The organism is Bacillus cereus group sp. MYBK216-1 (genome assembly GCF_051916495.1).
Taxonomy (GTDB): domain Bacteria; phylum Bacillota; class Bacilli; order Bacillales; family Bacillaceae_G; genus Bacillus_A; species Bacillus_A thuringiensis_K.
Map to the genome: position 1 here is coordinate 115344 of NZ_JBQAGT010000009.1, position 43320 is coordinate 158663.

A 43320-nucleotide genomic window follows, 5' to 3' on the forward strand; every position below is an offset into this window, starting at 1 on the left:
ACCTATTAACTAGTAAAAGTAACTTCATTTAAATAATTTTTAGGAAGTCAGAAATAGAAACAGTACCTTATTAAAATGTTATTTCCGTTCCTATAATGAATTATCCTTCTAGCATATTTATAAGATTTATATCCTATATTAGGAGAAAGAATACAAATTAGAAAGGAGACTTATAGAATGAGTTATTCGGAAGGAAATGACTTGAGTGAACAATATACGGTAAGTACATCTAATCCCTACGTATACCAGACATTACAATCAGTAATTGGTAAATATGTGGTTATTGAAACTGTAAGAGGTAATGTAAGGGGACAGTTAAAAGATGTGAAACCAGATCATTTGCTCATTGAAGATACGGCGCCATATATTGTACGCATTCAACAAATTGTATGGATTATGCCAAAGCAATAATCAAATTTATAAAAAATTAATGTCATAGTCCACCAAGTAAAAACACAGGGTTTTATTTCTGTGTTTCTTCAAATTTCCGTTTTTGAATATATGCTTGAGCATGAATAAGTTCTTCCTGAAGCTCTTTTAATTCTTTTATAGATTCGGATTCAATAGCCATGTAAGTAGTAACTAAACTAATCATCATATCCATCTTCTCTACTATATTTTGAATGATTTGTTCAGATTGCTCTTTTTTAGGATGTTGTATTGCTATTAATACATTTTCTATATAATTGTTCTTTCTTTGCTGGATATCATAAATAAACTGTTTTGTGTTTGAATTCATTTGCCATTCCTCCATTTTGGATATACTTCTATCCTATCATATTTTAATGGAAAATATTAGATTACCCTGAATATACACCTGTCTCGCACATCTCCCTAAATATACAAACTAATCCCTTAACGTAAAGGAAGATAAGCAAAACACTTCAATTTTGTGCCTGAAAGTACAATTTTCTTTTTTTATGTGGTGCCCTTGTTGCAAAGTAGAGCTGCAGCATCGCTCTATCAAATGGGCCGTTCTTACTTACAACGTTCATCGGTCAAAGGGAGTATTGCAAATGATTTTGGTGAAGAATTCAATTATACTTGGAATGAAATTAAGAAATTGGTGAAAAGAGTGGTTCTAAACGGAGTCACTCTTTTGTTGTATAATTTTTGACTCTTAATAGATTAAATGTATTGTAAAGAAGAACAAAGTGATAGTGAACGCAATAAATTTATACCATTTTGCTTAGGAGGTGTAACTGTGAAAACTATAGAAATTGAAATAGTTAGATCCAGGAGTCGTCAGAATTTAAAAAAGGACTTAGATAAAGTTGTAAAAAAGTTTCGTTCAAAAGGTTTAGAGGTTGTAGTACACTATCGAACACAAGCAATTGTAAATGGAATTGAATATTCAGCTTCAATCATTGGATGTAAATCAGAATGATTGAAGCTGAACGAATAAAAGAAGGATTAGAAGAGACTAAAACTAGAAAAAGAAAAACTTTCAATTACACTACGTATATATGATAGTAACAAATATTCCATCAAAAAGAAAAAACGGAAATAATTAGAATGTAACAAACCTCTTTTTATTGAGCTATTAACAAACGAAAACTTGAAGAAAAACAAAAGTAAAAACACTTTGTGTTTCTTCAAGTTATATTATTTCATTGAAATACACTATCTAATTTCTGGAACGACTTTTCTTTTTGCTTATCTTTACAGAAAAAAGATTGCATACCAAAGTGATATTAGACTGGTGCATCCAACTACAAAGAATACATATTTTAAAAATTTCATAAGACTCCTATTAATCACTCTTATGGGAATTACAATCGTGGTAATCTATTTATATTTTTATGGTTTCGGTTTATGAATATAAACTAAAATCATATCCAAGTATAAGAGACAATGGTTCACCTGGGAAGTATGCGTATTATGGTGGGAATGGGACACAGGTGGTCTTTTTGGAGAAGCTAAATGTGTTTATAATAAAACTGATGAATCGGATAATAAATAATATATAAAGGCTTTATCTTTTCTATAGGAAGATGAGGCTTTTTTATGCATAAAGAAAAGACACCCAAAGGTGCCTTCCTGCGACTTGAACCACTTTAATTTTAATAACATTATTTTACAACCGCAAATATATCTTTAATCTTTCATATGATATTTTATTATTTTTTTCAGTTAATTGCATGTAACTGGTGAAAAATAGGCTATGTCTTGTAAATGCCTTTTCTCCATACCCACTCAATAGGACCATAGCGGAAATATTTACTCCAAATTTTGCTGAATAGTATTTGTACAAAGATAATTAAAAGCCCGAAGATACATAGTTGCCAGTAATATACATGTGAGACATCTTTAAAATATAACGAAAGTATGACAAGAGTTAGTATACATTGGCTAATGTAATTCGTTAAAGCATACTTGCCTACGTTCATAAAGGGGTGCAGACATTTTATATATTTTTTATTCTCACAAACTCTAAGTAGAGTACAAATATAGAATATAGCTAGTGCTTTCCCTCCAAATAGAGTCCATAGTTGTACATCGATAGAGTAATAGATATCCGTTTTTATAAAGTAGTAGATAATAGGATAAGAGAGAAGACATGAAATGCATAACGAACTCCACTGTAAAAATCTAATTTTCTTTATTAATTCCGGTACCCTTTTAAAAATATTTTTCTTACCAGCCCATAAGCCGATTAAAAATAATCCTATATATTCTGGAATTCCAATTAGTAGTTGTTGGGGCTCCTCTATCATCAGAAAAAACAAACGTGCTTTTACTTGATATAAATAATGTGTAAATAGATTTACCGTGTGGTTGGTAGTGTTGCCTGTAAAAATATATTGATAGTAAGTTGGTACTTCAGGAATAGAAGAACTTGCTCGTGAAAATACAATAACATGTAATACATAACTAACCGTTAGGAAACTACAACCAGCTATAAAAATAAGCTGAGTAGATCGCTTATAAAAGAACAATAGAATAAATCCAGCTATAGCATACGCATGTAGAATATCTCCAAACCATAGAAAGGTGAAGTGGAGTAAACCGAAGACTAGTAAAATACACAGTCTCCGGGTAAATAACTTATACATAGGATATCCTTTTGCTTCTGTATTTTTCATAAAGATATAAAATCCTACTCCAAATAAGAATGCGAAAATAGTGTAGAACTTTGCTTGTATAAACAAATCTACTAAAAATCGAATCGCTTTATCTGTACCGGTGTAACCTGCTTGATTAAAGGGATCTAGTCCTGTCATAGTGGGTAGATTCGCAAAAAGGATACATAGTATGGCGATACCTCTTAGTATGTCTAAAGAATGAATACGGGCGTTTTGTTGCATGTTAATTCTCCTTTCTTACAAAGAAAAACGAGCACTAAACTAGCTAGCACTCGAATTACGTCTTGCAAAGAAACCATCATATGTAGCAGCTGAAACGGCTCCTTCTAGACGTTCAACTTCTTCACCTCTGTTATAAGCTACGACAATTGGAGTACCTGGAATGTCGAACTCTTGAAAGGCACTTTGATTTTCTGGTGTAGAGATATCAATACGATAGATGGTTCTATCATGCTTTTTTGACATACGATTGATATTCGGTGCAGCTTTTTTACAAAAATGACAGGTTGGTTGATAGTAATACGCAATGAACTCTTCATGGGATTGTATTTTTTGCTTTAATTCTTCTTTTGAAATATCTTTTATATTTTCAGGTGATCCTTTTACATCTGCAGCAGATACAATTGTTTTTTCTGGTGTTATAGTTTCTGTTTTGACTGATTCATCTTTAGTTAAAGTAAAGATTGCGATACAAGCAACGCATAAAGTTGTGATAACTGCTCCAATTTTGTAGACTTTTTTCATAGTAAATTCCTCCTTAAAATAAAAAAAGGACAAACCTCGCCCGAGTTATCAGGGCGTAAGGTTTGTCCTTCACGCTACGTACAATAGTGTATAAACAATGAAAACAAATTTTCTATCTATATAATACCATAAAATTCATATAGAATGCTATAAGGATTTTAAAGGAAAAGGAATAACTTAGTTTGTATAATTTCATGTACCAAATTGTATACAAAAATTATAAACACCGTAATAAGGGGATTCTCTGTGTTGTATCCAATTGTTGGGTGTTTTTGCTCCCTCGAAAAGGGGGAATAAGAAAAGTACCCAATTTCAAGAATGGGTACTTTTTTTAAGGTATATTCATATTCCTTAACTCATCTATAAAACGTATTACTTTTCATTCTTACTTTAAGAAACATTCGACTCATTTTCTTTATTTTATATTTTCTTTGAATTCTATAGTTGCAACAACTTGGGCATGATCAGATTGTGTTTTATTTTCAATATCATCACATTTTAAATGATGGTCGAGTACTTTATATGCGCTTACTCGACCAAGGTGCTGTTCGTTTTTCCCATTAAGTACATTAGATACAAAAATATAGTCAAATACGTTTCCTAATTTTTTATAATAATGTGTGGGCAATCTTTTTTGTCCACTTTGATTTGGAGCTAAGTCAAAAGCATCGTAAAGTTTATAATTATATACAATCTTTTGTTCGTCATCATCAATTGGTTTACCGTTGATTTTTAAAAGCCTTTCCCTATTAGTTAATGCTTCTATGGGAATAGAGTGTTCATCATCGTTTAAATCACCAAGCAAGATAACTGGAACTTCTTTATGAGTGTGTAGGGTTTCAGATATCTCATGATATAAGACCGCTGCTTCTGCTCCTCGTTGTAGTAATGATATTATATGTCCTATCGACCTTGCTCGTAAAGTAGCTAATATCTTATTATCCAATGCATCATCAGGATTTAAATGTAAATCTCTAACTGCTGGGTTTTTGGATTTCAAATGCGAAACATAAAAAATAATATCACCAGAACCATCAATATGTATCGTAGCCTTTATTGGAATACGACTGAATTTAAAATCTGCATTAACAGGTATTTCCTCCATAATGGAATCTGGTACTTTAACAGGATTTACTGAAATTATTGGATATTTTGACGCTATTGCAACTACAGGTTTTATAAATACTAATGGATTATCTATATCTGTAACAGGGGTTTCTACTGTTTCAAAATGAATAAACCCTAATTCCTCAACTAAGCTTTTCAAAATAGCTGAGCTAAATACTTCTTGAAAACCAATAACATCGCATTTCATTTTTAATATTTGTTCTTTAATCCATTCCTTCTTCATCAACCATTCAGCATCTGAATATTTGTTACCAGGCTCATACCATTTGAAAGGAGGTTCAGCAAATTGGTATAAGTTAAACGTTCCACAGCGAATCTGCACAGTGTTTCTCCTTCTTTCTATATGTATTATACAGAATACCAATTAAGTTAAAATAAGCGGATGTTTCGTCATGAATGGCAAACAATAACCTTTATATGTTTATTACACATAATGAAATAAATCTTAAGAGATATTTTACTATAAATTAGATTATCTCCTAATTAGCAATGTATTATGCAATCCATTGCTAAGAAAAGGAGCTGAATACATAAGAGTAACCAATTCTAATTATTTTTCTCCATAATTTTAAGAGAACTGTTTCATTAAAATGTCTATATTAATTTTGAAATAATGATAATCTCTTTTTTCTTAATTTGGAGAGAATCAGTGAGATTTTATTTATATGTGATACAACATAAAAGTTAATTGAAATAACCTGAAGTGTCGTTATAGAACCATTTCAATGATAAAGATTGAAAATTGTATCTAAGCTAATCAATGAGGTAACAAACAAGTACTAGCTAGTTCAATTGAATACTAATTAAAAAAAGAAAAAACACATATATTGGTATTTTTGGAAAGGAGGATAGATTAGATGTCAATGAACGATAATTTAGAGGATGAACATAATAGAATGAATCTTTCTGGATTCCAATTTAATGGAGAAATGAAATTTGTACTTCTTAAAGTTGCAGATGTCTTAATTCCCCTACAAAAATGGATTAACTCTAAACCGTCTCCTAATCAGGTACCGGACACAGAGGAATACCTTCCTTGGAGACACGGTAAAGGCCCCTTAAATTCAGAAAAATTTAATCTGATTCAATTTTTGGAGGGTTTACTACGTGAGACCTCGTTTGACTTGTCACTGATGAACCGTTGGAAGAGGCTTCAACAAGCTCCTTTCTCTGCAACTCCAATTCAACATCCTAAATCATGGAGAAAAGCCCGTGGTTTAGAAGAAGATGCAATCTTCGGTATTACAGAGTCTAGAGGCGTACTTCTTGATAAAGATAAAAACCCTATTATACGTTCTGAATTTTATCAAAAAGGGACATCTTTGCTTCTTAAAGCCGCTCAATTTAGTATCCCAGAGACGTCTGGTGGCTGGGAAAAGTTCGTAGCATTGCTTGTAAATAATTCTCATCCCTCTTGGTCTCCTCTGGAATTTCCAACATCTGTTTCATTCTTATTTCAGTTTACGCGTGATATTTTGTATCGCATGATGGGAATGCGTAATACCGCTGAAGAACCATGGTCAACAGCATTACTGGTTGAGCTTGATGAAACTCGTAGAGTTGGAAATCATTTTACAAGTTACGATACAGAGGAAGCTGTGAAACTGTTTGAGAATGTATTGGCTAAATATAGTAACCTACAGGAGGAAAATGAATAAAAGTTGCTGATTTTGTAGTCATTGGCACAGGAGGTGGAGGAGGTACTCTTGCATGGATGCTTGCACGTGCTGGATATAGTGTTGTTGTTCTTGAGCAAGGTGCTGATTGGGCTGAGGCCCTTCCTGAAGGTGAAAAGCAGTTTGATCAGGTATTTCATGATGAGTATCGCTTTGGTTTAGAGAAACCTCTTCCGGTAAGGCGGCCTAGAGGAGATTATAGTACATTCCGTAAAGATGATAAATCGGTGGCCAAACCATTTGAAGGAGGCTGGACGGCAACTGATATGGGGGGAGGATCACTCCTTTGGGGATGTTGGGGTATTCGACCATTACCAGTAGATCTGAGATTACAATCACTTTTTAAAGAACTTGGTCAAAGTGACAAGATTAGTGAATGGGGCTATTCTGTAGCAGATTGGCCTATTAGTTACAACGAACTTGAGCCAGTTCTAAATATAGCTGAAGCCATCTTATCAGTCGGCGGTGACCATCAGGGTATCAATAAGTCCATCAAGGAATCTCCATGGTTCAAAGCCTTTTCGGCAGAGACTAGCATGAACACATGGAGAAATACACTACCTTCGACGCCATTTCCGTCAAAAGAATACCCTCAAAGGCCAATTGGCTCCTTTTTCTTTAAGGCAATGAATGCAATAGGGATGAATCCCACAATGATACCATCGGCTATGGTCAATCCTGATATTAAGGAGTACTGTACCCAGGATATGATTGACAAGATGATTAAAAATTGGGGGGATAATCCAAAACCAGAATTCTGGAATCAATCTCCTAAAGAGATATGGTCTGATACTGTTCGTGATGCATGTAACATATGTGGATTTTGTGGAGAATATGTTTGCTGGGGTTCACGTCAGCCAAAATATGGAACTCTTTCTACAACACTTCATGAGTTGCGAAATTTACGTGAAGTTGCAGAAATTCGACCGGATTCAAAAGTTTAAGAATTTTTTTATGATCAACGTCTCCGTAGAGCAACAGGGGTTCGTTATCTTGATGTTTCTGATCCCAACAATCCAAAAGATATGTTCCAACAAGCTCATAATGTGGTGTTATGTGCCGGAGCTGTTCAAAGCGCAAGAATTCTACTTATGTCGGGACCACCAGGAGGGCTTGGTAATGGAAACGGACTTGTTGGTAGAAATGCTATGTTCCATACGTTTGGCTTAGGCAGTAGGTTCACCCTACCAGAACAGTTTACTGGATTTCTCCACAGCGAGTTTGGTCATACAGGGACTGTTCTTAGTTTTAATGATTATTTTGTTTCTGATGAAATGGGAAATGGTGGAAATATTGAGCTGTGGCTGGGATTGCAAGAAAAAATCCTCTTGAAAATGCTGACGCTTATATAGGAGACAGAAAATATGGGCTTGATTTATTAAAAAACATGGAGCAGTATCCGCGTACTGTTGATTTACGGGTAACAGGTGATGATCTGCCTTATCCTTCTAATATGGTGGAAAGTTCTTCACAGAAACTTATTATGTGAAAATTGAAGGTCAAGGAACAAAAGAAAGAGACGCATTCAAATACACCTTAAAAGGATTTAAAGAAAATGGAGAAGAGAAAACAATCCAATTTGTTACAAATGATGATAAGCCAATTAAAGAAGGAACCTATTTAAAAATTACGGCAGATGAAGATAAAGATGCTAATAAAAAACACCTGATAAAATTTCATTAATTAACGGTTATGAAGAAGTTAAAAGTGAAGATGTACCAGAAAAAATAAAAGAGAAACTAAAATAAAGTGTGTATAGGGCCGTAAAATTAATTTCAGAATGGTATTTTATCATTTTGAATGCCCGATAGTACCAATTTAATTTTAAAAGACTAATAGTCAAGTAAGAGCCGATTCCCCTTATCATATAGGAAATCGGCTCTTACTTTATCCAATTTTACTTAACGTACGAAATTCGCGTTTTGTTGGTGCTACCCCATCGCTATCAAGCTAATATTTTATAGTACCCCAAAAACGAAAAATCTATCCGTTATTGTCTATTGATAATGATGCGTTATGTTAACTTTACATGTATAGAACATACATTTTTTAATTAATAAAGACACTGGTACAGGAGACAGATTCTTTCTTACATTTAATATACTAAATGCAAAAAAGGAGCTTGATTATTTATGCCATCAAAAAAAAGAAATTGTTTTAATCCTTGCGAATTTCCTTATTCATTATTTCCTTGTGCATTTCCTTGTGCAGTTCCAGAGCCTATAAAACCAATAGACCCTACTAAATTTGATTATATCGTGATTGGTGCCGGAACTGCCGGAGGGGTAATCGCCAAAGAATTAACGGATGACAAAAGTACTTCTGTACTAGTGCTAGAAGCAGGAACAAATATGACGAATGAGCTAAGTAACCCTAGCGTTATTGCGGCCATTAATACAACTCGAGGTAACAGGTTTAGCTTTAATGTTACTTCTGAATTAGAATCGACTATTGCACGTACACTTATTGCAACAAATGGTCGCGCCATAGGGGGAAGTTCAGAAATTAGTGACATGTACGCCGTACGTGGGAGTAAAGAGTTGTATAACCAGTGGGCAAGTCTTGTTGGTAATCAATGGAGTTACGACAAGATTAGCTCCTTATTTGTAAAAAATGAAACCTATACAGGATCGACACAAGACCCTGATGAACGAGGATCACAAGGGCCAATCTTTATTAGGCAACAGAGTATTCCCCCTAATGGATTAATCAATACGTTAGTTCAAGCAACAAACACTGTATTGGGAACGCCGATTGCTGTGGACTATAATACCGGCATAAGGGATTGTACATTTTATAAATCGCAAATTATTCAAAAAGAAATTAGCCCCGGTCAATTTGTCCGATCCTCAACGGCAACAGGTTATTTAAATGACCATATTGTCAGTCAAGGAAACCAGTTCCATCCAGATGAATTTGGAGTTGATGGAAGAAAGTTAGTTATTTTAGCTAAAACAACCGTTAACAAAATTTTATTTAAGAAAAAAAATGGACTGAACATTGCGGTTGGTGTTGAATTTGTCAAGGATGGTGTTTCACATAGAAGGTTTGCAAGAAAAGGCATTATCGTCTCTGCAGGATTTTTTTCCTCAGTCATTCTACAACGTTCAGGAATCGGTAAATCGGATGATTTGGCTAAAGCAGGTATACCAACATTTATAGAGAGTCCAAATGTGGGTCACAATCTTCAAACTCATGGTTATGTTGGATTAGGAGTTGAAATAGATACCTCTCAAATTCTTCCGATATTTTTTGCTGATCCCAACTTTCCACTTATCTTAGGTGCTTTCCAAGCAGAGAATCCAATGAATCTACTAGAAAGTCGTCGTCTCCAACTGATAGGGGCTCCTATCCCATTTTTTATCCCTGCTCCGGATGTGATCAGCAATGGTTGGAGTTTAGATTTAACTTTCCAAACTACTCCAAGTATCATGAGTTTTGGTATTGTAGACGTGAATACAAAAAGCAGGGGTACAGTGCTAGTGGAACATAGCGATCCAGAGGCTTATCCATCTCTTAACTTCAATCCGTTGGAAGATCCCAATGATCTAACGTATATGGTCGATCAATATAAGAGAATTTATAATATTATTGTAGAGGCTAGAGATCCACTGAAATACCCAAATAACGGAATCGGGAAAGTTGTATATCCTCCCGAAAGTATATTCCAGCTACCTGACAATGATCCCAACAAACAACAGCAGCTTGAGAATTATGTCAAAGCCTCTTACACGAACTTCTCTTTAGGCGGTCAGTGTCGGATGGGACAGACGATTCAAGGAGGGGTTGTCGATGGATTCCTCAATGTGTTTGGTACCAAAAATCTTAAGGTTGCCGATTTGTCCATTTCGCCTATTATTCCAGATGGTCAGCCGTCCGCCGCTGCTCAGATGATCGGACTAAATGCGGTACGGTTTATAAAAGAGGACCCCTCTCCATATGTAATGACAGATAAGGAACTTGAAGATTACGAAAATGAGATTAAAAAAATATAAATTAAATATTTATTCATTGGTTTTATTCTTATTTTTTGATCTAAAGATTGCGTTTTGGTTAGAATGCGGCTTGCCTTGTGGGGACGAACCCCATCGCTATCAAACTAATAAAAAGAAATATCTTCAAAATGAAAAAATACGTTATTCTTTCTATAGAATCATAGGAAAGGATGGCGTTTTTGTATGTCTATTTCTGTATCTGATGAATTACAACTATTTGCTCAAGAAATTCAAAACCTTTTATCCCCTAATACCTTACGAAATCTTGCCAGAAATGTTGGCTTTGTGCAACGAACCAGTAAGTACCAAGCAAAAGATTTAGTAGCTTTATGTGTATGGGTGAGCCAAAATATAGCTATGACTTCTTTAACTCAGTTATCTAGCTGTTTAGAAGCATCAACAGAAGTACTCATCAGTCCAGAGGGACTGAATCAACGGTTTAATAAGGCGGCTGTCCTACTTTTACAACACCTACTAGCCGAACTATTAAGAAAAAAATTGGCCGCATCTATGCCAATTTCTTCTCCATACACTTCTGTTTTCAAGCGTATTCGTATTTTAGATTCAACTGCATTTCAACTCCCGGATGTATTTTCATCGGTTTATCCAGGTGCAGGAGGATGCAGCCATACAGCTGGGATAAAAATTCAACTTGAGTATGATTTGTTAAGTGGACAGTTCCTACATATTCATACAGGTCCAGGTAAACAACATGATCGCACTTATGGCTCTCTGTGCGCTCCAACTGTGACGGCGAATGATTTATGTATCCGAGATTTAGGTTATTTTCATTTGAAAGATCTTCAACATATACAAGAGAAAAAGGATTATTATATTTCACGTATCAAATCGAATACACGCATTTATCAAAAAAATCCTAACCCTGATTATTTTCAAGACGGAAGAATTTAGAAAGGTACAGAGTATATACAGATAGATATGGAGACGTTAATGAACTCCCTTCAACCAGGACAAACATGTGAAATAGCTGATGCTTATGTAGGAATGATTGATAAAGTGCCAGCTCGTGTAATTGTTCATCGATTAACAAAACAACAGCAACAAAAACGATTACAAGATCAAGCTGTAAGAGAAAAAAAGAAAGGAATGAAGTATTCTCCTCGTAGTAAACGACTCAATGGAGGAAAAATCTCAAGCAAATGCTTACTGATTGTGAAAGATTGCGCTTATATCAAGATACCAAATACATTATGAGTGTCTACCTTAATAGAGATTATCTCATCGTATGATAATTTTCCACTTAATCTACCCGTATATTCCATTGAAATAATAGAACTATACGGGTGACCTTATTCTTGCCTCATTTTTTGAGAGCCTTATTCAGATACTCTAGTAATTAAAAATAATAATATTTAAAATTGATTAAATGACAAAAGGTTTTTGATTATCAAAAGTTGGATTACTCTTTCCAATATCAAGAAGGTTTGGAGATTGATCTGGCGGCATGGCTTCTAAAATTTTTCTGTGGAATTTTTGGTAGTTCCCTTCAAATGCCCCACTTCTCCATACTGATAATAAAGTTGCAGTGAATAATCCATTAAAAGCTCCATCTGCTGAAAGCTGATTGTCTTGGCAACCAGATATTAATTTAACCGAGCACTTTAATTCATTGTCATTTCTTTCATTAACTTGAGCCTTTCTTTCATGATAAATACTTCTATTTTTTTCAAAGGTTTTAGTTCTAATACCAAGCGGCATATATCGATAGGCTACATGTTTTACTGGATCAATATTGGAGAAATTATATAAAGCGTAATGTTGAGCTTTAGTTATTGATCCACTATGACAAGAATCTGATAAGACAACAATTCTTACATCTTCCTTAAAAAGATGCCAAAGTGCGTGAATTTCATCGTCTAGGAATTGACCATCATATAAACACCAAGTTTCGTCAAAACCGTCGGCTTCATCATTTTGTTGATCAGGAACACGCCCACCGTGTCCAGAATAAGAAAGGAAAAAAATATCTCCACTTTCTAAAGATGATGCTGCTTTTTTAACTTCATTAACAAAATTATCTATTGTAGCATTGGTTGTTAAGAGCGTAGAGGTATTATCATAACGTAATGATTTTGCAATTAACCCCATATCTTCAGCATCTGATTCACAGGCAACTAAGTCTCCACTCCATCCTGAATAATGTTGTGGATCAACTGAATTTAATCCAATATGTAACGAGAATCCTTTAGGCACTTTATTCGACCTCCAATTATTTGAAAATCCCATACGGATATCTTATCCATTATTATTGAAGATATTCAGCTAAAAGTGAATTTTATAAATCATAACGCTTAAGTTGTAATTTTTCATAGCCGTTCAGTTTTAAGCTGATTGTTTTTATAGATATGTGCTTTTATCAATTCTTTTACTCTCACTTACTATTTTATCAAGATTGTCATAATAAAGTCGTCTCTTTCGGGGAAGTTATGATTGTGATTGATCTATATACCAAATACAATACGGAGGTACTAAAGGTGAAAGCAAAGAGTAATGATTTATGTGAAACCAATCTAAATAGTGAAGAAATACGGACAGGGTTTATCCATTTACCATCCCCCAGAGAAGTAAAATACTCGGTCGTTGACGGTCTTGCCATCTTTGAAGGTGATATTGTTCTTGGAACTGTCGCAGAAATGGAAACCCGGTCTAAAACCAAGGGGGTCGGCATCACAGGTGACCAATTCCGCTGGCCAAACGGAGTTATACCTTTTAATATTGATTCAAGTCTTCCCAATCAGCAACGTGTAACTGATGCTATTTCTCATTGGGAAAATCGAACTTTCATAAGATTTGTGCGACGAACCACGGAAACCAACTATGTTACCTTCAGACCAAGCGACAGTTGTTCATCTCGCATAGGGATGCAAGGAGGGGAACAATTCATAAACCTTGGCAACGATTGCAGTACAGGAAATGTTATTCATGAAATTGGCCATACAGTGGGCTTGTTCCACGAACAAAGTCGAGAGGACCGAAATAACTTCGTTAGAATTAACTGGGCTAACATAGAGACTGGAAAGGAGGGTAACTTTAATCAAGAAATACCAGTATCCGATGACTATGGCCCATATGACTATGGTTCAATAATGCATTATGGTACACATTTCTTTTCAAAAAACAACTTACCAACAATCGAGCCTTTAACACCTGGGGTTACCATTGGGCAGAGAAATGGGCTTAGTGATGGTGACGTGGCTACTGTTAACATGATGTATGGCCGGATGACAGAGTCTCAAATAGCAACTGTGTCCCGATTTACTGATCACCTCGATGTATTTTAGATAGGAAAAAACGGAGAGGTGGCAAGTACCTGGTGGGATAAAAATTTAAATAATGGACGTTGGTTCAGTCCTTTTTCCATTGCTCCAGCTGGAAGTACAAGGGGATTTTCTGAATTAGCAAGAGAACAAAAAAAGTAAGTGTTAATGTTGATGAAGAGCTTTTAGATTTTGTAGTTGAAGACTTAACTATTCCATTTTGGCAGGGTAATGAAAACACACAATTAGATTTAAGAAAAGAATGAAACTTTCAATTTCCCGACTGAAAAAAGTAAATATATGATTATGGTTGACCTTCTTATCGAATAATTTAGTTACTCAATTATAGGGCGCTTTAATGGAGCAACGAAAAAAGCCCAATTTCTCAATTTTAATGAGAAATTGGGCTTTTTATATTTACTTATAGTGCAAAATAACGCTTAAAATAGGTGCAAAATAACTCCTAAAGTGATACCTATAGATTATAGGAAACATGTTATCTAGGTGTTTTTTCTTTGTCTCACCAAATGGGGTCAGACCACTATGATTCTACAGAAAGAATAACGTATTTTTTTCATTTTGAGGGTATTTCTTTTTATTAGCTGAATAGCGATGAGGTACCGTCACATCGCTATAGCTCTTCTAAACTTCTTGTTTACAATGATTTAAATGTATATTTTTGATAATAATTTTGTAGAAAGTACGCGATTTGCAATAAATTTAAAATTTGAATATAAATTAATAATATATACATTGGAACATCTTATTAAAGTTTGTATACAATAGAGTGTAATTAAAAATGTATTAATATGAAAATGGTATTTTTTTATACAAAAAGCCTAGTTTCTACTAGGCTTTTTGTTCAACCCGTTTATATTCTACACAATCCCTCCGAATTGAAGAATTATTCAAACTTTTACATTTTAACACTTTTTTGAAATTCAATATATGATGCTATGAACAATTACAACATAGTCTTAGTCGTTAAAAGAAAAACCACAGCGATTGCTGTGGTTTTTCTTATTAGAGACACTTCTGTCATTTCCAAAATCTTATACGTTTATTGTAATTAAACATTACCAAAAAACGCTGCAATTAAGAAATATGGCACCATTGAAGCATCAAAATTTTCATTTGAAAATTTTACGTTGTATTATATTTTAGTATTTTCTCACTTTCCGAAGCCGAGAAAACATCATCACTTCTGAAAGGACCCGAACTCCAGCGGGTTCTTTTGATTTACTTGAACTCATTTTCGAATTATTGTATTATATTTTCGGGTCTTACTTATATAAATCATTATCAGGAGAATCTGCATGTTTGCAGGTTCTTTTTTATTTTACTGAAAGTAATTTTTTTACCCATTTGCTTTATCTATTGTAAATAATTTTGAGTCCGATGGATCTCTTATTCTTGGCGTAAAATTAAATCCTAATAAATGGGTAAATCCGAAAATCTATTCTGTGTTACCGACTGTGTCTGTATACAACAATAGGACTTTACTTGGTGTAATAGGTATGATAGGCTCGTTATTCAGAAAAGATTCCGATTGAGAAAAGCACATCCATAAAGGGGGATTGGTAATCATGAGTGATAAAGTACTTATTGTGGAAGATGAACGCGAAATTGCCGATTTGGTTGAGCTATACTTGAAAAACGAGAATTATACGGTTTTCAAATACTATACCGCCAAAGAAGCGTTGGAATGTATAGACAAGAATGCGCTTGACCTTGCTATATTGGATATCATGCTTCCCGACGCAAGTGGTCTCACTATCTGTCAAAAAATAAGGGACAAGCACACTTATCCTATTATCATGTTGACGGCGAAAGATACGGAAGTAGATAAAATTACAGGGCTAACAATTGGCGCGGACGATTATATTACAAAGCCCTTTCGCCCACTAGAGTTAATTGCGCGAGTTAAGGCACAGTTACGCCGATATAAAAAATACAATGGAGTAACGGCACAGAACGAGAATGTTATCGTCCACGCTGGTCTTGTCATTAATATAAGCACGCATGAGTGTTCTTTGAACGAGAAGCCGTTATCTCTCACTCCCACCGAGTTTTCAATCCTGCGTATCCTCTGTGAAAACAAGGGAAATGTGGTTAGCTCTGAGCAGTTGTTTCATGAGATATGGGGTGACGAATATTTCAGCAAGAGTAATAACACTATCACCGTGCATATCCGACATCTGCGAGAAAAGATGAACGACATGGCTGATAATCCGAAGTATATAAAAACGGTATGGGGGATTGGCTATAAAATTGAAAAATAAAAATAAGAGTAAAAAAATCGATTATTCAAAATTAAAACGAAAACTCTACCAATATATCCTTACGATTGTCATGGCAGCAGTTGTATTTGTGCTGTTTTTGCGTCTATTTATCCAAGGAACACTTGGGGAGTGGATCGTACGTTTTTTGGAAAACAGTTATCATTTAGAGCGTTGGGACGCAATGATAATATATCAGTATACTATACGGAACAATATAGAAATTTTTATTTATGTGGCGGTTGCTATTAGTATTCTTATTCTATGCCGAGTTATGCTTTTAAAATTTGTAAAATACTTTGAAGAGATAAATACCGGTATTGATATACTTATTCAGAACGAAGATAAACAAATTGAGCTTTCTGAGGAAATGGAGTTCATGGAACAGAAGCTCAATACATTAAAGCGGACTCTTGAAAAGCGAGAGCATGATGCAAAGCTGGCTGAACAAAGAAAAAATGAAGTTGTTATGTACTTGGCACACGATATTAAAACGCCTCTTACATCAGTTATCGGTTATCTAATCCTGCTTGACGAGGCACCAGACATGCCGAGAGAGCAAAAGGCAAAATATGTGCATATCACGTTAGACAAAGCGTATCGTCTGGAACAGCTAATCGACGAGTTTTTTGAGATTACGCGATATAACCTTCAAACGATTACGCTCACGAAAAAGCACATAGACCTATACTATATGCTGGTGCAAATGACTGATGAATTTTATCCCCAGCTTGCCGCGAAGGGCAAACAGGTGGTACTCCATGCTTCTGAAGATTTGACCGTATTTGGTGACCCTGATAAGCTAGCGAGGGTCTTTAACAATATTTTGAAAAACGCCGCTGCATACAGCAAGGACGAAAGCGTTATTGACATTACTGCGAGCCTATCCGAAGATGTGGTATCCATCGTTTTCGAGAACGCCGGAAACATCCCGAAAGATAAACTCGCTACCATATTTGAAAAGTTTTACAGATTGGATGATGCCCGTTCTTCTGATACGGGCGGCGCGGGACTTGGATTGGCGATTGCAAAAGAAATCATTGTTCAGCATGGCGGGCAGATTTACGCGGAAAGTAATGATAACTCTACGACTTTCACGGTAGAACTTCCAGTCTTCCAAGACTCGGTTGATAAAGGGGATTCTTAGAAAATAATCATTGTTTCTTAAGAAATTCTTAAGGTTATCTCTACTTTTTCTTAGGAAATTAACAATTTAATATTAAAAAATGGCTCGTTCTTATGCGGTAGACTTAAACCAAAAGAACGAGCTTTTTTTATTTCGTCAAAGAAAGATATGATAACTTATGCGTGAATTAAAATAGCTCAAATGTTTAGAAAAAGAGTGACACAAATATTTCTTTTCCTTTTAGCGAATTGTGCCAAATGAGCAGTCTACTGTTTTGGATGTTCCTGCACACCACTGAACAGAGTATCCACATATAGATATAGCATCGCTTTGCAGAAAGTAATCGTTAAGAGTTTCATATCCGAAATCTTCATCGTTTGAATCAGCCTGACATTATCATCAAGTCATTTACTTAAGGAGGAAGCTGAAAATGAAGAAGTGGTGTTTTTTATTGTTATTTTTTTTCTTAGGTTTTGCTTTCATGAATAAAGCACTGTTTTTTCAGAATAAAGTAGAGATTCAAAAATACGATCAAAATCACAAAGATAACATAGATAACACAGGTACTACCTCAATTATCCAAAAGAAAGAGATTGTAAAAGAACAGATCTATCAAGGGAATCTGCTCTTAATTAACAGTAAATATCCTATTCGCCAAGGGAGTGTGAAATCAGATATCGTAAATTTATCTAAACATAATGAATTGATAAACGGATGCGGATTGCTTAATACGAATATTTATTTATCAAAAGAAATAGCAAAAAAATTTTCAGAGACGATTAATAATACTGTAAAGGAAGGTGTTAATCAATTTTTTATTAATAATGGTTATCGTGACTTTGATGAGCAAAGTGGACTTTACCATGAGATGGGGGCTGATTATGCCTTACCAGCAGGCTATAGTGAACATAATTCAGGTTTATCACTTGATGTAGGATCAGGCTTAACGAAAATGGACCGAGCACCTGAAGGAAAGTGGATAGAAAAAAATGCTTGGAAATACAGATTTATCTTACGCTATCCCTCGGATAAAACGGATGTTACAGGAATTCAATATGAACCTTGGCATATTCGCTATGTCGGTTTGCCTCACAGTGCGATTATGCAAGAAATGAATTTAGCCTTGGAAGAATACCTAGATTATTTAAAAGAAGAAGAGAGCATTTCAGCAAGTATTGATGGGGAAAATATACAATTTCATATTATCCCTTTTTTCAAAACAAGACAATTGACGTTGAAATACCAGTAAATGAATTTTGTGAAATATATGGAAATAATATAGATGGGGTGATTGTGACGACCCGTTCTTGAATTATATTTTAAAATGACAAAGTTATAGATTACAATGTAAAGTTAGGAGATTTTAAATGCATTCAGGAGTTTTGATTAATTATTTATATACTTATTTCTTTACTATTATTTTTTGTATAATGTTTCAAATTGGATCTTATTTTAAAACGAAAAAAAATATATCTATTCAGCATTTTCTATGGGTGTATGTTTTTCTATTCTACCTTTCACTAGTGTATAAGGTGACGGAGATAGGGACTATATGGGACATAGGTAGATACGAAACATTAATTCGTGCAAATCAAATTAACTTGATTCCATTTGCTTCTGAAGGTATGACTACTTATGTCTTAAACATTTTACTGTTTATGCCATTAGGTTTTTTATTGCCGACTATTTGGCCGCAGTTTAGAAGAATGAAAAGTACTGCCTATGCTGGATTCGGTTTTTCATTGGCTATTGAGTTAGGTCAATTGCTAGATAATAGAATTACAGATATTGATGATTTATCTATGAACACCCTGGGAGCAATTATTGGGTATTTATTATATAGAGTATTATTCAAAATGTTATATAAAAGAGATGAAAAAAAGATTGATAATAATATTTCTCTAGTAATAAAATACGAGGCTATTTTTTATTTGGTTTGCTCATTTGTAGGTATGATGTTAATTTATTATCCAGTTTTATTTAGACGGCCTCTAATCCTTCAATAAGGTGATTAAGATGCTGTCAGATAATTATATACATATAGTAAATTGATTCTTAAATAATAGGATATTACAAATACCCATTTATATTAAATTCTCATAGAAATCTTTCAAAACTACTCTTATTGAAGGGTGAGTGGCTATTGAATTGATTTATATTGTTCCCGTTTTATATCATAGTACCAGCCTTTAATTAACAATTATATCCATTGCGAAAAAATAAGATAGGCTTTAATATTTACCAGTATTTAAATGCTGAAAATTGTTTAAGGCATTTCAACCAAAATTTAAGAGGAGCATACAATGAACAAACTAAAAAGGTTATTGAAACGTAAAACGACTTGGATAATTCTTATCCTATTCGTATTTGTTTATGTAAATAACAGTTCTTTTTTTGCTAAGAGGGACGATGGAATTCCTCTTCTTCTTGCTCACCGAGGACTTTCGCAAACATTTAGCATGGAAGAGATTGAGAGTGATACATGTACAGCAGAACGTATAAATAAACCTGAACATTCTTATTTAGAAAATACAATTCCATCTATGGAAGCGGCATTTAAAGCTGGAGCTGATTTAGTAGAGTTTGATGTTCAACCAACTAAAGATAATAATTTTGTTATTTTTCATGACTGGACTCTTGATTGCCGTACTAATGGTAAAGGTGTTACAAGAGATTTTACAACAAAAGAATTACAAGCACTTGATATTGGTTACGGTTATACAGCTGATGGGGGTAAAACATTCCCGTTTCGTGGCAAAGGGATTAATCTTATGCCAACACTTGATGAAGTACTTACCCATTTTCCAGACCGTTCTTTTCTTATTCATATTAAAAGTGATGATGAAAATGAAGGAATTCAATTGGCTACTCACCTCAAGAAATTACCAGCGAAGCGCCTTGATCAACTAACTGTATATGGTGGCGATAAACCAATTGCTGCGATAAAAGAGCGCATCCCTAGTTTACGAACAATGTCAAAAGCGACCATGAAAAAAGATCTTATTACTTATATGGTATTAGGGTGGACTGGCTACATACCTTCAAGCCTGAAGCATGGAGAGTTACATATACCAGACAAAGTAGCACCTTGGCTTTGGGGATGGCCAAATCGTTTTCTTAATCGAATGGATAAAGCAGATACTCGAGTTATCGTTGTAGGAGGAAATGGGTTTGGATTTTCAAGTGGATTTGACTCATCTGAAGATATAAAATGCCTTCCTGACGATTATACAGGTGGAATTTGGACAAATCAAATTGATAAAATAGCACCTTTATTTAAGAAATAAGGGAAAATATAACAATCGAAGTTTTTCATCTGTTTAACCATCTATACTTTAAAAGAAGACTTATTATTAATGTTGAAGTTTTATATACTGAAAAATGCCCTTAATTTCCTATACATAATGGAAATCAGGGGTGTTTTTGGATAAGTGGGACTTATTTTATTTATATTCAAACAGAAGTACAACAACTATCAAAGAATAAACCGCTAGTTGTATAAACTGAGCTGATGCAGATAAGTAAATTTTTCGTTTGGGGGTACCTTCAAGATCTTAAGCTTGATGGTGATGGGGTAGCACCATCAAAACGCGAATTATGTAAATAAGCTGTCCATATGGACAGCTTATTTACATAATTCGCGTTATTGGAAGTTGATTAATATCAGTTTAAAGTTAGCTTAAAAGAAATTATTTATCATTATGTTGATTGGGATTATACATTCCGTTTTGAACCATATAATATTCTATCACTTGGTCTAACCATCTTTCTTCTTCCTTTGTGTAAGGAGAGGCCATCATACATTGAAAATCTCCTATTTCCTCGTCCTCTAATTTTCCAAAAGCATGCATAGCCTCCTGACCAACATATTTAAGAGATGCCTGCAAATGTTTATTTGCTAACTCTTGTACTTCTGAATCATGAACTGGTTTTCCAACTAATCTCTTTACATCTCTTGATAAATCAATAAACTCTTTATCTAAGGACAAATTTTCCTCATCAGTTTTATTGTAAACCTTATCTGCAATTTCTTTAGAAGTGAAATGTTCAAGCCATGTACGTTGATTTTTTTCATTTTGAATGTTATTAATCAAACTAATTAATATTTCACTTGGAACATCCTTTTGACTATCTAACAAAGAAATCGTCTGATTAATTGCCTTCAGAACTTTATCTAAATGCTCTTTTTTCTTTTCAAATGCTTTTTGTTGTTGAATTAAAGTGTCCTGTAAGTTTAAGTTGAGACTTGTATTAGTTAGCATTAATCTTATTTCTTCTAGGTTATAACCTAAGAATTTTAGGGCCAAGATTTTTTGAAGTTTTACTATATGGTTCTCTCCATATAGTCGATGGCCAGAACTGAGGTCTTTTTGAGCTTTGAGAAGCCCTATTTCGTCGTAATAATGCAATGTCCTTATTGAAACACCAGTTTTCTTAGAAAATTTACCAATTGAGAAAATTAAATCATTACCCAACTTATATAACCTCCTTACAATCTATTATTAATTTAATCATAATATCTGACGTAACTGGAGGTTCAAGCGTTAATTTTACAATTTAAATTTTGTATAGTCTATACAGAGTTAGTCGACATAACGTCTCATTATCAGTAGCAATAGTAAAGGAGGAACCCTACTCTCATAAGGGAACCCCCTTTTTTGTGCTATGGGTCTATGCATTTTTCTATACATTACTATCCTGACAAGGTTTTAGGGTCCTCTTTTGTTCGTGAATTAGTAGAAAAACTGTATAATATCTTGCATACTCTTAGCGTGGTTATTTTCCAAAATACTGGTGATACCCCTCATTGTATTTAGAGTGAAAATTTTTAAATATAGCAGAAATGATAATGAAGTAGCTATCTCTAATTTGCTAACTAAAAATTTTCAATACAATTAATGTAGAAGCAATGGCGAAATAGGTTATTAAATATTCTACATTTTATAGACTTGCTAAACAGTATAAAGAAGTAAAAAAAAGGGAAACCTAACGAATAATTAAGGATGATTCAGAGGTACCAAATGGAGCATAAAACAGAAGTAACAATTGGGGATTATGTTCAATTTTTATATCGTAAAAATCCTAATTTAGAATTAACCGGATATGTAGTCAGTGTTCTACAGAATACAATTGTTGTAGATATTACAGAGATAATGGGATTTGAAGTAGATGATGTTAGGCAAGTAGTAAAACACGGATACTATAATAAAGTGAATCAAAGGCAAATAAAAAATAATGTTTCAAAAAAATGCTCCTAGATCAATCTAGGAGCATTTTTTTGATGAAGTTACTGGATTTCTTACGATGATAAATACCAGCCGTTAAAGAGTAACATATTCATTTAGAAAAAGCACTATCATGGATTCTTTTATATGCCAACCGACGTTCATCTCCACCTAAAATTGGTGTTTCACACCTTCACATTTTTGAGGAAGGAGTCTTCTGTCTGAAAATGATAAAAAAGTCCTTAACAATTTGTTAAGGACTGCGGAATAGAACCGCAATTTGGGCTGACACCCAATCAGTTTGTAGAAAATAAATTGCGATTATAATAGCAATTGCATTCCCAAAAGCAATATTTCAAATGGATTGTAGCATACCTGTAACTAGATTGGTATCAATAAAATATGTATTGGATTACAAATAGTGGTTTTGAATATTAGAAAGAGTTTAAAAGTTAATTACTTCTCATGAAGAAAATACCTTAAGAGAACTTGTAACGATAAATTTTTAGGGGAAGGGTGGATTTTTAATTATAAATTCACATAATTTTCAAACATTAAAACTCTGGATGTTAATATTTGTTATATAATGAAATCAAGCCGTAATCAATATGGTTTCCCCGTTATGAATAATGAGATAATTTATGTGTCCCGTGTATTCGCTTTAAAACAAAAAGAACTTGTAGTGATTTCTACAAGTTCTTTTTGTTTTTCTTATTGTATTAGAAAAAAGCCCTTTAAATATAGCAGAAATAATAATGAAGTGTTTATTTCTCGTTTGCTAACTAAAATTTTGTATTTTAACAGGTTTCATTCATAAAAATATTTTAGACTATAGAATGAATCATTAGAGAGATGAAAAATAAGGAAAAAGGGAAGAACCACCAATATTCTTTCCTTTTTCCTACAATTAGGGTCTCTATATTAATGAATATAGAAGATTATAAAATGTTGGATGCAACAGTTTACATTTAAAATTATAGCAACAGTAACAGGTATTTTTTATGCAATATTGCATAAAAAATATGATTTATAAAATATACATGTCTAATGAGGAACACAAAAACTCTATATAGGATGAATTTAATCCTTACAGTTTCTTTATAGTGAATTAAAAGCGGCAAAAACCAAAAGGTTAATTTTATCAATACGAATTTTTTCTTTTACATATTAAAATGGAAGTACCCTTTCAATGTATACTGACCCTTTCACAAATCGTGAAGGGATTTTTTTATTTAATAAATGAGTTTTACAAAATAAACAGAATGTTAAATTTATAAAGCCCATTGATCCCAGTATGTGTACATGAGATTAATGGGTTTTTATTATTATGTGATTAAAGATGTAGGAAGTATTTTGTGTGTCTATAAAGGTGTACCTTTATAGACAGTTTTGAATTTTATTAAGGAATAAAAAGAGCCTATACTTCAGTGAAGTATAGGGAGAGGGATAGAAATCAATCAGTTATTAATTTTGAATAGATACTTAAATCAATGAATTTTCCATTTGATTTTTCACTTTTTCTTAGCGTTCCTTCTAACGTGAATTTTAATTTTTTTAAAACACTTATGGAATTTAGATTCTCAGGTTCAACTTTTGCTTCAATGCGGTTTAGCTTTAAATTAGTAAATGCATAGTCTAATAAAGCGGAGATTGCTTCAGGTGCATATCCTTTGCCCCAGAATGCTTTTGAAATATCATAACCAATCTCAGTTTTAGAGTTTTCGAAATCTAAGAAATTATAACCACATGAACCAATGATTTGATTAGATTTTGCTTCGATAATAGTAAATCGGAGCGCTTTATTACTTTGAGCCAGCTCGTTTAGAAATCTAATCATGTCTTTTGCTTGATCCTCAGTAGTGAAATTAATAATATTCATGAATTCCGTAACATCTGGATCAGACCATATTTTAAATAAACTTAATGAATCGGATTCTTTTGTTTTTCTTAAATGTAATCTTTGTGTGTATAATTCTGTAATCAATACTTTTACCTCCATTATATTAGTGATGGGTAGATTAAAAATATTGATATCTGCGCATAATTCAGCCCTTTCTACTCTCAGTTATTATTTATTATACATGAGAGAAATAGAGAGAGGGAATTATGTGATTTTTTATATCTACTTTGTTTCTTAATTGTTTTTTCTATTTAATAGCACAAGTGATTTCATTAAAATGAAAGGAGAAAATCCTTAGCTTTACTTCAAGTATCAGTACGTGATTGATATTAGTAATAATAGAATAGTTAATTAAACTTTAGGGGAGGAACAATAATATGGCAAAAGTTCTAATGTTTAATTTTCCAGGAGAAGGACATATTAATCCGACAATTGCACTTGTCGAAGAACTAATAAAAAGAGGCGAGGAAGTTATTTACTATTGCGTAGAAAAGTATAGAAGTAAAATAGAGAATACAGGAGCTTTATTTCGACCATATGAAAATTTCATAGCACAAATAGACATGGTAAAAAGAATGAGTAGGCAAATGGATTCTCAAGAACTATTATTACACATGGTAAAATCCATGGATAAAATAATAGAGGTAATTTTAGAAGAAGTAAAAGAAGAAGAATACGATTATGTTATATATGATAATAATTTTGCTGTTGGCTGGATCATAGCAGAAGTACTACAATTACCTAAAATTTCTTCATGTACAACATTTGCCATTACTAAAAAGATAGCCTCTGCTCTTATGAAAAATCATGGAGAAGAAAATAAAAAATCCCCTTTATATCAGGAAGTCATTTGTATTTTTAAAAAATGGGAAGATATGTATGGAATTACTCTTAATGAAAAACAGAATGTGATGACATGCCCAGGGGATATTACAATTGTATATACATCAAAATTGTATCAACCAAATGTCGAAGAATTTGATGATTCTTATATATTTGTCGGGCCCTCTATTGCACAGCGTAAAGATGTAGATTCTTTTTCCTTAGAACAGGAAAAGGGAAATAAGCTTATTTTTATTTCTATGGGAACAGTATTTAACCAGCAACCCGACTTTTATTACACATGTTTTGAAGCATTTCGAGATAGCTCGGTTACTGTCATATTAGCTATAGGGGAACAAAATGATATTAGTCAATTAGATAATATTCCTTCTAATTTTAAGCTATATAATTATGTTCCTCAATTAGATATTCTACAACATACTGATTTATTTATTACACATGGGGGAATGAATAGTTCCAGTGAAAGCTTATATTTTAGTGTTCCTATGCTAGTTATTCCAGTTATGGGAGATCAACCTATAGTTGCTCAAAGAATAGAAGAATTAGAAGCCGGAGTCCAGTTAGATCGTAATTTGCTTACTCCGGAAATATTACGTAATACAGCAATTCATGTGTTATCAAATAATATTTATACAAAAAATAGCCATAGAATTGGAAAATCTTTAAAAAATGCTGGAGGATATAACAAGGCAGTCGATGAAATTGAAACCTTTAAATTTAAAATGTGTATTGAGTAAAGCAAAACTACTGTGACTTTAAAAATGAATTATGAAAATGAGTTATATGGAGGGAATTAAAATGAAGATTTTAGAACAAAACTATCAAGAAACTAACTATCTACAATCTTATGAGAAAAGTCTAAAATTATGGCCAACTAGTTTTTCATCTTACTTTGTAGAAACATCTCAAGGGAAGACTCATATTATTGAAAGTGGTAATAAATTAGCACAACCTCTCGTATTACTTCATGGAGCAAAAATGAGTTCGACAATGTGGTATTCAAATATTTAAAAATGGAGTAAACATTTTAGAATAATGTGTATTGATATTTTAGGAGATAAAAATAAAAGCCTTCCAAAAAAAGGATTTACAGATCGCTTAAGTTATGCACTATGGTTAAAAGAAGTATTACATACATTAGAAATTAATAGCACGAACATTGTAGGATTGTCATATGGTGCTTTGCATACTGTTAACTTCTTGACATTTTTTCCAGAGAAGGTAAATAAGGCTGTAATAATGAGTCCTGCAGCAACGTATATTCCTTTTCATCCTTTGTTTTTTTCCTATGCTTTAGGAATGATGAATAGTAGGGAAGGGGTCGAGAAATTTTCAGGGTGGATTTTTGAGAATCGATACACTGTTCATCCTTATATTCAAGAACAATTGATAGCAGGAATGATGTGGAATAATTCAGTGAAAAATGAAACTCTAACAGAACAGGGATTTCCATATATTTTTACGAACCAAGAGTTAGCCGAAATTCAAACGCCTATGCTGCTAATGTTAGGGGAGAATGAAGTAATGTATAACCCAATAGAAGCTTTCAAATGTGCCGAAAATTCATCACCCAATCTAACTGTAGAATTGGTGAAAGATGTAGGGCATTTGATGTCCATGGAGAATCCTCAATATATAAATGATCGTATTTTAGAATTTTTTAATAAATAGGGCATCTCTAAACTCAAAGTATGTCTCGCAAAGGAAACTGTTATGACAATGCCGTTATTGAAAATTTTTTTGTATCATGAAATCAGAATTTCTGTATCGAAAAGAATTTGAAAGTATAACACATTTCAAACAAGAATTAGCTAAGTACATAGACTACTATAATCATAAAAGAATTAAGGCAGCCTCTAGGTTATGAGCCCGGTACAATACCGGGCTCATACCCTAGAGGCTGCCTTATGAAACTGCCTGTCTAACTTTCGGGGGGCACTTCAATGTATGGTGACCCCCATAATACAAATAGAAATCAAGAAAATGCCAAAAAATTTGGCATTTTCTTGATTTCTATTTATCTTTTCACAAAACATTTACCATATTCAACAAAATCACAATCTACATAAAAATAATTATTTCCAGACCAAATTTGAACTCGTTGCTTTGCGCTATCAAAAACATAATTATCATATCCTGGATATGCATCTCTAACCCATACATATTCAGTTGCTGCGCTGACAGGTAATGCGGATGTAACTAAAGCAGTTGCTAAAGCAATCCCTCCTATAGCTTTCTTGATTTTAGATTTCATCATAATTTATATCCCCCTTTATTTTTTACTATTAAACTTTCAATGTTTAATAGACTACTATCAATATAACACTCCTCTGATAATTGTAAATATTTAGGTGGTTTATAAAAAATATGCAGAATATTACAAATTTTATATATGATTACTAGGAGGTAGTGCCCCTTAATATATAGAGGAGGGCGTTTATGAAATCTACGGGAGCCTATCTATATTAGGGAACTACTATTGATTAAAGGAACAAAGCATATAAAAAGACACAAAGGACTAGAAGAAAAACGTGGGAAAGCAAAAGGTCTCGGTTTAGGTAGACCAAGAACGAAACCTGAAGATTCAGAGGCTAAGATTAAGCGATTAGAAGCGGAGAATGAGATGTTAGAAACAGGATATACAGTTACTCTATTATGTGCCATTGCTGGTGTAAACCGAAGTGGCTATTACAAATGGATAAAGCGACACGCAGTGCCTTCTAAAAGAAAATTAGCGGACACTGCATTCAAGAAAAAAATATTGGAGTGTCATACAAAACTAAGAGGGATTTATGAATATAGAAGAATACAAGTGTGGCTGAAAGCCACATATAATTTTCATTTGAATCATAAGCGTATCCAAAGATTAATGAGTGAATTAGGTATCAAAGCTATAATTAGGAAAAAACGACCTTATTACGGAAAAAAAGAGGCGTATTTGATTCCAGATAACCATCTAAATAGAGACTTTCAAGCTTCAAGACCAAATGAGAAATGGGTAACAGATATTACCTACTTAATTTTCAATGGACAGCGCTTGTACTTATCTGCCATTAAGGATTTATATAATAATGAGATTGTTGCTTATGAAATCAGTCGTAGAAATGACTTAAAGCTTGTTTTAGATACCCTTAAAAAGGCAAAGAAAAAACGACATGTGAAGGGAATCCTCTTGCATAGTGATCCAGGATTCCAGTACACATCTCGTCAATATAACCAATTACTTAAAAAAATATCAGATGAAGGCAAGTATGTCTCAAAGGGGCAACTGTTGGGATAATGCTTGCATGGAAAACTTCTTCAGTCACTTTAAGGCAGAGTGTTTTTATTTAACCTCATTCCGTAAAGCGAATGAGGTTAAACTTGCCGTACGCAAATATATACATTTTTATAATCATCAAAGATTTCAAAAGAAATTAAATAACCTGTGTCCATATAAATATAGAACTCAGGTTGCTTAGTTGCGCTTTTTAAATACTGTCTACTTGTCAGAGGGCACTCCAATTAAGCTATCTCTTTTTTTCCTTTAATCTACGTTTCCTTGTTTATGTTAGTTTGAAATAAAGTTTGATTAAAACTCATTTCGAAGTCTTTAATTGCAAATGACAGAGTATAGCAACTTTTTTATAAATGTTGTAACCTTTATAGATTCAATAGGATATAGTACAATCTCTTTTTTTTTTCATGAATAAATTATATAGAATTATATATTCTAATCTAGAAAGGGTGATTACAATAGGAAACTATTATGATAGAAAATACAAATATTATAAAAGCTCATCTTGTGGTGAAGGCTATGATAAGTACTATGAAGGTTCATCTTGCCATAGCCATAATAAAGAATCTATCGAATTCCAATATGATGAAAGATTAATTACTACTCCCATACTCGTTCCTCCTGCTCCAGCGGCACCACTTGCAATTTTAACAGTAAATTTTGATAAAATAAATACAGGCGACCGTGTATGGCTGAGTGGTATCGTCAGTCTAAATAACAATAACAATGTATTTTCAACAGTTACATTAACCATTACAAGAACATCTCCATTATCAGGAACACCTCAGGTCATTTATACACAAGTATTTGAAATTGATAATGAAGGTGATGATGATCAAATTCAAACTCCTTTTTCACATGTAGATGTTCCAACAACGCTACTTTTTGATGTTAGATACCAAGTTCGAGTAACTGTAGGAAATCCTAATTTATTTGTACAAGGAGTAAATACTCTAACAGTCCTTAGATTTAGTCGATAATAATGAAATATAGTAAAGCTATGTCGAAGAATATTCAACATAGCTTCTTTTTTATAATCAAACATTGTTTTATATGGATACAATTGTTGCACTTACCCTAGTTGTGGCGAAAGCGTCCGTTTTTATCATTCCTCTTGCATCATTAGCATTTGTAGAGATGGCGATAAAAGGCTCATGTATTTTATATTTTATTTTTGGACTAGAATATAAGAAATTAATAAGGTACAGCAAGCAAATTTATTAGAAATGGAAAATAAACATTACTCTTATAGGAGGTGGAGTAGCGCTATGGCAGGAATGGAGATAGTGTAAACCGCAAATGAGGTATATGGTTGGTTAGGAGTAAGTGGCAGTACCCTTAGAAAATACTCGGATGTTCTTGAAAAAGAAGGGTATGAGGTAAAAAAGAATAGTTGAGTGAGATGAGAATATACAGAGTTTGATGTGGATTCCGGAAGATTTCAATTGCTCATTTTGCACAAAACGCTTTTAGATAATATCTATATCATAATAAATTATGAAAATTTAAATATAGGTAAATAGAGAGGAATGGTGCACTTATTACTCATTAATCAGCGCTAAAACCGAAATATAATTTACTATTTTTTCAATGAATTTATATTTGTAAAAAATATAATCTTTAAATCAATCTTAAACTAGAAAAGTTTAACTTTTGAATTGGCATTGTAACTCTTATAGGCTGAAAATATAGAACTAAGATAATTGAAATTGATTTAATAAATAACATATATCCAATTCCATATGCAGCTTATGGTGACCTTTTAGCTGGTATTATCGTTTCCTTTTTCGTTTTAAAGTCAGCAAAGGGGCTAAGAAGATAGTAAAGAAGTGGAAGAGGTCTAAATTTGTAGTTGTAAATAAAGAGGTTGGATAAGAAATCCCTGTTTTTTGTGATGCTTTTAATAGTCAGAGTAGGCGAATCGATTTATATTAACTAAATCCTAACTTCTACGATTAATTTCCTTATTTTGTTAAATATCCAAAGGGTGAAGTGACTCAAGGTCAAACTAAATGTATGATTATGTTAAATTTTATAAGGGATATTATAAAGAGCTGTGTTTAAATTAACGCACAGCTTAAGATCCATCTGTTCAGATCGTAGTTAAAATCCACTTACTCATTTTTCAACCCGGAATCTGCTACTTTAAAAATTTTAATGGGAAAGCCAATAAAATATCTGAAAAAACAAAGAATAAAACCTATTATACAAGTTTATATATCAATAAAAAAACGAATATATTGCCATTGAACAGTTTTAAAAATCTAAAGTGATTTCAAAAGGAGATTAGATAATATGAGCGAACAATGTCCAATCCATGTACCTTGTCAGGCAGTAGGACAAACTCAAACACCATTCAGTGATGCACCTGCAACACCAATTACTACTCCAGGAACACCGATTGTAAAAATCCCAGTTGTATTAGCTGAAAGAACAATTCAAATTGTTGTAGAATCCGATGTTCCATTAGATCCTCCAGCAGTTGAAATTAAACGTGTGTTAAAGAACCATAAGTTAGCCAAAGCAATTAGTGAAGTATTTTGGTTACAATTTCGATACATGTTAGAATACAAAGCAAAATGGTATGGCAAACAAGTCATTGTCGTATCGAAATCATTTGCTTCCAGCCAATTATGTTCCTGTTGTGGATATCAAAACAAAGACGTTAAAAATCTAAACCTACGTAAATGGGACTGTCCTTCTTGTCGTGCACACCATGATAGGGATATTAACGCAAGTATCAATCTAAAGAATGAAGCGATAAGGCTTCTAACCGCAAGGACTGCGGGGTTAGCCTAATCAATTAGAGTTCGTTAGAACACTTTACTTAGGAATCCCCCCTTCTTCTAAACGAAGTGAAAGTGGGTGTAGTTCAATCTCAGAATATAGACAAATTAATCAAGTAGAAAAGCCTGTTTTATAATTGTATTCCCAAAAAAAGGATAAAAAACTCCTTTTATTAATATTGCGTTATGTTAACTCTCTAAAAAAAATAATCATAGAAGTTTTTTTGAATTTAATATAGGTTAGTAAACAAGCATGTTTCCTATTAAAACATAGAATAATATAACTCTTGTTTGATAGGAGGTATAAAAATGAATTGGAATAATGATTGCTGTAAGCATAGACATCATAACCAGTGTTGTGAGCATAAGCATCGTAATCATCGTTGTGAGCATAAACATCATAACCAGTGTTGTGAGCATAAGCATCATAATCATCGCTGTGAGCAAAAACATCGTAATCATCGTTGTGAACATAAACACCATAATCATTTTTGTAAATGTTTTATTTGCTGTCATCGTAACCATTGGTAAAAAGGTTCATGATTTTTAGTTTTAAAAAAGTGCAATATCTATTGCACTTTTTTAAATAAATATACAGGTAATGTATACCTTTTCTTATTTCCTTCAAGTTGAATATCATGTAATGCTTTTGTAAAGATTTGTTGTGTAACCCTAAAAATATAATCCTTTAAATTGGTAGCATATATTTTTCATTATATTTAGATACAAAACTATTAAGTGGTTTTATAAATTTTTTGAGTTACTCTATCTACTTACTCGCTCTTTTGAAGAACAGCAGATAATATTGGGATTTACAAACCATGTATGAGTTGTAACAATACGACTATCTTCGGTATTTGTTCTAGTTTCTGCAACTGCTAATAATCCCTTTTTATTAAACCGTTCATTAACTCTGAAACTTTTCCCCTAGTTCTATTTAACTTTCTATCAAGGTAAATAGGTGTTGTACTATCAGAGTTAAATTCATCTTTTTTACTTATTCTTTCAAATAAAATAATTAGTTTAAATTCTACATAAGGTATTGAATTCATTTGAAAATGCTTTTTCAGTAGATAACAAGTTATGTTAGAAAGAACAGTAATTGCAAAGTTAGACTTTGTAATGAGCTAATTTCATATTCAAGATAAGAGAATATGAATTACTAAGTACTCATTTTTATAGAAACTTTGACTGCATCTTTCTCTATAAAATTGAAAGCAAAGGGTGATTTGTATACTTGAAATTTCTTTGGATTTTCAAAGTTAGCTTCACGTGTAAAAACATTGCCGAGTATTTTTTCTTCGATGATGCTAAATTGATGCTCCTCTTTAATGTCTTTTGATTCTATAAGACCTTGAAAGGGAACATCACCTTGGATCCTATAGTTTGGAATTACCTTGTTATAAGCTAAAGCTGTATAAGTAATAGTCTTACGGATAAATCCCGAAATAGTGACTACTTCTGAACACACCTTTTCAATCGTAGTAAATATTTGTCTATCAACTTTGATGGTTCCTTTTTTTGCAGGAGGAACTAACTGGATTTTATGCTCTATAAATTGCCTAAAGTATAATGTTTTTGATTTGGGGGATTTTGGTGTTTTTTTCATTTTTGGAGTTTTAGAAAAGCATAAAGATATTCTAGTTACTTCAGGAAGGCCTGATAAATTAATATGTGGGAAATAAGGCGTACTTGTTATAATGAAATTTTTTTTGTAATGTAAATTCATTTACGTTTCCGCACCTTTCCAATGGAATATAGTTTAAAATATGTCCTCTTCATCATATATGCTTCTTTTTGGTAAGGAATTTTCCAAAATGAGCATATGTCATATATCAATAGGATTTTTGAGGAATAGGAGTGGCACCATATCACTATCAAGCTAAGCTTATACAAAATCAATTTTAAGCGAGATTATTTCTTTTTTCTAAAGGGAAAATGTAGATGAATGAAAGATTTGCATACGAAAGAAACCCTAACGGGTTTCACTTTTTTGAATTAAGTGACTTGATTTTCAGACATGGTACAATTATAAACGACAATTAATATATCAAAGATCTTTTTTTCTCATATCGATGAGATTTCCGCCCATTTTGCTGCAGGAGATTAAACAGACGGAGTAACATCTTTGATAGCTCTTGGTTGTTTTTTGTAAAGTTTGGAATAAAAGAAGAAAATAGTCTTTAATCATATATATGGCTGTATACTCACTAAGCTCTTGTTTTTTCTTTGTGAGAAGCAATTGGTGCATTTGAAACATAATAGAGGAACAGAATAGAATGGCAATCAATTGACCATATAAATGGCACTTCAATCATTGTGGTTTTATCTTTTTACAATGATGAATTTGAAAGAATGATTTCCACGTTTTAAATAAACTTTCGATTTGCAAACGCCAAGAATACCAGTCATGTACCCGTCCCATCGGGACAATATCTGTAGGGGGAGTGTCATATATACATCAATACCACTAAGTCGTTTACTACGAGGAGAATACTTCATTCCGCTCTTTTTTCTCTTATAGCTCGTTCTTTAGAAACACCTTGTGCCATGATTTGAGTTAAAGTTTCTGCATCGATACATAGCGTACTTACTTTATGCATAAACTGTTTTTGTAGTTTTTCATAGTGAGGCTATTGTGAGATTAAGAATTTCGAAGCACTAACTTTTTTAATTCATTTAATGAAACTACAATTGGATTTACAACTGCATTCATGGTTTTGTTGTAATCCAATGTTTTATTACTGTACCATATATCTTCCGATTCAACTGAAAGGCATGCATCAGCCTGGTGAGTAATAACAAATTCTATAGTTTTATTTGTGATAGCTGATTCAATCGGGTAATGTTGTCTGTAACCTAATGTGTTATCTACTACCAAAGCTCAATTGTAGTAAATCGCAGTTGCAATGTCTTGAAGTTCGTGAGGAAGAAAAACTTTAACTGATCGTGGCGCCCTTATTGTAGCAAAAATAACCATTATTCCTTTCTTCAGACACTCCAGTATAGCCTTTCTATTTCTTTCAGACACTTTCTTTTATGAATTTAAAAAAGTACCATCTAAGTCTAAAACGATTGCTTTAATCTTGGATTCTAATTCCACATGTATATCCCCTTATTTACCGTATAAACTCCTCCTTTTTATGTTCTATATCAAGTTATAAATCCCTGTATATTTCATACATGTGAGGTTAACATAACGTCTCATTATCAGTAGTGGAAAAAAGCTCACTTCTTATCTTTTTTCAAATAAGAAGCTAACTTTGTCGTTTTGGCGGTCTCCTACTTGAAAATAGTGATTTTTAGTTAAATTGTAATAACCTTAATATTGTGCAATAAAACAATTAGTAAATGGAACTAACTGCTTTATTACACATAACAAGCCCACGCTTACAGCAATGATTTGTAACCTTCAGTTACATACATAGTATAAATCACATTAGAAATAGTATGCAAAATGAAAACGGGTTTAAAAAGTATTTTATTTTTTGTACTTCTATATACAAATTATGTTTATCATTAAATGACCTTTTTATTTGTTATATAGAAAGAATGCAACTAATAAAAATATTAGATATTTAGCAAATTTGGATTAGCGATATGATAATGCTTGTTTCCCTAATGCTTCCCAGGATTGAATGAAGATATCTTGGCTCACTTTATGTCCTTTTTTCACAGTTAATGGGTCATTTATATAAATGTATTTGTCCTCCAAACCTACAATAACAACAGCGTGTAGATCCAAAGGAGCTGTAATTTTTTTGTCATCATGTTTCCAAGACTCCCATCTATCTGGAAGGCGATAATCTCCTGTAGTCCATACTACCACAGGTTTACCGAGCTTAATTTGAGCTAACACAGTATTAAAAGTTTTTCCTGTTAAGTTTACTGTACGATTTGGAAGATAACGTTCCATTAATTCTTGTAACGGTTGAACGTGGACAGCGTATCCCTTATTTTTCCCAGTTATATCTCCAACAAAGCCTTCTTTAGGATCTCCCCATTGAATGATGTCTCCACTTTTATTTGTAGACAGTGGGGTAGAATCTTTTTTTATCTCGTTAGCTAAATCCATTTTATTAACCTTAATGCCTGCATGCTGTAATACCATCGCTAAGCTTGTAACTTCGCATCCATATTTTAATTCTGGCTTTTGCGATATAAGCGGCACATCTAAAATGTTTTTTTTAGTGGATGAAGTGGGGGATGGTTGTAAGGGTTTACTTTTTGGAAATGAATGTGTTGTATTTTGAGTCAATTTGTTATCTTTTTGTTTAACTTGTAATTCATTCTTTTTAAGAGAGGGTGTTTTTTCTGAACATCCCGCTAAAATTAAAGATAAGGCATACAAAATTAGAAATCTTTTCATATCAATCACCTTTTTAAGATTACTTAATACCATAATATTCTACTATTCGATATTTTTAGAGGTGTAGAACGTTTAATAACCTTCATTTCGAGCAACTAAGTAAATTAACTATGTGTAGTAAAAAGACAGCCCACGCGTACTGAGTAATAATTTGGAACTTGAAGTTACAGTTATAGTATAAGCGAGTTGAGGAGAGCTATGCAGGAATAAAAAGTATTAAAAGCTTTATTCCAAAAGTGACTAGTGAAACATGTATATATCTGTCTTAAATGTTTAGAATGTTTCGTAGATCAAAATGAACTTTTTTAACATTTTATCTTTTGTGAAGAGGGAAATGAATATTGAATCCTTTAACAAAATAGAAAGGGAGTATATTTCTTTCTTTTTATACAAATTATTAAGGGGGAAATACTTATGAAATCAGTAGCTTTTACTAAGAGATTATAAATTGTTGAGGTGATTCAATACATGCCAAAGTTAGATGTAGAGGGGTGTAACCTTTACTACATAGCAAAGGGAGAAGGGACGCCTATCATTTTTATCCACCCACCTACACTTACCTGTGAAAATTTTGAATATCAACTAGAAGAATTATCTAGAAATTTCAAAGTAATCGCTTTTGATGTTAGAGGACATGGCAACAGTCAGAGTTCAAGTCAGCCAATTACGTATTCACTAATTGCTAAAGATATGAAGAGTTTACTGGATTATCTGGAAATAAAAAAGTCTTTTGTATGTGGGTATTCAACAGGAAGCTCAGTTGCCTTGGAATTTTTATTAACATATTCCGAAAATAGTTTAGGTGGGATTCTAATAGGTGGAATGTCAGAAGTGCGTCAAGGCTATTTAAAAAATAAGATTTCTCTTGGTGTTCAATTGGCGAAGGCAAGAGCAATTTCATTTTTAGCATTTGCCATTTCTTGGGGTAATTCCAATACAAATAAATTATTCAAAAAAATGTTTCGAGAAGCTCGGAAAGGTAATGCCAAAAATATCGAACAATATTATCGCTACAGTTTGCAATATAATTGTACCAATCAACTTAAAGACATTCATCTACCTATGTTGTTGGTTTATGGTGAAAATGACAAAACTTTTTATAGTCATGCAAACTTACTACATGAAGAATTGCCATGTAATGAATTAAGATTTATTACTGGTGCAAAACATCAAATACCAACAAAAGCGGCTACAGAGTTAAATCAAATGATTGAGCAGTTTGTTTGTACTCAGTCTAAGGTGCCTAAAGAAGTTCTTAAATCATAAAGTATTATCTTAAATCCTAAAGGTGATTTGAAATTTATATTTTCAAAAAGGATAACGGTATGAGTTAAAGGAAGATACATAACAATTAACAAGTGGAGATGTTGAAAATTTAATTCGGATCACCATATCAAAAAAAGAAAATTTTACGTATTAAAACAGATTAGCCGATTTCCTGTAAAACAAGAAACCGGCTATTTGCTTTTTTATAAGGTTGTTGTCTGTTAGTAGTAACAGTTACTAGTTTGGATTACTTTGTTTCTTTTGTGTATTAGGCTTAATTTCATCAGCAAACTCTATATTTGCCAAGTTTACTTTGGATGGAATAAATGTTCTTGTTTTATTTTGAAAACCTTGGAACGTATGTTTTGTAGGTCTCATCATACTTGAATTACGTGTTGCTAATAATCCCAAAATTGTTCCTAATCCTAGTAAAGAAGCCCAAATCCATCCTTTATTATTCTTCTTTTTATTTCCGAATAACTCAAACATTTGTTGAGTTATTTTTTTAGAATTGAAAAATGAAATCAAGAAGTTAAGAATATTCATTTTTGTCCCCCCTGTAAAAAAATCGTAAAAGAAACACTAGGTTCAATTTCACATAATTTATAATGCGATATTTTATAGAAATTTATGATGCCAACTTATACTAACAATTCTTGATTTTTAAACCGGAACCTCCTAATATTACCTAAGTGTTTTTTACTAAAATGCGCAAAATAGTTTTATAAAAAATCAAAAAGGAAATGAAAAGTTATGTATTATTAGATTGGAACTTTATGACTTCTTTTTTAATAATCGGTTATGTAATGTCGAAAAGGTGAGTAACGCAAGAATCGAACCTACTAAGACAAGTGACATATCCCATTGTGCATCCCATATATCGCCTTGCGTACCTAAAAAGTCTTTTGCTGCTTTTCCTCCCTTTGCTATTCTAAAAGCTAACCATTCGATGATTTCGTATAATGCAGCAATAGCAAGTGAAACACTTATACTAATCGTAACTAACCAAGAACCTTCGGTTAGTTGAGTTTTCCGTAATAATATTTCTCTTATCGCAATTGTAAAAAAAACTTTTATCAAATGTCCAAATCGATCGTAGTGATTTCGATTTAAATCAAAAGCATCTTTTATCCAATTAAAAAGTGGAACCTTTGAGTATGTGTAATGACCACCGATGAACATTATAATAGCTAGTATTGCAATAATGATATAAGAGAGAGTGGTAAAGCGAAACTTATTGTATATTGCAATTATAAAGATTAGACCGAGAACGGCGGGAATAGCTTCCGCTGCCCATGTCGAGTATCTGGCAGGCTTAATAACGGACCATATAAAAACTGTTGTAACAATTAATAATAAAAATAGATGAATCATTTTACTTTTGTCTCTTATCACCTTTTTCACTCCTATTGAAAGGCTTTCTACTTAAAGTATTTGAAAAATCGTAGTTTCGTATACAGAGTACTTAGAACTGTTTGCCTTAGTTCACACTTAAGAATAGCTTTTTTAATGAGGAAAGTGATCTTGCCTAGTAGATATTCACAGCATGATTCCCGTACCTAAACTTAACTATTATTTTTCAGTAAGAAATAACATTTACAGCCTTCGTAAACTGCTCTAAAAGGTGTAGCTCTATATCAATGTCAAGTTAAGAATGCCAAGGGAATATAGGGAAGTATGCTTTCTACAAATTTTTGTGTCTAAACTAAAAATGTACATAACCAGTAGGAGGAGCATTATCACGTTAACATGTTCGATTTGCAACTATATATTATTTATCTATTTATATCGAGCAGAATAATAAGAAAGGACATGCGCATTACATATTTCTCTTTCGTGAGGGCATTATATTTATATAAACATTTCAAAAACAAGGGGGAGCATTTGCATGAATTACAAAATGTTTAAGGCTATCAATCGTCTAGCTGGGCGTAATTCAACCATAGATACATTTATGATATTTATTTCACAAAAGACTCGATTCCTGTACATTTTTTTGTTAGCCTTAATGTGGTTTAGAAACAAATCTTACAAAAAAATTATTTTATTTGCAGGGGTATCAGTAGGATTTTCATTATGTATAAACCGTTTTATCCAGTTCTTTTATTTTAAACCTCGTCCGTTTGTTATACACCGTGTGCGTTTACTTATTCCATCAAAGAATAATTCTTCATTTCCTAGTAAACATACAGCCATAGCATTTGCCTTAGCAACCTCCGTCTTACTTCGTGAACGTTTATTTGGCTCAATCATGTGGCTTTTAGCAATTTTGACAGGGTTCTCACGTATCTGGTTAGGGCATCATTATCCATTTGATATCATAGGAAGTGCCTTCATAGGAATCTTAACCAGTATAGTTATTGGCAGTACTTCATATTTATTTAATTCTTTTGTTACCTGGATTATAAATGTATATAGAAAAATATTTTTTGTAGATTTGAAACATTCCTGACGATATCTTTGATAAATCGCAGTACATAATCTTTCACATTTTTTTACTAAAGTAACTTTTTCTTGAGATATGTTTTGGAATAAACTACAGACATTTAGTTAATCCCTTAATTATTAAATTTGATATAAAGGAAAAAATGTCGGGAATGATATAGCATATTCTTTTTTAGGCGGATGATAATAACATAAATATTTATTTGAAAGGAGCAATAATCACTTGAAGAAAAGAAAATATCTACTTGCTATCATGTCTACTATTTTATCTGTAGGTTTCTTGTGCGGTTGCAATGGCGTTGATGAGAATGAGCCAGATCCAACTGAAGAACCTTCTGAAGAAATTCAAGAAAAGAATAATCAATAACAGGTTAATATAAAGATTATTATTGGCTTACAGCGGATTCTTAAATATAGGAGAACGATATAGAGTAACCCAATAGAATAAAACAAGAAAAAATACCTCTTATACCTTATTTTATTAGATATGGTACAAGAGGTGTTTTCTGTTTATGGGTACATTTCAGAAATTTATAAAGTTACTTTTTATTTCCTAACAAAAGTCATTGTACTCATGCTACTCACCTTTTCGGAGTACTCATGCTAAGCATCTTGATTTTAAAACTAGCTCCCTGTTTACTTATTATTGAGTAATAAGAATACTTAAGTAGTTTGTAGTAAATATTATAACTGTTACAAATCAAAAGGAGGTCATTATAATGAACAAACAAAGAGCACAAGAGATTGCCGCTTCACCAGTCATGGCTAATGTAACGTATAATGGAGTTCCAATTTATATTCAAAATGTGGCTGAAAATAATGAAACAGCTAGAATATATCCTCTTAATGAACCTAATAATGAACAAGAAATTCCTTTATCCAACTTAATAGAACATTAATTAGTTACATGTTACTTCAATAAATAATTAATCAAACATACAAGCACCACTTACAATGGTGTTTGTATGTTTGATTAGTCTTATTTTCTATTTTCTGCTAGCTAATCAGATTACTAAGGATAAAAAATATTTTTGATTGGGGTCAAACACCTCTTTAATAAAGCAAAAAATACCAAAATTATGATGGGATTTACTAAATAAATGACTTGTTTAAATTAGTGATAACAATGTACCTCCAACGGAACCAGTAAAAATGTAAAAACAGGCATTGCTGATTTAAAGGCTAGAGTTTCCGTATTAGAACGTGAAGAACCTCAATATAAAGGGGTTTAAATAGACTGGAGGAAATTACTATGTCTCACCTACCCGAATGGACGCTTGTCATTCTCCGCTCTCTATTCATATTAATTGTTTTATTTACTATCACAAAATGTTTAGGAAAAAGGCAAATCTCTCAACTTTCCTTTTTCGAGTACATAGCTGGAATGACAATTGGTGGTATCGCCGCTCAAGTATCTACAGGGCTAGACCAAAAAATTTTCCATGGCGTCTTTGCCATACTTATTTTCGCTTCGGTACCTTTTTTCGTAGGAATTCTTTCCTTAAAAAACAAAGCCGCGAGAGATTTCTTTGAAGGTAAGTCTATAGTTTTAATAAAGGATGGCAAAATACTTGAGGATAATTTAAAGAAAGAAAAGTATACCAGTGATGAATTACTTGAACTTCTCAGAAGAAACGGAGCTTTTAGTATATCCGAAGTAGAATTTGCCGTCTTAGAACCAAGCGGAGAATTAAATGTATTATTAAAGAAAGAATCTCAACCACTAACAGCAAAAGATATTGGCTTGAAAGTACCAAATAAAAAGGAACCACAAACTATTATTATGGACGGAAATGTACTAGATGAACCTCTTTCAGCTAGTGGACATAACCGCGCTTGGTTACATTCAGAACTAGAAAAACTCGGTGTTGTCATTGAAAATGTCTTTCTCGGTCAAGTTGATTCATACGGACAACTTACTATCGACATTTATAATGATAAACTCCAAATGCATTCTCCTCAAAACAAACCTTTATTATTAGTATCTTTAAAAAAATGCCATGCTGATCTTGAACTATTTTCTTTAGAAACGAAATCAAAAACGGCAAGTGAAATGTATAGTAAAAATGCACAACAAATTGAAGCTATTTTAAACAAGGTAACTTACCTTCTAAAGGAATAAAAAAGGACGTTCTCACAAGCGTCCTTTTCTCAGAGTGTCGGAAAACCCTTTAGGATTTTCCAACATTCTGACATCTTTGTAGATTTTAGCAAATGAAAACAATAAATAATGATAGAAATTAGAAAAATAGCCTTTCACCTGCCGCTTTTTGGACTGGTGATTTTTGAATGATAGTCTTACATAAATTATGGGAGGGAATTAAAAATTTATTATTTATATAAATAGATGTTAAACGGTAAAAAAGAACCTAAATTCTTGACAGATAGAAAATAAGTTCTTTCTTTGTTAGTGGAGTTTTATTTAGTAGTGTGTTGGAGCACTATATAATATATGTATTTATAAGTAAGGGGTGTTTAATTTCCAAAATATATATCTTTAGAAAATAGAAAAAAGGTCAGTTGAAAACTGACCTTTTTTCTATTTTTTAAAGATAGCTAACGAACAGGTAATTTGGGATTTGGAGTATAGTAAGATGTTAATCATCTCATTGTTAATGTATGCAGGTAATACAAAATGGCTTGTACAATTGTTAAAATTAGTGAATTTTTTTTGGAAATTAGTAAATTGGATGTTTGATAGAGGAAGTAAGTCTAATCAATTAATTTATTTCTTTCATATTATATAATGCAAATAAATTTTTTAGGGAAAAGGGGGTATGTTAAATGTCTTTTGAACGTAGATGTGAATGTGATGTATGTAATAGAAATCGAAGAAGAAGACGTGAGGAAGTAAGAGAACAGAGAAATCTTGAAGGGCGAAGAAGATTAAATGGTTTACGAGAAGGTGACAGAATTACAGTTTTTTCAGGCGGAACTGCGATTGATGGAACAGGCGTCTTTATTCGTGTAGAGGATGGATTTCTTGTTTGGGTAGATGCTGCTGGAACTCTTAATGTGACAAGCCTAGATGTTATTAGTGTCCGACGTGTAAGTTAATAGCATTTTAAATAATGTAAATGTGTTGAATGCAATAGAAATTGAAGAAATAGGGACCATGAGGAGGTGGGCGAAGTGGGTAATAGAAGACTAGATGGTTTACGAGAAGGCGACAGAATTACAGTTTTTTCAGGCGGAGGTCCGATCGATGGAACAGGCGTCTTTATTCGTGTAGAGGATGGGTTTCTTATTTGGGTAGATGCTGCTGCGACTCTTAATGTGACAAGCCTAGATGTTATTAGTGTTCGGCGCGTAGTTTAATAGCATTTTAAATAATGTAAATGTGTTGAATGTAATAGAAACCGAAGAAATAGGGACCATGAGGAGGTGAGCGAAGTGGGTAATAGAAGATTAGATGGTTTACGAGAAGGCGACAGAATTACAGTTTTTTCAGGCGGAACTGCGATTGATGGAACAGGCGTCTTTATTCGTGTAGAGGATGGATTTCTTATTTGGGTAGATGCTGCTGGGACTCTTAATGTGACAAGCTTAGATGTTATTAGTGTTCGACGCGTAGGTTAATAACACTTTAAATAAATATAAATAAAAGATAAGAGGGGAGGGCTCTTATCTTATTTTGTTTTTAGGAATTATTATGTTATATAGATTATATTAGGTATTTAAATACTTAAAAAGGGATTTATATAAAATAAATCCCTTTTTAAGATGATAAGAGAGGTAGGATATATTATATTTGTAAATTTTTAATTAGGTTTGTACATTTTTAATAATTTATTTGTTTTATGTAAAAGGTGCCAAGAAATACTTTGTAGTTTTATTTCTTGGCGTGGGTATTTATTTGGGTCATTTGGATGCCGACCTTACCATAGTATATGTCCG

At 32.8% G+C, this 43320-nt stretch carries 39 protein-coding genes and 10 pseudogenes; 33 read left to right on the forward strand and 16 right to left on the reverse strand.

What is annotated here, in order from left to right; translation table 11 throughout:
• The first annotated feature begins 177 nt into the window (after positions 1–177).
• Positions 178–411 (forward strand): YuzF family protein, encoded by a 234-nt coding sequence (locus ACTFRH_RS24590; protein WP_000122228.1) that lies wholly within the window; start codon positions 178–180, stop codon positions 409–411.
• A gap of 52 nt (positions 412–463) precedes the next feature.
• On the opposite strand, the gene ACTFRH_RS24595 is transcribed toward ACTFRH_RS24590, so the two are convergent.
• Complete coding sequence (locus ACTFRH_RS24595) at positions 464–739, reverse strand: hypothetical protein (protein ID WP_001087718.1); 276 nt, start codon at positions 737–739, stop codon at positions 464–466.
• A 192-nt stretch (positions 740–931) separates the two neighbouring features.
• Here ACTFRH_RS24595 and ACTFRH_RS24600 point away from each other — a divergent pair.
• A pseudogene (locus tag ACTFRH_RS24600) lies at positions 932–1117 on the forward strand (hypothetical protein); the annotation flags it as partial.
• Positions 1118–1204: 87 nt separating this feature from the next.
• On the forward strand, positions 1205–1387 hold the full coding sequence (locus ACTFRH_RS24605; RefSeq protein WP_000848330.1) for a hypothetical protein: 183 nt from the start codon (positions 1205–1207) through the stop codon (positions 1385–1387).
• A gap of 775 nt (positions 1388–2162) precedes the next feature.
• Here ACTFRH_RS24605 and ACTFRH_RS24610 read toward each other — a convergent pair.
• From ACTFRH_RS24610 to ACTFRH_RS24620, 3 genes are all read right to left on the reverse strand, one after another.
• Complete coding sequence (locus ACTFRH_RS24610) at positions 2163–3308, reverse strand: DUF418 domain-containing protein (RefSeq protein WP_001186859.1); 1146 nt, start codon at positions 3306–3308, stop codon at positions 2163–2165.
• Between the two features lie 39 nt (positions 3309–3347).
• Positions 3348–3830, reverse strand: a complete 483-nt coding sequence (locus tag ACTFRH_RS24615) for a thioredoxin family protein (protein WP_000758626.1) — start codon at positions 3828–3830, stop codon at positions 3348–3350.
• A gap of 415 nt (positions 3831–4245) precedes the next feature.
• A complete protein-coding gene (locus ACTFRH_RS24620) occupies positions 4246–5280 on the reverse strand; it encodes an endonuclease/exonuclease/phosphatase family protein (protein ID WP_001167024.1) in 1035 nt (344 codons plus the stop codon).
• 535 nt (positions 5281–5815) lie between these two features.
• Here ACTFRH_RS24620 and ACTFRH_RS24625 point away from each other — a divergent pair.
• From ACTFRH_RS24625 to ACTFRH_RS24650, 6 genes and pseudogenes are all read left to right on the forward strand, one after another.
• Positions 5816–6616, forward strand: coding sequence for a hypothetical protein (locus ACTFRH_RS24625; RefSeq protein WP_000062301.1), 801 nt, complete (start codon positions 5816–5818; stop codon positions 6614–6616).
• Positions 6617–6672: 56 nt separating this feature from the next.
• On the forward strand, positions 6673–7578 hold the full coding sequence (locus ACTFRH_RS24630; RefSeq protein ID WP_000881002.1) for a hypothetical protein: 906 nt from the start codon (positions 6673–6675) through the stop codon (positions 7576–7578).
• A gap of 21 nt (positions 7579–7599) precedes the next feature.
• Positions 7600–7986 (forward strand): annotated as a pseudogene (locus ACTFRH_RS24635) (GMC family oxidoreductase N-terminal domain-containing protein); the annotation flags it as partial.
• A 133-nt stretch (positions 7987–8119) separates the two neighbouring features.
• Positions 8120–8317, forward strand: coding sequence for a DUF1093 domain-containing protein (locus tag ACTFRH_RS24640; RefSeq protein WP_000687528.1), 198 nt, complete (start codon positions 8120–8122; stop codon positions 8315–8317).
• Positions 8318–8766: 449 nt separating this feature from the next.
• A complete protein-coding gene (locus ACTFRH_RS24645) occupies positions 8767–10629 on the forward strand; it encodes a GMC family oxidoreductase (protein ID WP_001139450.1) in 1863 nt (620 codons plus the stop codon).
• A 183-nt stretch (positions 10630–10812) separates the two neighbouring features.
• A pseudogene (locus ACTFRH_RS24650) lies at positions 10813–11772 on the forward strand (IS4 family transposase); the annotation flags it as partial.
• A gap of 240 nt (positions 11773–12012) precedes the next feature.
• Here ACTFRH_RS24650 and ACTFRH_RS24655 read toward each other — a convergent pair.
• A complete protein-coding gene (locus ACTFRH_RS24655) occupies positions 12013–12843 on the reverse strand; it encodes a caspase family protein (RefSeq protein WP_001123886.1) in 831 nt (276 codons plus the stop codon).
• 281 nt (positions 12844–13124) lie between these two features.
• On the opposite strand from ACTFRH_RS24655, the gene ACTFRH_RS24660 reads away from it, so the two are divergent.
• A complete protein-coding gene (locus ACTFRH_RS24660) occupies positions 13125–13931 on the forward strand; it encodes a M12 family metallopeptidase (RefSeq protein ID WP_000645007.1) in 807 nt (268 codons plus the stop codon).
• Between the two features lie 1357 nt (positions 13932–15288).
• On the opposite strand, the pseudogene ACTFRH_RS24665 reads toward ACTFRH_RS24660, so the two are convergent.
• Positions 15289–15393: pseudogene (locus ACTFRH_RS24665) on the reverse strand (Tn3 family transposase); the annotation flags it as partial.
• A 100-nt stretch (positions 15394–15493) separates the two neighbouring features.
• Between ACTFRH_RS24665 and vanR-A the strand changes: the two are divergent.
• The 5 genes and pseudogenes from vanR-A to ACTFRH_RS24690 all read left to right on the forward strand — a co-directional run bounded on the left by vanR-A (position 15494) and on the right by ACTFRH_RS24690 (position 20599).
• Positions 15494–16189: a vancomycin resistance response regulator transcription factor VanR-A gene (gene vanR-A / locus ACTFRH_RS24670; protein ID WP_001281105.1), complete on the forward strand. Its 696-nt coding sequence runs from the start codon at positions 15494–15496 to the stop codon at positions 16187–16189.
• Complete coding sequence (vanS, locus tag ACTFRH_RS24675; RefSeq protein ID WP_033703270.1) at positions 16167–17333, forward strand: vancomycin resistance histidine kinase VanS; 1167 nt, start codon at positions 16167–16169, stop codon at positions 17331–17333. Before vanR-A ends, vanS begins: the two co-directional genes overlap by 23 nt.
• 409 nt (positions 17334–17742) lie before the next feature.
• Positions 17743–18623, forward strand: a pseudogene (gene vanY / locus ACTFRH_RS24680) (VanY-A/VanY-F/VanY-M family D-Ala-D-Ala carboxypeptidase).
• A 56-nt stretch (positions 18624–18679) separates the two neighbouring features.
• A complete protein-coding gene (locus ACTFRH_RS24685) occupies positions 18680–19318 on the forward strand; it encodes a VanZ family protein (protein ID WP_000555588.1) in 639 nt (212 codons plus the stop codon).
• 297 nt (positions 19319–19615) lie between these two features.
• Positions 19616–20599 carry a glycerophosphodiester phosphodiesterase family protein gene (locus ACTFRH_RS24690; protein WP_001037571.1) on the forward strand — a complete coding sequence of 328 codons (984 nt, stop codon included), beginning with the start codon at positions 19616–19618 and terminating at the stop codon, positions 20597–20599.
• A 402-nt stretch (positions 20600–21001) separates the two neighbouring features.
• Here ACTFRH_RS24690 and ACTFRH_RS24695 read toward each other — a convergent pair whose 3' ends face one another.
• Positions 21002–21787 carry a MerR family transcriptional regulator gene (locus ACTFRH_RS24695; RefSeq protein WP_000526051.1) on the reverse strand — a complete coding sequence of 262 codons (786 nt, stop codon included), beginning with the start codon at positions 21785–21787 and terminating at the stop codon, positions 21002–21004.
• 546 nt (positions 21788–22333) lie between these two features.
• Here ACTFRH_RS24695 and ACTFRH_RS24700 point away from each other — a divergent pair.
• Positions 22334–22570, forward strand: coding sequence for a DUF2187 family protein (locus tag ACTFRH_RS24700; protein WP_000400417.1), 237 nt, complete (start codon positions 22334–22336; stop codon positions 22568–22570).
• Between the two features lie 1420 nt (positions 22571–23990).
• On the opposite strand, the gene ACTFRH_RS24705 is transcribed toward ACTFRH_RS24700, so the two are convergent.
• A complete protein-coding gene (locus ACTFRH_RS24705; RefSeq protein ID WP_000627285.1) occupies positions 23991–24521 on the reverse strand; it encodes a GNAT family N-acetyltransferase in 531 nt (176 codons plus the stop codon).
• Positions 24522–24814: 293 nt separating this feature from the next.
• Here ACTFRH_RS24705 and ACTFRH_RS24710 point away from each other — a divergent pair, with 293 nt between their 5' ends.
• From ACTFRH_RS24710 to ACTFRH_RS24725, 4 genes and pseudogenes are all read left to right on the forward strand, one after another.
• On the forward strand, positions 24815–26017 hold the full coding sequence (locus ACTFRH_RS24710) for a macrolide family glycosyltransferase (protein WP_001151403.1): 1203 nt from the start codon (positions 24815–24817) through the stop codon (positions 26015–26017).
• 37 nt (positions 26018–26054) lie between these two features.
• Positions 26055–26291, forward strand: a complete 237-nt coding sequence (locus ACTFRH_RS24715; RefSeq protein WP_142386015.1) for a hypothetical protein — start codon at positions 26055–26057, stop codon at positions 26289–26291.
• Between the two features lie 24 nt (positions 26292–26315).
• Positions 26316–26951 carry an alpha/beta fold hydrolase gene (locus tag ACTFRH_RS24720; protein WP_000334835.1) on the forward strand — a complete coding sequence of 212 codons (636 nt, stop codon included), beginning with the start codon at positions 26316–26318 and terminating at the stop codon, positions 26949–26951.
• A gap of 11 nt (positions 26952–26962) precedes the next feature.
• Positions 26963–27191, forward strand: a pseudogene (locus tag ACTFRH_RS24725) (transposase); the annotation flags it as partial.
• A 106-nt stretch (positions 27192–27297) separates the two neighbouring features.
• On the opposite strand, the gene ACTFRH_RS24730 reads toward ACTFRH_RS24725, so the two are convergent.
• Positions 27298–27537: a hypothetical protein gene (locus tag ACTFRH_RS24730; protein ID WP_000978065.1), complete on the reverse strand. Its 240-nt coding sequence runs from the start codon at positions 27535–27537 to the stop codon at positions 27298–27300.
• A 222-nt stretch (positions 27538–27759) separates the two neighbouring features.
• On the opposite strand from ACTFRH_RS24730, the gene ACTFRH_RS24735 reads away from it, so the two are divergent.
• From ACTFRH_RS24735 to ACTFRH_RS24760, 6 genes and pseudogenes are all read left to right on the forward strand, one after another.
• Complete coding sequence (locus tag ACTFRH_RS24735) at positions 27760–28560, forward strand: IS3 family transposase (protein WP_003303920.1); 801 nt, start codon at positions 27760–27762, stop codon at positions 28558–28560.
• Between the two features lie 7 nt (positions 28561–28567).
• Complete coding sequence (locus ACTFRH_RS24740) at positions 28568–28741, forward strand: IS3 family transposase (RefSeq protein ID WP_374221661.1); 174 nt, start codon at positions 28568–28570, stop codon at positions 28739–28741.
• A gap of 265 nt (positions 28742–29006) precedes the next feature.
• Complete coding sequence (locus tag ACTFRH_RS24745) at positions 29007–29537, forward strand: hypothetical protein (protein WP_003303918.1); 531 nt, start codon at positions 29007–29009, stop codon at positions 29535–29537.
• A gap of 288 nt (positions 29538–29825) precedes the next feature.
• A pseudogene (locus ACTFRH_RS24750) lies at positions 29826–29951 on the forward strand (DUF3967 domain-containing protein); the annotation flags it as partial.
• Positions 29952–30259: 308 nt separating this feature from the next.
• Positions 30260–30361: pseudogene (locus ACTFRH_RS24755) on the forward strand (cation-efflux pump); the annotation flags it as partial.
• Positions 30362–31053: 692 nt separating this feature from the next.
• Positions 31054–31356: pseudogene (locus tag ACTFRH_RS24760) on the forward strand (RNA-guided endonuclease TnpB family protein); the annotation flags it as partial.
• Positions 31357–31583: 227 nt separating this feature from the next.
• Here the strand turns inward: ACTFRH_RS24760 and ACTFRH_RS24765 are convergent.
• From ACTFRH_RS24765 to ACTFRH_RS24785, 5 genes and pseudogenes are all read right to left on the reverse strand, one after another.
• Positions 31584–31868 (reverse strand): hypothetical protein, encoded by a 285-nt coding sequence (locus ACTFRH_RS24765; RefSeq protein ID WP_000258377.1) that lies wholly within the window; start codon positions 31866–31868, stop codon positions 31584–31586.
• 637 nt (positions 31869–32505) lie between these two features.
• Positions 32506–33072, reverse strand: coding sequence for a hypothetical protein (locus ACTFRH_RS24770; protein WP_001048815.1), 567 nt, complete (start codon positions 33070–33072; stop codon positions 32506–32508).
• A gap of 269 nt (positions 33073–33341) precedes the next feature.
• Positions 33342–33863, reverse strand: a pseudogene (locus ACTFRH_RS24775) (transposase); the annotation flags it as partial.
• Between the two features lie 364 nt (positions 33864–34227).
• Positions 34228–34323, reverse strand: coding sequence for a hypothetical protein (locus ACTFRH_RS24780; protein ID WP_231122460.1), 96 nt, complete (start codon positions 34321–34323; stop codon positions 34228–34230).
• Positions 34324–34935: 612 nt separating this feature from the next.
• Entirely contained in the window at positions 34936–35712 is a 777-nt protein-coding gene (locus tag ACTFRH_RS24785) for a C39 family peptidase (protein WP_000819586.1), read from the reverse strand.
• A gap of 468 nt (positions 35713–36180) precedes the next feature.
• On the opposite strand from ACTFRH_RS24785, the gene ACTFRH_RS24790 reads away from it, so the two are divergent.
• Positions 36181–36978, forward strand: a complete 798-nt coding sequence (locus ACTFRH_RS24790) for an alpha/beta fold hydrolase (RefSeq protein WP_001125135.1) — start codon at positions 36181–36183, stop codon at positions 36976–36978.
• A 237-nt stretch (positions 36979–37215) separates the two neighbouring features.
• On the opposite strand, the gene ACTFRH_RS24795 is transcribed toward ACTFRH_RS24790, so the two are convergent.
• A complete protein-coding gene (locus tag ACTFRH_RS24795) occupies positions 37216–37524 on the reverse strand; it encodes a hypothetical protein (protein WP_001023779.1) in 309 nt (102 codons plus the stop codon).
• Positions 37525–37752: 228 nt separating this feature from the next.
• Positions 37753–38373 carry a DUF2238 domain-containing protein gene (locus ACTFRH_RS24800; RefSeq protein WP_000617408.1) on the reverse strand — a complete coding sequence of 207 codons (621 nt, stop codon included), beginning with the start codon at positions 38371–38373 and terminating at the stop codon, positions 37753–37755.
• 493 nt (positions 38374–38866) lie between these two features.
• On the opposite strand from ACTFRH_RS24800, the gene ACTFRH_RS24805 reads away from it, so the two are divergent.
• The 6 genes from ACTFRH_RS24805 to ACTFRH_RS24830 all read left to right on the forward strand — a co-directional run bounded on the left by ACTFRH_RS24805 (position 38867) and on the right by ACTFRH_RS24830 (position 43002).
• Positions 38867–39430, forward strand: coding sequence for an undecaprenyl-diphosphatase (locus ACTFRH_RS24805; protein WP_001107035.1), 564 nt, complete (start codon positions 38867–38869; stop codon positions 39428–39430).
• Between the two features lie 712 nt (positions 39431–40142).
• Complete coding sequence (locus tag ACTFRH_RS24810; protein WP_001041681.1) at positions 40143–40322, forward strand: small acid-soluble spore protein H; 180 nt, start codon at positions 40143–40145, stop codon at positions 40320–40322.
• 353 nt (positions 40323–40675) lie between these two features.
• Positions 40676–41545, forward strand: coding sequence for a DUF421 domain-containing protein (locus ACTFRH_RS24815; protein ID WP_061884955.1), 870 nt, complete (start codon positions 40676–40678; stop codon positions 41543–41545).
• Between the two features lie 662 nt (positions 41546–42207).
• The gene (locus ACTFRH_RS24820; RefSeq protein ID WP_000007381.1) at positions 42208–42480 is read left to right on the forward strand and encodes a hypothetical protein; all 273 of its coding nucleotides are present in this window, start codon (positions 42208–42210) and stop codon (positions 42478–42480) included.
• A 75-nt stretch (positions 42481–42555) separates the two neighbouring features.
• Complete coding sequence (locus ACTFRH_RS24825) at positions 42556–42741, forward strand: hypothetical protein (RefSeq protein WP_000528326.1); 186 nt, start codon at positions 42556–42558, stop codon at positions 42739–42741.
• Positions 42742–42807: 66 nt separating this feature from the next.
• Positions 42808–43002, forward strand: a complete 195-nt coding sequence (locus ACTFRH_RS24830; RefSeq protein ID WP_374221663.1) for a hypothetical protein — start codon at positions 42808–42810, stop codon at positions 43000–43002.
• Positions 43003–43320: the final 318 nt, after the last annotated feature.

Excerpts from the sequence above, each read along its gene's own strand:
- ACTFRH_RS24740 (WP_374221661.1), top strand. The coding sequence starts at position 28,568 with ATGGAAAACTTCTTCAGTCACTTTAAGGCAGAGTGTTTTTATTTAACC.
- ACTFRH_RS24625 (WP_000062301.1), top strand. The coding sequence starts at position 5,816 with ATGTCAATGAACGATAATTTAGAGGATGAACATAATAGAATGAATCTT.
- ACTFRH_RS24645 (WP_001139450.1), top strand. The coding sequence starts at position 8,767 with ATGCCATCAAAAAAAAGAAATTGTTTTAATCCTTGCGAATTTCCTTAT.
- ACTFRH_RS24730 (WP_000978065.1), bottom strand. The coding sequence starts at position 27,537 with ATGATGAAATCTAAAATCAAGAAAGCTATAGGAGGGATTGCTTTAGCA.
- ACTFRH_RS24810 (WP_001041681.1), top strand. The coding sequence starts at position 40,143 with ATGAACAAACAAAGAGCACAAGAGATTGCCGCTTCACCAGTCATGGCT.
- ACTFRH_RS24710 (WP_001151403.1), top strand. The coding sequence starts at position 24,815 with ATGGCAAAAGTTCTAATGTTTAATTTTCCAGGAGAAGGACATATTAAT.
- ACTFRH_RS24610 (WP_001186859.1), bottom strand. The coding sequence starts at position 3,308 with ATGCAACAAAACGCCCGTATTCATTCTTTAGACATACTAAGAGGTATC.
- ACTFRH_RS24715 (WP_142386015.1), top strand. The coding sequence starts at position 26,055 with ATGAGTTATATGGAGGGAATTAAAATGAAGATTTTAGAACAAAACTAT.
- ACTFRH_RS24790 (WP_001125135.1), top strand. The coding sequence starts at position 36,181 with ATGCCAAAGTTAGATGTAGAGGGGTGTAACCTTTACTACATAGCAAAG.
- ACTFRH_RS24765 (WP_000258377.1), bottom strand. The coding sequence starts at position 31,868 with ATGGTTACGATGACAGCAAATAAAACATTTACAAAAATGATTATGGTG.
- ACTFRH_RS24595 (WP_001087718.1), bottom strand. The coding sequence starts at position 739 with ATGAATTCAAACACAAAACAGTTTATTTATGATATCCAGCAAAGAAAG.
- vanR-A (WP_001281105.1), top strand. The coding sequence starts at position 15,494 with ATGAGTGATAAAGTACTTATTGTGGAAGATGAACGCGAAATTGCCGAT.
- ACTFRH_RS24780 (WP_231122460.1), bottom strand. The coding sequence starts at position 34,323 with ATGGTTATTTTTGCTACAATAAGGGCGCCACGATCAGTTAAAGTTTTT.
- ACTFRH_RS24805 (WP_001107035.1), top strand. The coding sequence starts at position 38,867 with ATGAATTACAAAATGTTTAAGGCTATCAATCGTCTAGCTGGGCGTAAT.
- ACTFRH_RS24690 (WP_001037571.1), top strand. The coding sequence starts at position 19,616 with ATGAACAAACTAAAAAGGTTATTGAAACGTAAAACGACTTGGATAATT.
- ACTFRH_RS24720 (WP_000334835.1), top strand. The coding sequence starts at position 26,316 with ATGTGTATTGATATTTTAGGAGATAAAAATAAAAGCCTTCCAAAAAAA.
- ACTFRH_RS24630 (WP_000881002.1), top strand. The coding sequence starts at position 6,673 with ATGCTTGCACGTGCTGGATATAGTGTTGTTGTTCTTGAGCAAGGTGCT.
- ACTFRH_RS24685 (WP_000555588.1), top strand. The coding sequence starts at position 18,680 with ATGCATTCAGGAGTTTTGATTAATTATTTATATACTTATTTCTTTACT.
- ACTFRH_RS24785 (WP_000819586.1), bottom strand. The coding sequence starts at position 35,712 with ATGAAAAGATTTCTAATTTTGTATGCCTTATCTTTAATTTTAGCGGGA.
- ACTFRH_RS24795 (WP_001023779.1), bottom strand. The coding sequence starts at position 37,524 with ATGAATATTCTTAACTTCTTGATTTCATTTTTCAATTCTAAAAAAATA.
- ACTFRH_RS24770 (WP_001048815.1), bottom strand. The coding sequence starts at position 33,072 with ATGAATTTACATTACAAAAAAAATTTCATTATAACAAGTACGCCTTAT.
- ACTFRH_RS24820 (WP_000007381.1), top strand. The coding sequence starts at position 42,208 with ATGTCTTTTGAACGTAGATGTGAATGTGATGTATGTAATAGAAATCGA.
- ACTFRH_RS24590 (WP_000122228.1), top strand. The coding sequence starts at position 178 with ATGAGTTATTCGGAAGGAAATGACTTGAGTGAACAATATACGGTAAGT.
- ACTFRH_RS24700 (WP_000400417.1), top strand. The coding sequence starts at position 22,334 with ATGGAGCATAAAACAGAAGTAACAATTGGGGATTATGTTCAATTTTTA.
- ACTFRH_RS24815 (WP_061884955.1), top strand. The coding sequence starts at position 40,676 with ATGTCTCACCTACCCGAATGGACGCTTGTCATTCTCCGCTCTCTATTC.
- ACTFRH_RS24615 (WP_000758626.1), bottom strand. The coding sequence starts at position 3,830 with ATGAAAAAAGTCTACAAAATTGGAGCAGTTATCACAACTTTATGCGTT.